Below are 57,417 nucleotides of genomic sequence, written 5' to 3' on the forward strand. Positions count from 1 at the left end.
AGCGAAGTACCTCGACCGGCAGCACGAGCTCGACCTCGCTTCCTGGCACTTCAAGCTCGCCGACAATCCCGCCCTGTCACCGGCCTACGTCAAGGCACTGTCCGCGGAGTACACCGGACTTTGGCGGCGCCGGATGATCCTCGGCGAGTGGGTCGTCGCCGAGGGCGCGATCTACGACATGTACGACGAGCAGCGGCACGTCGTCGACGAATTGCCCGAGATCCATCGCTATTGGGTCGGCGTGGACTACGGCACGAGCAACCCGTTCTCGGCGATCCTGCTCGGCCTCGGCACCGACGGCCGACTGTACGCGGTGAGCGAGTGGCGGCACGACGCCCGAGCCACACGCCGGCAGATGACCGACGCGCAGTACAGCCGCGCCGTCCGTAAATGGATCTCCGAGCAGGGCGTGCGGCCCGAGTGGACGTTCATCGACCCGAGCGCGGCGAGCTACTCCACGCAGCTATGGGCCGACGGGTACCCGAACGTCGCCCGTGCCAATAACAGCGTGCTCGACGGCATCCGCAGCGTGGCGAACGCCCTCGACGCCGGCGCGCTCCTGGTGCACCGCTCGTGCGAGGGACTGCTCGCCGAATTCCCCACGTACGTATGGGACGACGCCGCCGCGGCCCGCGGCGAGGACCGCCCCGTCAAACAGGACGATCACTCGCTCGACGCGCTGCGCTACGCGGTGCACAGCACCGTGCACGAGTGGCGCGGACTGCTGACGATCGCCGCCTGATCACTCCCCCACCACCCCGCCCGGGGCGCCTCACCGCGCCCCGGGCCCGAGCACACCGAGGGAGTGATCGCGTGCCCCCTTCCCTGACCGACCGGTTCCTCGACAAGGTCGCCCCCGGCCCTCTCGGGTGCTGGGACTGGACGGCTCACATCAAGCCCAACGGGTACGGGCAGTTCAAGGTCGCCGACCGCCCGCAGTACGCGCACCGTGTCGCCTATGAGCTCGTACGGGGGCCGATTCCCCGCGGGCTCGTGATCGACCACCTTTGCCGCCGGCGCCACTGCGTCAACCCTGATCACCTCGAAGTGGTCACCACCCGGACCAACATCAGGCGAGGGATCAGCCCGGCCGCGCGTCGGGCGCGTCAGACGCACTGCGCCCGCGGGCACCGGTTCAACCGCGTGAACACCTACCGCGCCCCGAACGGCACCCGGCACTGCCGGCCGTGCGCGGCACGGCGGGCCCGAGACCGACGGCGGGGGGTGAGCTGTGCCCCTGCCTGACAACGGCGCGCCGTGGCCCCCGCCGGCCCTCGCTCGGCACTACGCCGAGGTGCGGGTCGATGATGCTTGGTACTCCGGCGACCGCGACAAGCTCGCCACCGTCTACCGCGACGCCCCGCGGCGACGCGACGGCCGGCGCCGCTTGTGGGGACGCGACCGGGCCGAGCAGCCCGGGGCCCCCGATCACCCGCTGCACATCCCCCTGCCCGGCGACATCGCCACCGCGAGCGCCGATCTGTTGTTCAGCGAGCCGCCCGAGTTCACCGTCGACGACACCGGCACGCAAAACCGGCTCGACGAGCTCGCCGCGGCCGACGGCATCGCGAACACCCTGCTTGAAGCGGCCGAGGTCGCCGCCGCGCTCGGCGGCGTGTACCTGCGCGTCACGTGGGATCGCTCGCTCGCCAGCCGGCCGCTGCTCACGACCGTGCACCCCGACGCCGCCGTGCCCGAATGGCGCTGGGGGCACCTCGCCGCCGTGACGTTCTGGCGCGAGCTCGCCGCAGACTCGGTCACGGTGTGGCGCCACCTCGAACGGCACTCCCCGGGCCGGATCGAGCACGGGCTCTACCAGGGTTCGGCCGACAGCCTCGGCATACGGGTGCCGCTCACCGAACACCCCGAGGTCGCCGCCCTCGCCGACTCGCTCGGCCCGGACGGCGACGCGATCGAGACCGGTATCGACCTGCTGACCGCCGCCTACTGCCCCAACATCCGACCCCACCGCAAGCACCGCGGCTCGCCGTTCGGACGCAGCGACTACAGCGCTCCCCTGTATGACCTGTTCGACGCCCTCGACACGACATGGACGTCATGGATTCGCGACCTGCGGCTCGCCCGCGCGCGGCTGCTCGTCCCCGACGGGTACCTACGCGACCACGGGCCCGGCCGCGGCGCGAGCTTTGACGACGACCGGGAAATCTGGACCCTTCTCAACATCCCGCCGACCGAGCAGGGCGGCGCCGGCATCACCCTGAATCAGTTCTCGATCAGGGTCGACGAGCACGAGCGCACCTCGGCCGCGATCACCCGGCAAGCCGTGATGAGTGCCGGATACTCGGCGGCGACGTTCGGGCTCGGCGACCAGGGCGCCGCCGTGACCGCGACCGAGATCAAGGCGCGCGAGCGAAAGAGCATGATCACTCGGGGGAAGAAAGTGAGGTACTGGACCCCGCCCGTTGCCGACATCCTGCACGTTCTGCTGCTGCTCGACCGGCAGTTCTTCACGCCGCGCATCGTGCCCGAGCGGCCCCGAGTCGCATTCGGCGACACGATCACGGACGACACGTCCTCGCTCGCTCAAACCCTGGCACTCCTCCAGCAGGCGCAAGCCGTCTCGACCGAGACCAAAGTTCGGATGATCCATCCTGAGTGGGACGAAACAGACGTGCACGCCGAGGTCGCCCGTATCAGCATCGAGTGGGGCACGGCAGTGCCCGACCCCATGCAACTCGGCAGCTTGGATTGAGCTTCAAGCCACATGCCGGCACATCTTTGATTCAACAGGCATCACCAGATCATCTCCAGATTCACGCCAAGCCCATGTAAAGAAGCGGCCGTTCTGCGTCAGCTCCCAACGCTCCACAATGCATCCTTGGCGACTATCGAACTCGCGTTTTCGCAATTGGTAATAGCCGTCCCGAGCCAGCGGGTCAACCGTCACCCTCAGGTTTTCATTGCTTTGATAAAGGTCAATGCGAGGTATTCGAAGGACGGCATGCATTCGCAGCAGAGAGAGTGCATGTTTACCATAACGACCCTGCCTGAAAGCCAATTTTGCCTTGATTACGCGCAGGTCCTGTGTGGTGATGGTCTTCCCGTGCAGCCCGTGATGGTTCTTGCACAACATGATTTGGTTGCCGAACCGGTCATCACGGGTCTTTGCCCAGTCCAAGAGGTGCGCGCGATCCAACGGCATCGTGACGCCGCATCCCGGTATGGCGCAGCCATAGCCGGCCTCTTCGAGAAGTTCCCGTTTCAAGGCGGCGGAGATTGATGGTCGCGACTGCGGCATAGGTCGGATCTTAAGGGAACTGACTGACAGCATCGCCCGGTTCGGCTGCTTGGACGGGGGGATGATGTCGATCCATCCCGGAATGGTCGAGGATCTCTCGGCCGGCGTCCGCGACCTCTACGCGGACGCCGAGCAGCGCCTGCTCGGCATCGTCGCGCGGCAGCTCGCCGAGGGATTCGACGCCCCCGGGTGGGCCGTGGCCAAGCTCGCCGCGATTCAGCCCCTACGCCGCGCGGCGCAGGGTGTCGTCGACGCCCTCGCGACCGCTCTCGACCTTGAAGTGTTCTCGGCAGTGACCGAGGCGTACGACGTTGGGGCGCGCGCCGGCCTCGCCGAGCTCGGCGCCCTCTCGGATGCCGACGCCCGCCGGATCGCCGACAGCACACCCAACACCCGCGCCGTTGACCGCCTCGCCGCCGAGACGATCGAGCTCGTCACCGAGACGCATCGCGGGATTCTCCGCGGCGTCGAAGACGGATACCGGCAAGTCATCAGCGAAGTGACGGCGACCCCACTCCTCGGCATCGACACCCGTCGGCAGGCCACGCAACGCGCCCTCGAACGGTTCGCCGACCGGGGCTTGCGGACGTTCGTCGACAAGGGCGGGCGCGCGTGGCAGATGACGAGCTATGCCGAGATGGCCGTACGGACCGCCGTCGGGCGGGCCGCGGTCGAGGCGCACGGCGACAAGCTGCGCGCCGCCGGCGTCTCGCTCGTGATCGTCTCCAACGCCCCCCACAACTGCGATCTTTGCGACCCGTTCGAGGGCAAGGTGCTTGCGCTCGACGGACCGAGCGGCGCGCGGACGATCGAGGTCGAGCACGCCACGATCGACGACCGCACCGTGCGGGTCCACGTCGCCGGATCTCTCGACGACGCCCGCCGCTCGGGACTGCAACACCCCAACTGCCGCCACTCGACCTCGGCCTACCTCCCCGGTGTCACCCGGGCGCCGGTCGAGCACTCCGAGGACCCCGCCGGCTACGAAGCAACGCAACGACAGAGGGCGATCGAGCGCGCCATCAGAAAGTGGAAAAACCGCAGCGCCACCGCCACGACACCCGAGCCCAAGAAAGCGGCCGAGGCGCGGGTGCGGCAGTGGCAGGGCCGGATGCGCGAGCACCTCGCGCAGCATCCCGAGCTCATCCGCCGACGCGAGCGCGAGCAGCCCGGAGCGAGCAACCTCCCGCCGGAGGGCGGCACCGCGGGCCGCCCCGGTACGCCGAGCGGCCCGGGGGCGGACCCGTTCGAGGCCGCGCGGGTCCGCGCCGGCGACGAGCGCACCCTGCCCGAGATGACCGACGAGCAGCTCGGCGCCGCGCTGCGGCCCGGGGTGCTCGACGAGCGCGACCGCGACCGGATCACCGCCGAGGCGGACCGCCGCGACGAGCAGGCGCTGCTCGACCGTATCCGCCCCGGCGGGCGCATGGTCGACAGCCTCGCCGAGTTCAGCGACGACGAGCTCGCCCGCGTCGCGCTGCACCTCGACGACGACGGTCTGCTGCGCGTCATGGCCGAGGCCGACCGCCGAGACGTCGACGCCGCCATGCCCGGAGTGCGGGCCGACCTGCTAGGGATGTCCGAGCAGGCGCTCGCTACCCGGGCGCGGCACGTGCCCGAGGACCGGCCGGCGATCGGCGCCGAGATCCACCGGCGCCGCCTGCTCGACTCCCTGTTCCCGGGCGGGCGCCTCGCTGGCGACCTCTCCGAGCTCGGCGACGAGCTGCTCGTGTGGGGCATCCGCTACGCCTCGCCGGCGGACGCCGAGCGGATCGCCGGCGAGATCGACCGCCGGCACCCGCCCGCCCCGCCGCCGCCCGCGGCCGGCGCGACGGTCGCCGACACCCTCGCCGCCCGCGACGCCCTCGACGACGCCATACACCCGATCCGCCTCGACGATCCGCCGCCCGCGGACCCCGACGAGTGGGGGCCGTACGGCGCCGACGTCGAGCGCGGCCCGGACGGCACCGAGCACATGTCCTCAACCGAGCGATGGGTGTACGAGCGCGAGCTCGAAGCCCGCTCGGCGCGCGGGGCGTACAGCCGCGCAGAGATACGCGAGATGTACGACGAGCACATCTATGTGCAGTTGCTCGCCGCCGAGGACTACACCCGCGGGAACCTGCTCAACCGCAAGGCCCGGGCCGCAGGGCATAACCCGAGCCTCTTGTTCTCAGGGCCGGCCCACGTTGCGTACGCCCGCGCGAGCGAGGACCTGATCAGGTTTTGGGAAGACGTCTCGCCCCGGATCACCCTCGCCGAGTTCACCGAGCAGGTGACCGGTGTCCGCACCGGCGCCGGCGAGACCGCCCGCCAGTCCGCACACGCCCAGTGGCTCAAGCAGTGAGGGGGTGATCTGTTGGGGTTCCGCGAGCAGGCGCTGCGTGCACGCCGCGAGGGGCTCGCCGCCGCGCGCGCCGGCCGGCCGCCGACCGACGCCCCCCGCTACACCGACCCGCGGCTGACTGCCGCATGGGTCCGTGGCTACGTCGCCGCCGAGCAGGCCGAGCAGTAGCCACCACCGACACCGGGCCGCTTTCGGGCGGCCTTCTTTCATGCCCGCACCACGCCCTCGGAGGGCCGAGCCACCATGCCCGAGCACATCCTCGACGACTCCCTGCCGATCCACCCGCGCACCGGCGAGCGCGCCCTCGGCCGCCGCCGCGACGGCCGCGCAATCTGGCCGATCAAGGGCGGCTCGGGCGAGGGCGGCGACCCCGCCACCCCGCCCGCCCCGACCGGTGACCCCAACCCGGCACCGGCCCCGAGCACTCCGCCGGCCGGCGACCCCGCCGCCGAGCAGCAGCTCGCCGAGGCCACGACCCGAGCCGAGCAGGCCGCGGCCGAGCGCGACGAGCTGCGCGCCGCACTGGACGCCGTGACCCGCGCGCTCAACCCCAACGATCCCGAGTCCGAGAAGGACCCCGCCGCGCTCGCCGCCGCCGTCGCCGAACGCGACCGGCTGCTCGCCGAGAACGCGACCGCGCTCCGCTCCGCGCGCGTCGAGCTCGCCGTCGCCCGCGTCGCCGCCGACACCGGCGCCCGAGGCGACCGCCTGCTGAACTCCCGCGCCTTCCTCGCCTCGGTCGCCGACCTCGACCCCGCCGACGCCGGTTTCGACGCCGCGCTCACGACCGCGATCAAAGCCGCGGTCGACGCCGACCCCGACCTCTACCGCGCCACCCCGACCGGGCCCCCGCGCGGGGGCGGCGAGTTCAACGGCCCGCCCGCCGGCGACCGGCGCGCGACCTCCCTGCACGACGCCGTCGCCGCCCGCCTCGGCAGCAGAACCATCTAGGAGAAACCTTTGCCCACCTCCCTTGCCGAGGCCCGGAACAACGCGGCCGATGACCTCGACGTGAACGTGATCGACGAGTTCCGTAAGAGCTCGGACATCCTCGACCGGATGACGTTCGACAACGTCGTTTCCCCGACCGGCGGCGACACCCTCACGTACGGGTACCGCCGGCTGATCACGCAGCGCGCCGCCGACTTCCGCGCGCTGAACACCGAGTACACCCCCGCCGAGGTCTCGACGCAGCGCTACACCGTCGATCTCGTCCCGCTCGGCGGTAGCTTCCAGATCGACCGCGTGATCGCCCGTATCGGCCCGGCCGCCTCGGGCGCCGTCACGCTGAACATGCAGCAGCTCATCAAGGCATCGCGGGCGCGGTTCGCCGACGCCGTGATCAACGGCGACAAGGCCACCGACGCGAAGGGGTTCGACGGTCTGTCGAAGATCCTCACCGGCAGCTCGACCGAGTACCTGCCGCTGAACAACGGCGTCGCGACCGGTTTCGTCGACTGGACCGGGATCACCGACAAGGGCGCCGCGCTCGCCGCGCAGCGCCACGTCGACGACTGGCTCGCCACCATGGATGACGTCCCGGATGTGATCTACGGCAACCGCAAGACCCTGTCTCTGTTCAAGACCATCGCGGCGTGGACCGATCAGCTCGACAAGACGACCGACGCGTTCGGCCGCCCGGTCACCGCGTACAACGGAATCCCGCTCGTCGACCTCAAGAGCAAGGCCGGCTCGAACACGGACGTAATCGGGCTCGTCACCCGTGACCCGGACGGCGCCGCCGCCGGCGGGAACGTGACCGGCCTCGGCGACCTGTACGCCGTCCGGTACGGGCTCGACGCTTTCCACGGTGCCTCGGTCGGGGGCGGCTCGCCGCTCGTGAACACGTGGCTCCCCGAGTTCGACCGGGCCGGCGCCGTCAAGGTCGGCGAGGTCGAGATGGGCCCGGTCGCTCCGGTGCTCAAGGCCACCCGCGCCGCCGCCGTGTTCCGCAACATCAAGAGCGCGTGAGGGGGCACCACATGACCACCATGCGCATTACGGCCCCGGTCGCCGACTTCACCGGCGAGGGGCCCGGCGGCGTCCCGTTCGTCAACGGCACCGCTACCACCAGCGACCGGGCCGTAATCGGCTACTGCGAGGGGGCCGGCTACACCGTCGAGCCCCTCGACCACGATCCGCCGGGCGATGAGCCCACGGCCGAACCGGACGGCCCGCCAGACGACAAGTCGGCGGGCCGTTCTGCTGCCCGCGGCAAGCCGAGGGGGTGACCGTGTGGCGCGACTGCCCTACGCCACCCCCGAGGCCCTCGCCGCATGGCTCGGCACACCGGCACCACCGGACGCCGAGCGGCTGATCGCGCGGGCCGGCGAGGACATCGACTCGGCGCTGCTCACCGCGATCTATCCAGTGGATGAGGACGGCGACCCGCTCGACTCGACGATCGCCGCCGCGCTTGCCTCGGCGACGTGCGCGCAGGTCGAATACTGGCTCGCCGCCGGCGACGACGGCACCGGGGCGCAGGGTCGATGGGACAGCATCTCGATCGGCCCCGTCTCCCTGTCCGGCCGCGCCGCCTCGACCGCGGGCGCGTCCGGCGTCGAGCTCGCCCCGCGCGCCGCCCGCGCGCTGCGCCGCGCCGGCCTCGAACCGGGGCGGGTGATCCCGTGGTGACCCGCGTCCCGCCCTCCCTGCTCCGCCACCGGATCGGCGTCGAGCCCTACCTCGGCGACGGCGCGTACGGCCCGACGTACGGGCCGCTCGTCGAGCACCCCGCGCTCGTCGGCAAGGCCGTGCGCATGGTGCGCGCCCCCGACGGCCGCGAGGTCACCAGCAGCGCGCAGATCATCGCCGCCCCGGGCCTCGACTGCCCGCCCGGATCGCGCGTCACCCTGCCCGACGGCCGGATCGCCACGGCGATCACGACCGCCTCGCACACCGCCCCGGGTCTACCGGTCCCCGCGTCCACGGAGGTGATGTGCGAATGAGCCCGCAGCGCGCCCGACTCCGTTGGAACGGCGACTCCGTCACCGACGCCATCCGCGAGGCTGCGGCCCGCGGCGTACTGCTCGGCGCCGAGCACGTCCTCGCCGCGAGCAGGCAGCGCGTGCCGATTAACGAGGGCACCCTCGAACGCTCGGGCGCGACCTCGGTCGACGAGCAGCAGCTCGTCGCCGCGGTGTCCTACGACACCCCGTACGCCACCCGCGTCCATGAGGACATGACCGCCCGGCACTCCCCCGGCCGGTCGGCGAAGTACCTCGAAAGCGTGCTGCCCGAGACCGCCGGCGAGGTACAAGCGCTGATCGCCGCGCAGATCCGGCGCGCGCTGCGATGACCTACACCGTCGACCTGCTCGACGGTCTCGCCCGCCTGCTGCACGCCGCCGGCGTCGGCACCTACCGCACCGACGGCCCGTACGCCGCCGGCGAGACCGCGATCACCGTCGCCGCCCTTCCTCCCGCGCCCGACCGCGTCATCTGCCTGTCTGCCTACCCGGTCACCGACTCGTCGGTGCTCACCGACACCACCACCGGGATTCAGGTCCGCACCCGCGCCGGCGCCGACCCGCGCGAGGTCGACGCCCTCGACGACCAGGTGCACGAGCTGCTGCACGCGTCCGGACCGCACCGCTTCGGCGCCATCCCCGTGCAGCTCGTCTTTCGCGTCTCAGCCGCCCCGATCGGCGCCGACTCGGCCGGCCGCTGGGAGCGGTCCGCCAACTACTACGCCCGCGCCCACCGGGCGCACCCCAACCTCGAATAGGAGGCGCCATTGAGCACCCCGACGCCCCCGGCCGAGACCGTAACCGCGCTCGCCCGCCGGTACCGCCTTGAGCTGGATATGGGCACGACGCCCGGTACACCGGTGTGGACGCTGGTCCCCGGAGTCACCGAGTTCACGCCGAAGATCGAACCGACTCAGCAGGAAGTGACCACCTACGACGCCGAGGGGTGGAGCGAGCAGGCCGTGACCATGCTCGCGTGGTCGATCGAGACCACGATCGCGCACCGCGCGCACCCGACGACCGGCGTGTTCAACGCCGCGCAGGAAGCACTCCGGAAGGCGTCCCGGTCGTTCGGCGCCAAGAGTTACGTACGGGTCCGCTACTACGACCGGAACGGCGCCAACGACGCGCAGGAAGGTTCCGCCCTGGTGACGTGGGAGCCCGACGGGGGCGGCCCGGATGAGGTCGACACGATCAAGGTCACGCTTACCGGTTCCGGCCCGCTCGTCGAGATCACTAACCCTGTCGCCGGCGGGGGCACGTTCGCCGCCGCCGAGGCCAAGACGCTCAAGACCGGGGGTGATGCGTAGTGGCGTTCGAGGCACTCGACGAGCTGCTCGACGAGTCGCTCGAACTGCCCGTCGCCGGCCGCCTCTACACCGTGCCCGCCCCGTCTGCCGAGATCGGTCTGCGCACGCAGGCACTGATCAACGCCGCCGCGGTCGCCGCCGACGGCGGACGGGCCGACGAGCAGGTGCTCGGCGACGCCGCCGAGCGCGACCTCTACCGCGACGTACTCGGCCCCGCGCACGATCAGATGATCGCCGACGGCGTGAAGTGGCCGGCGCTCAAGCACTGCGCGATCACCGCCATGGTGTGGATCGCACAGGACAAGCAGGCCGCGGAACGGTACTGGAACGCGGCCGGCGACCCTTCTCGACTGGCCCCGAACCGGGCAGCTCGCCGGAACCGATCGGGTGCGGCGAGCTCGACCCCGAGTCGGGGCTCTACGAGTGGTACGAGGACCCGCCCGGCACCCGCCCGAGGAAAGGGCAAGAAGGACCGCAAGCCTCACTGACGTGGGCGCAGATCCTCGCCGAGTGGCCGCTCGTCGAGGCCGATCTGCACGAGGTCTACGGCATCGACCTAGGCACCCCGGGCCTGCTGCGGGCCCGGTCGTGGCGATGGCTACGCGTGCGCATCCTCGCCCTGCTCTCTGCTGAGTCCCGCCTCGCGCGGGTCCTCACTCCTCCGTCTGATTCCTCCCCTCGGGGAGGTGCGTCCGTGGGGAGGTGAGGCCCCATGGCGCTGTTGGTGGGCGAGCTCGCCGCCACAGTCTCGATCGACGACTCGGGCGCCGCCGCCGGGATGGACCGGGCCCGCGCCGCGGTGCAGTCGGGCGGGGACCGGATCGCCGCCGCAGCCGAGGCCGCGGGCGATGAAGCGGGCGCCGCGCTCGGCGACGGTCTCGCCGAGGGTGCGGCAGATGGGGCCGAGCAGGCGAGCTCGGGTATGGGGACCGCCCTGCGGGGGTTCGCCGCCGCCGCGATCGGGGCCGCGATCGGCGGGGCCCTCATGGGCGGTATCGGGAAGGCGCTCGAACAGAGCAAGATCCCGGGGCAGTTGCAGGCGCAGCTCGGTACGACTGGGCCGGTCGCCGCCGCGTACGGCAAGGTCGCCGGCGATCTCTACGCCGGCGCGATTGTCGAGTCGGTCGAGGAAGGCGCCGACATCGTCAAGGGGATCGCCCGCGGTGGTCTGCTGCCGCCCGATGCCACGCAGGGGCAAGTCAAGCAGCTTGCGACCCAGGTTGCTTCGGCCGCGTCCGTCATGGGCGAGGACGTGTCAAAGGTGTCTCGGGCCGTCGGCACGATGATGAAGACGGGTCTTGCGGACTCGGCGCAGGAAGCCCTCGACGTGCTCGTCAAGGGTTCGCAGAACGGGATCGATGTCGCCGAGGATTTGCTCGATACTTTCTCGGAATATCCGACGGAATTCCGGCAGCTCGGTCTCGACGCTCAGACGTCGATGGGCCTTTTGCAGCAGGGGCTCAAGGGTGGCGCTCGTGACGCTGATGTCGTCGCGGACAGCTTGAAGGAATTCACCCTACAGGCTCAGGGGATGAGCGAGGCCACCGCTACCGCCTATGAGGACCTCGGGTTTTCTGCCGAGTCAATGCAGAAGGTTTTTCAGAAGGGCGGTCCGGAGGCCGCAAAGGCTCTCGATCAAATCCTCGACAAGCTGCGAGGCGTGAAGGACCCTGCGAAGCAGTCGGAAATCGCTCTCGGCCTTTTTGGCACCAAGGCCGAGGACATGCAGAAAGCGATCCACTCGCTTGACCCGTCGAACGCAGTCAAGGCGCTTGGGGATGTCAAGGGCGCCACCGATAAAGCGGGCGACGCGCTGCACGACAATGCGGCGACAAAGATTGAAGCGTTCAAGCGTGGCATTGAGCAGAAGGTCGTTGGGGTCCTCGGGAACTATCTTGTTCCGGGGCTCGAAAAGGCTGCTGACTGGATCGGCGAGGGTGGGCTCGGCGGTGCGTTCCGCGCGTCTGTCGGGTGGATCTCCGAGCACTCGACGGCGCTCTCGATCGCCGCCGGCGTGATCGGCGTGCTGATGCTGCCGACGCTGATCGCGTTGGGTGTCACAGCGTGGACGACGACGACAGCAGTCGTCACCGGTTGGGCGACGCAGACAGCGGCGGGTGTTACGGCCGCGGCCCGGTTCGTCCTGCTCAACGCCGGGATTCTGGCGGGGTGGGTGGCCCAAGGGTTGGGCGCGGGGGCCGCCGCGCTGCGGGTGGTCGGGGCATGGGTGCTCATGGGCACGCAGAGCCTGATACAGGGCGCCCGGATGGCTGCTGCGTGGCTGCTCGCCATGGGGCCGATCGCGCTCGTGATCGCGGCGGTCGTCGGGATCGTCGCGCTCGTCGTCGCCAACTGGGACAAGATCACAGCGGCGACGGCCGCCGCTTGGGATTGGGTATGGGGCAAGCTTAAGGGAATCGGAGAAACGATTCTCCAATTCTTCCTGAATTGGACTCTTGTCGGCCTCATAATCAAGCACTGGGATTCGATCAAGAGTGGAACGGTTCGCGTCTGGAATGCAACCGTCGATTGGGTCCGGGGAATCCCGGGACGCATCGTCGATTTCTTCCTGAACTGGACGCTCGTCGGCTTGATCATCAAGCATTGGGATTCGATCAAGTCGGGAACGCAGCGCAAGGCGGGTGAACTGCTCGCGTTTGTGCGCGGCTTGCCGGGGAGCATCGCGAGCTACTTCGGCAATTTCGGCTCGATGCTGTACGACAAGGGCCGTGATCTGATCATGGGTCTGTGGAACGGCATCAAGGGCATGGGCTCTTGGTTGCGTTCGACGCTTATGTCGTGGGCCAAGGATTTGATTCCGGGCCCGATCGCAAAGGCACTCGGAATTCGTAGCCCGTCGCGTCTCATGCGCGACAAGATCGGTAAGTGGATTCCGGCGGGAATCGTCGAGGGCATTAAGGCTGGCTCACCCGCCGTCGACCGCACCATGCGGCGACTAGTCACGGTGCCCGACGCCCCGCAGCTCGCCCCCGCGGGCGGGCCCGCGTACGGCGCGGGTGCGCAGGGCGGTTGGGGCGGCCCCGCCGTTCACATCGAGAACTGGCACGCCGGCTCGGCGAGCGCGGACGAGACCGCGGTCGCCCTCGCATGGCACGCCAAGGGCAGGGGGTGATCGTTGGCCGCAGGCGACATGATCACCCTTGCCGGGCACGTTCAGTTCGGCGACGATCTGCTGCTCGGGCCGCGCACCGCGTACCGGTGGCGGTCCCTCACCGGGTGGGAGGACTCACCCGGGTTCGCCTCGGGGACCGTCCCGCGGGCGGATGCGCACGGCGCCTACCCGGGCCGGCTTCTCGCCGAGGCGAGGACGATCACCCTCGACGACATCGTGATCAGGACCGAGCCCGGACGGATGAGCGCCGCCGTCCGGGCCCTGTCGTCGGCGACCGCGCTCCGCGACGACGAGCAGGCGCTCGTGATCCGACTCGACGACTCCCCGCCCCTGCTCGCTTGGGCGCGATGCGTTCGCCGTGCCGTGCCCGTCGCCACGGGCGGGTACGCGATCGGCGTCGCGACCGGGGCGGCGTTGCAGTTCGAGGCGAGCGACCCGAGGCGGTACAGCCTGATCGAGCAGGAAGCCGTGACCGCGCTGCCCGCGCCCGAGCCCGGTCTCGACTGGCTCGTGACCCCGGGCCCCGAGCGATTGCTGTACCCGCTCGCGTTCGGGGCCCCGGGAAGTACCGGGACGCTGCGCGCGGTGAACGAAGGGGACGCGCCGGCGCACCCCACGGTGCGCTTCCGGGGGCCGGTCTCGCTGCCCTCGATCACGAACCTGCGCACGGGCGAGGTGGTCGAGTACGACATCGACCTCGCCGGCGACGACGAGCTGCTCGTCGACACCCGCGACGGAACGGTGACCCTGAATGGCACCGCCTCGCGGCTCTACACCGCGACGGCCCGCTCGGCGCCCGAGGCGCTTTTCGTCCTACCCCCGGGATCGACCTCGCTCGCGTTCCGCGCTGCCCCGGGCTCGACCGACCCCCGCGCCTCGGCCTCGATCCGGTGGCGCTCCGCCTACTGGTAAGGAGAGATTCCGTTGACCGTACGGGCCGGATGGCTGCTCCCCGCGGGACAGACCAGAGAAGACACCCGCCTCGCCCCGCTCGGGGTGATGGCGCCCGAAGGCGCCATGACGACCCGCGACGGCGTGATCGCCGGCGGCGACGCACTGAAAGCGACCGGGGTCGGCGCCATGCAGGTGCAGCTCGGCGTCGGCCGCGCCATCGTGCAGGGAACCGACGTACAGGGTGCCTACCCGGTCGCGGTCACGGCACCCGAGACCCTCACGGTCACCGACGGGAACGCTCAGCACGGGCGGATCGACTCGCTCGTGCTGCGGGTGGTCGACGAGCTGTACGACACCGGCACCACGACGACCGCCCGGGTCGAGCTCGTACAGGGCGCGGCGTCGGCAACGCCGAGCCCCCCGCAACTGCCCGCTACGGCCCTGCGGTTGTGGGACATCACCGTTCCGGCCGGAGTGTCGGCGGGCACGGGCGGGATCACGTGGGGCTCGGCGCTCGCCGACCGGCGCCGCTTCACCGCGGCGTACGGCGGCGTGATCCCGCGCGGGTGGGGGCTCTCGTTCACCGGCGCCTACCCGGGCCAGTACCGCGACAACGGGCAGGGGCTCGACCGATGGGACGGGTCGGCGTGGCAGACCCTCGATCCGGTGATCGGGTGGACGGCCCCGGCCCTCGCCGCCGGCTACACCAACGGCGGGAACTCACAGGGGACCTTGCGCTACCGGCGGATCATGCTCGGCGGCGTCCCTCACATGCAGTGGCGCGGCGGATTCTCGTGGACGACGAACGCGGCCCCGCCCCTTGCGGGTCAGCCGCTCGCGGCCCCGCTGCCGGCAGCAGCGCGCCCCGCTCTGCACACTTCGGCGTCGATCGCCGCGGGAGGCGTGCCGGTCAAGATCGACTGCCAGACAAACGGGCATCTCAAGATCATCGGTAACCCGAGCCTGACCACGTGGGCGGCTCTGTCGGGGCTGATCTACCCGCTCGACGGATAGGGGGTGATCCGCGATCACCCCCGCATACCGAGTCGTGCTCTGCGACCTTCGCACCGATCAGGTGCTCGACATCCTGCCCGTGACCGACGTGGCGCTCGACGACTACATCGGCAAGATCGGCAGCGCCTCGGCGACCGTACCCCTGCCGAACCGACAGATCGCCGCCCGTGCCCGCGCCGCCCTCGAACTCGGCCGTACCGCGATGTGGATCGAGCGCGGGCCGGACATCTGGTGGGGCGGCATCCCGTGGACGGCAGCACTCACGAGCGACGCCCGCGGCATGTTGGGTCTGCGGATTCAGGCGGGCGGATGGGCGTCGTACCTCGACCACCGCGCGATCTTCCACACGCAGCAGGCGACCGGTGTCGATCAGTTCGACATCGTGCGCGGCCTGATCGACTACTCCGCGAGTCTGGCCGGCGGCGATATCGGAATCGAGTACGACGCCGAGCAGCTCTCGGGAACGAAGCGTGATCGAACGTTCCGCCGCTTCGACCACCCGCGCATACGTGAGGTGATCGACCAACTCGGAGCGGTCGAGGACGGTTTCGAGTGGCGGATCGCGAGTTTCCGTGACGGGAACGGTCGGCGGGTCAAGCGGCTGCAACTCGGGGCACCCGTGATCCGAACGGGCGAGTCCGAGATCGTGCTCGACCACCCGGGCCCGGTCATGTCCTACGGGTGGCCGATCGACGCGACCGTGCGCGCCAATGTGTGGCAGAGCAGGGGCGCCTCGGACAACAAGAACCAGACCGCCGAGAGCCTGCCCATGATGACCGAGCTACTCGAAGAGACCGCGCAGCTCACCGCTGGGTGGCCGCGGCTCGACGGGACTTCCGACTACTCGACCGTGACCGAGCCCGCCACCCTTGCCGCGCACGCGCGGGCCGACCTCGCCGCCGCGCTCGACCCGCGGCCGATCCCCGAGCTCACTGTCGCACTCGATCGGGTTGCTCTGTCCCCCGCGCTGCTCGGCGCAACCGTCCGCGTACGTATCCGGGACCTGTGGTGGGCCGAAGGGCTCGACCGCCGATACCGGGTCGTCGGTCTCGCGATCAGCCCGCCCCTGCGCGGACGCCCCGAGACCGCCAAGCTCTATGTGGAGGCCGCCTAGTGGCAGCGATCCCGATCGACCTGCTCGACCGCATCCGCGAACTTGAACGGAAGGTGCGCGAGCTCACCGGTCGTGCGCAGATCCGACCGGCCCTGAACGAGATCACCAACGGTCCCGTACGGATCGCCGAGGGGGGTTCGCTCGAAGTCAGGGCGCCGGACGGGACCGGGATTTTCGCGGTGGGGCGGCACTGGGATGGCGCCTACGGCGTCGGCATTCAACGGTCCGACGGAACGCTCGCCTACAGCGTTGGCGGGAGTGGCGAGGGGTCGAACATGACTCGCACGTTCTCACGCGCGGGCGCCGTGATCCTCATGGATGACTACTACTCGAAAGAGTTCCTCGGTCGCCCATGGATGCCGATTCAGCTCTACCCAACCAAGCAGCAGGGGACCGAGGGCACGAGCTATCAGTACGCATGGGTTGGCGGCGCCCCGATACACAACGCCGTCGCGGTCATCACCCTGTCGAGCATCGCCTCGCCCGGAGGGGGACAGGTCCGGATCAACATGCTGCCCGCGGGCGGGGGCGAGGTCGCTCTCGCCGAGTACGACATACCGGCCGGCGGGACGTGGGTGAACAAGACGATCACACAACCGATGCACGGCGTTGGCTTTCAGGATTACGTCGGCTTCAACATCCAACACCGCGTCAAGACCGCTGGCAGCGGCATCGAAACAAGGGTCTTCCACGCCTACACGCGGAACACGTTCACCCCGGAAGAGGTCCCCGACCCGCCGCCGTTTGCAGAGACCGCCGCGCGCGCCGCCGCACCCGAGTTCCGCGGTGCGCCCGCCGCCGAGGCGACACCGACGCCGGCCCCGCCCTCGGCCGCCGAGCCGGGGCTGCACACCATCGACGACTAGGAGGGCCCCGCCCTGCTTCCCCCTTCCATACCTACTGTGACCCTGCGGGCGCGGTTCCTGGCGCCCGACGGTCAACCGCTGTCCGGAAGCGTGATCTTCCGCGCTCCCGTGACCGCTCTCACCTTCCCGCAGGCCGACGTGATCCTCGGCGGCCCCGTGTCCGTGCAGCTCGACGGACAGGGGGCGATCGAGGTCACCCTGCCCGCGACGGACGCCCCCAACATGGACCCGGCAGGCTGGGGATATCAGGTCACGGAACAGCTCGGAGGAATCCCCGTCGGGCGGTCGTACACGATCCTGCTACCCCGGGCTCAGCCCGAGGTCGACCTCGCCGACATCGCGCCGACTGACCCAGCGAAACCGAACTACGTGGGCGTGCCCGGCCCGCAGGGCGAGCGGGGGCCGATCGGCGTCCCCGGGTCGAGGATCTACTCGGGCACCACCGCACCCGCCGCCGGCCTCGGGGTCGACGGCGACCTCTACATCAGGTACGAGACCGCAACCGTCCTCGGCGTGCCCTCGACCACGGTCTCGACGTGGCAGCGGTCGGGCGGCGCGTGGGCGCAGCTCGGCGGCGACGTGCGCGGCTCGGCCCTGTACGTGAACAACGGCAGCACGCCGAGCACGGGCACCCGTGCGGGCGACGTGCTGCTGCGGACCGACACCGGGGACGTTCACCAGAACACCGGATCGGGGTGGGGCGCGGCGCGCGGGAACCTGCGCGGCCCCAAGGGCGACACCGGAGCGGCGGGCCCGCCCGGGACCGCCGGGACGCCCGGCATCGTGCAGTCGGTCAACGGGAAGACGGGCGCCGTCGTCGTGCTCGCCGCGGCCGACCTCGGGGCCGTGCCAGCGTCCGGGCCCGCCGTGATCACCCTGCCCGCAGGGTCGAGCGAGCTGCCGCTCGTCGTCCGGGCCGAGGACAAGCCAACCCCGCTGTTCGAGATCCGCCCGACGGGATCGGTCCGGGTGCAGACCGGGAACCTGTACGTCGATCGTTCCCTGCGCGTCGGCGACTCGACGGCGGACACGGGCGGGGGCATCGGCGTGATCGCGCTCAAGGACGCCGGCACCGTGCCGACGGCCGCCGCCGCGGGCGCCGCCGTCCTGTACTCCGAGGGCGGCGTCGCCAAGGTTCGACAGGGCGACGGGCAGATCGTCGTCGTGGGCGCGGGCGGGGGCGGCGCTGTCGCGTCCGTCAACGGCCGAACCGGCGCGGTCGTGCTCGCCGCGGCCGACGTGGGCGCGCTCGATCAGACCGCGGCCGACGCCCGGTACCCGCTCACGACCGCCGCCGTCCTGCTCGCCGGCACTCAGACGGTTTCGGGGAGCAAGACGTTCAGCGCTGTCCCGTCGAGCTCGGCGGCCCCGACAACGGCAAACCACCTCGCGAGGAAGTCATACGTAGATGCCCTCGGGGGTGGCGAATGGCTGCCGACCGACCACGGTCTCGCGACGTGGGCGTTCGATCCCGCCCTCGCTCAGTCGACGGCGCTCTACCCGGGGTCGGGCCCGATCCGCGTAACCGCGGTCGTGCTGCGCGTGCCGACCACGATCAACCGGATCGTGTGGTTCGCGACCGGGTACGCCGGCGGACTCGGGTCCGGTTCTTGGGCGGCGATCTACGACTCGACCGGCGCGCGGGTGGCCGCGACCGGCGACATGTCCACCGCGACGTACGAGCCCGCCGAGGTCCACAACGCCGGCGGCGCGACGATTTCCTCGCCGCTCACCGCCGCCTACTCGGCACCGGCCGGCGTGTTCTACATCGCGTGGCGACTCCAGTACAACACCGGCACGGGCGACGGCCCGATGCTGCTCGCCGCTGAGAGCGGCGCGGGGGCCCCGCCCAACTTCTTCGGGTACGGCACGGCCGTAAAGCGCTTCGGCGTGTACGCGACCGGCGCCGCCTCGGCCCCCGCCTCGATCGCGCTCGCCTCCATGGAGAACGGCGCTAACCGATTTTGGGCGGCGCTCGCGTAGACGCCCGCCCCCTTCCACGTCCGCCCCGTGCCAGTCGGCCCGGGGCCTTTTTCATGCCCGGAGGAACCGTGCAGTTCATCAGCCGCGCCCAGTGGGGCGCCCGGCCGAGCCGCTACAAGCTCACCTACATCGCCGACACCCGCGGGGTGAAGGTGCACTACGAAGGGACGTACGTCCCGCCGTCCCTCGCCGCCCCGGACGCGCACGGCCAGTGCGCGGCGCGGGTCCGGGCGATACAGGCGAGTCACCTCGCCGACGACGACGAGGATTACAGCGACATCGCGTACAACCTGCTCGTGTGCCCGCACGGCGCCGTGTTCGAGGGTCGCGGTGCGCACCGAAGGACGGGCGCCAACGGCACGGCGACGCTCAACTCGCAGCACTACGCGGTGTGCGCTCTGCTCGGGAGCGCGGGACTGACCGAGCCGACGCCGGCGCAGCTCGCCGGTCTGCGCGACGCGATCGAATACCTGCGGTCGGAAGGGGACGCCGGCGCCGAGATCAAAGGGCACCGCGACGGACACCCGACCGCGTGCCCTGGCGGCCCGCTCTACCGATGGGTGCAGCAGGGCGCTCCGCGGCCCGGGGATGGAACCGGCCCCGGGCCCGGGTTCGCTCCGTTCCCCGGGGCCGAGTTCTTCAAGCGGTCGCCGAACTCTCCGCTCGTGACCGCCATGGGGCGCCGGCTCGTCGCCGAGGGCGTCGCCGTCTACTCGGTCGGCCCCGGCCCCCAGTGGACCGAGATCGACCGGCGCAGCTACTCCCGGTGGCAGCAGCGCCTCGGCTACCGAGGCGCCGACGCCGACGGGTGGCCGGGCCGCGCGTCGTGGGATGCGCTCAAGGTCCCCAAGGTCTGAGCACCCCCTGCTCGCCCCGCCCACGCGCCCGCGGGCGGGGCCCCGTTTTTCAACGAGAGGAATCCCGTATGACCGACGCCAACCGCCGGACCCTGCGCACGCTCGTGCAGACCGCCCTCGCCCTCGCGGTGCTGCTGCCCGCGATCGTCGATGCCTCCGGAATCCCGTCCACCCTCCCTTGGGTCGCCGCGGCCCTCGCCGTCGCCGGCGGTACCGCGCGCGTGATGGCACTGCCCGGGGTGCAAGCCCTGCTGCCTTCCTGGCTCCGGTCCGGCCCGCACCGCGACGACGAGCTGCTCGCCCTCGACCGGGCACAGGATGGTCGCCCGTGACCGATCCGACGCCTTCCGACGTAGCGCTCGAACTTGAGCGGTTGCGGGGCGTGGTCGAGGCGGGTTTCGCCCGCCTCGACGGGCAGCTCGCGCTCATCATGCAGCGCGGCGATCAGGTCGACCGGCAGCTCGCCGACCATGAGGCACGGCTCGACCTGCTCGAAAAGGGTCGGTGGCCGCTGCCGAGCATTCTCGCGCTCGTCGCGGTTGCCGGCCTCGCGCTCACGCTCTGGCAGCTCGCCAACCGCTGAACCCCCGATGCCCCCGCCGCCGGCGTTGCCGGATGGCGGGGGCTCTCTTTGCGTTGCGGGGTGGGGGTGCAGGGGCCCCTCGACGGTGCACTCGACGAGGGCCCCCTGCCCGGGGTCACCGTGCGGGCGATCTATGCGACCGCGTGCACGGGGGGTGCCCCCCATTGACCGCCGCCCGCCCCCGCGTGGGAGGCACTTTCCGGGCGAGCGGCGGGGTCTATGACGTACGAGGGCCCGCGGCGCCTGCCGCCCCGGCGGCGCTTCCCGCCCACGGGCTCGGCGACGCGCACGACAATCGGGTGTTTCCAGCAGTGGCAGCGGTAGCTCTCGCCCGGTCGGGTCGGCGGGTCGACGAGCCATCGGCGGGCGCTCGGCATGGATGCCCAAATAGCCGTGAGCGCCAACAAGCCGCAGGTGCCCCCGATGATGATCGCGAGGAGGAGCAGGGGGTTCTCGAATCCCGTCATCACGCTGCCTCCCCGTAGGCGAGGGTGAACTGCACTCGCTTGCCCGTGCCAGCGTCGTTCGGGACGGCGCGTAGCTCGGTGGTGTGGGCCCGGATCAAGGCAAGCCCTCGCCCCCGTTCTGCGAACAGCGAGGCGGGCGGTCGGGGGCTCGGGAGCCATCCGGGGCGGTCATCGTCCACGGACACGGTGACGGCGGTCGAGCCGAGCGACACCTCGACCGTAAGCCGGTCCCCTCGGGTGTAGTGATAGGCGTTCGTGACCGCCTCGGACGCGCAGAGCTTCGCCTGATCGGCGATCTCGGCGTGCCCGAAGGTGATCAGCAGCAGGGCGATCCAGTCACGGACGATCTTCGGCGTGGTCGCGGCGCGCGGCGCCGTCATGCGGTAGCTCACGCCCAACTCGGGCGGGTCCTGCGGTAAGGCAGTGGTGGTCATGTCGTCGTCTCCCAACGCGGTCGAGCTCGCGCTGCCCGCCATGCGTGGCAATGGCCGCCCCCGGGGTGTGACATCTGCGCCGTATCTCAACGCGCGTGTCAGCGGCTGCACTTCGGTCTTACTGGCGTGCGACGCGGTGCTGCCAGGACCATAGGGTAAAAGGTTGGACCGGTACAACCCTGTACCCCTAGGAATCTCTGCGGGTGGACCCGTGACGCTGGACCCGGCAAACTCAGGTTGGACAAGGGGAAGGACGACATGCCGCCGAGGGACAATCCGACCGCCCGACAGATCCGCTTGGGCTCTGAGCTGCGGAAGCTGCGCGAGCGCGCGGGCATGACCGCGCGCGATGCTGGGGGCCTGCTCTCCACCGATGCGGCGAGGATCAGCAACATTGAGTCGGGGCGCCTCGGCATCAGCGACGAGCGGATTCGTCGACTGTTCACGTTCTACCGATGCGACGACGACGCCCTGCTCTCCGCACTGTGCGTCATTGCCGGAGAACGCCGGGGTACGCATTGGTGGGACGACTACCGCGGCATCCTCGCCCCCGGATTCCTCGACATCGCCGAACTCGAACACCACTCGTCGAAGCTTCGATGCCTGCAACCCATGACGTTTCCGGGCGTCTTGCAGACCGAGGAGTATGCGCGAGCCTTGTTCGCCGGCGTCATCCCCCAGGTACCGGGGGATGAGGTAGACGCCCGAGTCGAGCATCGCATGAAGCGCCGCGCGATCTTCAACCGCGACGCGCCACCGCAGTTCGAGGCCATCGTGCATGAGGCCGCCCTGCGAATGCGGGTTGGGGGCCGGAAGGTGGCCCGAGCACAGCTCGAACACCTGCTACAAGCGTCCGAGCAGGAATGGATCACCCTGCGGGTGATCCCCTTCGCCGCCGACGACTTCATCGAGGTCACACAGACCGTGATGTACGCGACTGGTGCGGTACCGCAGCTCGATACCGTCCACATCGACACACCTTTCGGTGGACGGTTCTTCGACACAGCTGCGGACCTCGACCGGTATAGAGGTTTGCTCGACTTCGCCGAGCAGACCTCACTCGACCCCGACGAGTCGCGCAGCTTCATTCACCACATCGCAAGAGAACTGTGAGAGATCAGGAATGAACAGCGAATTCAACTGGCAGAAGTCGAGCTTCTCCGGGGGCGGCGGCGAGCAGTGCTTGCACGTCGCCGAAGGGCGTGACGGCGCGATCCTGCTGTGCGAGAGCGACGACCCGGCGAGCATCATCACCACGTCGCCCGAGAAGCTCGCAGCGTTCATCAAGGGCGTGAAGAACGGCGAGTTCGACCACTTCGTCAACTAGGCACGCCCGCACGCTCGGCGTCGCAGCGTCGACAACCCCCCACCTGACCAGGGCCGGGGGGTTTTGCATATGCCAGTCTGCATGTTTGCACCGGTCCACTCTTGCAACCCGGAGATGCGTGGCGCTACGGTCTCCCTGCGTTACCACGGCGAGGCGGTTCACGGCCCTGCACCGTGCCTGACGTGGCCTAACTACGCCCTTTGCTGAACACATTGGGCGCGGTTCTCCCCCGGGCTGCACCGTGTTTGCCGTTCCAACCATGGCCCGGCAGAAAGCAGCCAAGACGCCATGGCAGGGAGGTACGGATGCAGGTGTTACCCCCTCGCCCTGCACTCGCAGGTGCAGGGTTGCAGTCGGTAGCCGCTCGCAGCTCGACCGCCTCGGTGAGCGCAACGGTTGCGCAGGGCTTCATGTCCACCGTCACGCGCTACGCATCGCAGAACTCGCACAAGGCCGTGCCCGTCGAGGCGCCGCGCGTCCATTCGAGTGCAACGAGCGCCCTGCGGGCGATGCGCGTTCAGATCCGGACGGCCCACGTGTTCGGCATGACGCCCCGAGAAGCTGCTCGCGCTGTTGAGTGGGCGGACTCCGGGTGGCTCCAAGCCCTTGGACTACTTCACTCAGGCCAAGTCTGTGGCTTCACGGTGGTACTCGGGAGCGGGGCGGTTGCCGAGTGGTCGGTGCGCCCCTTGCGGTACCTCGAACTGCGGGTGACTCACTCGTACCAACCGCTTGAACGTAGCTACTCCCGAACGGAATTGGGCTCATGAGTACGACGATCATCGCGGATCACCCAACTTGGCAGACCACCCCCGAGGGTGATCGTGTGCGACTCGTCGAGCACAACGGTGAGCCTTGGGTCGCTACTTGGACACCACGCCGCCGGCACCTGCTGCTGCAACCCCTCACCTCGGGCTCGGTCGAGCCGCCCGCCCTGTCGTACACGTCCGCGATTACCCTTCCGCCAGCGACCGAGCAGGGCCGCCCGCTGCTCGACGCGCTCGTGAAACTCGGCACGGTCGTTCGTCTCACGAACCCGTCGCTCTGGGACGCGATCGTGACGGCGATCCTGCGGCAGGTGGTGAGCGCCTCTCAGGCCCGTACCAAGCTGAACGCGTTCTGTGCCGCGTATGGGCAGCGCTTCACCGCGGCGGCCGGCGAGCTCGCGCTCGTGCCGAGCCCCGAGCACGTGCTCAGGCTGTCGAGCGAGGGGTTCGCTGCGGTTGGCTGCAAGTTCAACGAGTCCCCTCTGCGGGCCGCAGCCGAGGCGTTCCTCGCCCGAGGCGAAAAGTGGGCCGGCCTCGACGCTGAACCCCTAATCGCCGAGCTCGTCGCCCTGCCCGGGATCGGCCCTTGGACGGCCGCCGCCGCCGCGGCCGATGCGACCGGAGATTTCTCGATCTACCCGCACGGCGACCTCGCCGTGCGCACATGGGCCAAGAGGGCGGCCCCGGGCCTCGCGCTCCCGTCATCCGACAGTGAGTTCGAGGCACTTTGGCGCACATGGGCCCCCGAGCGGGCGCCCCTGCACGCCCTCACCCTCTTCACGCTCGCGTGGGGAAGCAGCAGCCCCGAGGCGCGAACCGTTCGCCCTGACTGACCTGCGTGTTTCAGACACGAGATGCCGACCCGGGAACGGGTCGCACCAAGAACTCTCCGGCCGTGAGGCGATCGTCGGCCCTCGGCAGGAGCACCGCCCACTTCGCCGCCTTGTGGTTGGGGCGAGGCGGGCGCACTGTATGGCAACTCCGGGCAGATAACTGCCAACGATGAGTAAGGGGAATTGATGTCCACCGCTATGGCCCCGTGGGGGGTTCGGCGCTTAGCGCTGTACCCCAGCATGACCGACGTTCCTTACGTTCGGACCGAGATCGACCCGGACACCCAGACGACCCGCTACCTCGACGCGACCGGCAACCGCGTCGAGATGAACGGCGGGCACGGCTCGGGGACCGCCACGGCCAACCAGACTTCCACGTCGTCCGACGGTGGCGGTCCGAATCCGCCCCCGCCCGCCGACTCCGACCTCACCGAAGACAGCGACTCGGACTGACATGACCGACGCACCGGTTCTCGTCGTCACCGCGCTCGGTGATGTCACCGCGGATCTGGTGCTGGATGAGCTGCACGGCCGGGATGTCCCGGCCGTGCGGCTCGACCCCGGCGCCGACTTCCCCGACACCGCCAACATGAGCATCCGGATCGAAGCGGACACCTTCACCGGGGAACTCACCACCTCGACGCGGCACCTGAACCTGTCGGGCGTCCGCTCGGTCTACTGGCGCCGCCCGACTCCCTTCGGTGCCCCGCGGAACGCCGTCAGCCCTGAGCAGCGGTTCGCGGCCGAGCAGTCACGCCACGGCTACACGGGCGCCCTTACCGGGCTCCCCGGGGCCCTGTACGTCAACCACCCCTCGCGGAACCGCGACGCCGAGAACAAGAGCAGGCAGCTCATCACCGCTGCTCGTCTCGGTTTCGCCGTCCCCGACACCCTGATCACCAGCGTGCCGGCGGACGCTCGGAAGTTCGCTTCCGACCACGGGTCTGTGATCTACAAGCCGGTGCATCGCGTCCACCTCGCGTGCGAGGACGGCAGGAATCGCACTGTTTGGGTACGCACCGTAGGGGCCGACGAGCTCGACGACTCGATCGCCCTTTGTCCCCACCTCTTCCAAGCGTGCATTCCGAAGATCGCTGATGTTCGGCTCGCGGCCATCGGCGACAAGGTGTTCGCTTCCCGCATCGACATCGACGGCGACCACCTCGATTGGCGCCAAGACCAGAGCCTGATCTCTTGCTCACCGATCGCCGTTCCGCCTCCCGTCCGCGAGGCTGTGCGCGCGTTCCTTCACGCGTTCGGGCTCACATTCGGGGCTTTCGATTTCGCCCTCGACGCGGACGGTCGATGGTGGTTCCTCGAATGCAACCCGAACGGGCAGTGGGCGTTCGTCGACGAACCCACCACCCTTGCGATCACAAGCGCGCTTGCCGACATGCTTCAGAAGGGCATCACCGCATGACCAACGAGACCGCCACGGCCCTGCGGCACCGACTTGTCGAGCAGCTCGTCGCCGACGGCGTGCTGCACGACGCCGAAGTGCGGCGGGCCGCGGAGACCGTGCCCCGTGAGGTGTTCCTCGGCCCCGCGATCTACAAGCCGAGCAGCCCGCCGGGCGTCACCGTGTGGACCCCCACCCTGCGCGACAACACGCCCGCCGACGAGTGGCTGCGCCTCACTTACTCGAACCAAACGTGGGTGACCCAACTCGACGGCATCCTCGCCGAGGATGCTGTCGGTCCCGTGACCGGGGGCAGCCCAACGTCATCATCCACCCTGCCCGGCGTGGTCCTTTGGATGATCGAGCAGGCGGGCGTCACCCGCGGCAAGCGCGTACTGATCATCGGTGCTGGAACGGGCCTCTCGACGGCCTACGTCTGTGAGATCGCCGGCGAGCAGAACGTGACCTCGATCGAGACGGACGCCGCCGCCGCCGAGCGCGCACGCAAGGCTCTCGCCGAAGCTGGATACGCGCCGACGCTCATCGCAGCAGACGGCCTGCGTGGCTACTCCGGACGTGCCCCGTACGACATCGTGATCGCGTTCTGCTCGATGCGGCACGTCCCCTACGGCCTGCTACAGCAGGTCAAGACGGGCGGAACGCTGCTCGTCACCCTCTCAGGCTGGGGTGTCGCCCACGGACTCGTTCACCTGACGGTGGCGGGAAGCAACCTCGCCCAGGGGCGCTTCCTGCCCGGGTATACGTCGTTCATGATCGCGCGACCGCACGATCGGCCGCCCCACGGACCGTTCGAGCTGCTGCCCGGGGACGAGCGTTCGAGCCGGATCGACCCCGCTCTGCTCGACGACTGGACCGGGCGATTCGTCGCACAGCTCGCCGCACCCTCGGCCGAGCGCCTCGGCGCCGGCAGCGAGCAGATCCTGCTCGATGTCGCCACCGGGTCTCAGGCACGGACGCGCCCTGCGGACGCTCGCGAGGGATGGACCGTCAACCAGCGAGGGCCGCTCAAGCTCTGGAACGCGGTCGAGGACTCCATCGCGTTGTGGGAAGGGCACGGGTCGCCGCACCTGTCCGAGTTCGGGATGACGATCACCCCCGACGCTCAGACAGTCTGGCTCGGCGAGCCACACGGTCCGAGCTGGACCCTGCCCATCTGACGAGTGCAGAGCGCGAGATGACGCTCGCCCGCCGGTGCCTTGACGCTCGGCGGGCGAGCGTCGTTTCCGGCGCCTACGCCTCGCCGTCGCCGGGCTCGTCGGCCGCGACGCCGAGGTGTCGGTGAAGGTCGTACCGCGACACCCGGTAGGCCCGTCCGTGGCGCAGCACCCGAACGGGGTACCTCCCTGCCCGCGCGAGGTGGTACCCGGTCGTGCGCCCGAGGTGAAGCGCCCGGTTCGCGGTCTCAAGCGGGATCGTGACCGGTAGGGCGATCAGCTCGTCGTGTGTCATTCCGTGCTCTGCCGTGTTCATGATCTGCCCCCTGTGACATCGGTGTGCACGTCGGCCCGATGGTGCCGAGCAGTGCCAGATCAGCACCGTACGATCATGACTAGCTTTTCGCAATCCGCAAAGCTATCTTCGCGATATGCACAGTCACCGAACGGCGGGCGACATCCTCGCCGACCAGATCCGCCGACACCGCGAGCGTCTCGGCATGAGCCGACACGACCTCGCCGCCGAGTTCGCTCGCCTCGGGCGCCCCGACCTCACGTACGCCGTGATCGTCAGTATCGAGACCGGCCGATCCGGGAAGCGCCGTCCGGTGGCCGCCGACGAGCTGCTGACCTTCGGCCTCGCCCTCGCCACCCCGCCACTACTGCTCTTGCTCCCCCTCGGGAGCGAGACAACCGTGCCCACAGTGCCCGCGGCCGACCCCCGCGACCCGGCCACGGTGTGGCAGTGGATGACCGGCGACACGACGCCGACGCTCGACGGCCCGATCGACGGGCGGTACGTCGTCGACTCCCGGCACCTCGCCGGCGGGGAGACGTGGGCCGCCGCATGGGCCAGAGCGGCCTATCCGGTCTCTCTGGCCCCCGAGTTCACCCGGCGCTGCGAAACGGCCCACAAGGCACGCTTGCGCGCCGCGCTGGACCCCGCAGCCCAACCCGAGTACGTCGACCGCCTCGACGAGCTCGCGGGCGTCATCCGAGAGATGACCCGCGAGGGGCTCACCCTCCCCGAACTGCCTCCCGAGGTAGCCGGCGACATGAAGCGGCTCGGCCTGCTCGACCAACCCACCAACGACCCGAAAGGCACAGCGTGACCGCAAAGGGCACAACGACCAAGAGGTGCTACTGCCGCCGGAAGGATGGCAAGCCCCTCGGCAGCACCTGCCCCAAGCTCAAGCAGCGCGCACACGGCGTGTGGACGATCCGGCAGGAGCTGCCGCCGAACTCGGAGGGCGACCGCCGCCTGTTCCGGCGCTCCGGGTACGACACCCAGACCGACGCGCAGGGCGACCTCGACAAGGTGCGCGCGCTGCTGAACATCGCCGCCGAGGACGACCCCGACGGCCGCGCCCGCCTCGGCGACCTGCTCGCCACGGTCGGCGCCGGTAAGGACCCGATCCCTGACCACGACGAGATCAAGCGGAGGTTCGGCACCGGCCAGTCGCTCACGCAGAGCTTGACCGTCGGCGCGTGGCTCGACCTGTGGCTCGGCGGAAAGAAGGCACTGCGCAAGTCCGGCCGCGACCGCTACGAGCTCGACATCCGGTACCACCTGCGTCCGAGGATCGGGCACATTCGGCTCGACCGCCTCACCGTGCCCCACCTCGACGAGATGTTCGAGGGCATCGCCGAGACGAACGCCGAGATCGTCGAGGCGAACGCAACCCGGCGGGCCGCCGTCGCCGAGCTCAAGTCGATCCCGTGGAAGGGAGGAGAGAACAGGGCCCGCCGCGCGGCGCTCCGCGAGGCCATAGCCGCGATGCCCCCGTTTCGGCGCATCACGGGCCCCTCGACGCAGCAGCACATCAAGGCGACGTTGCGCGCCGCGCTGAACACGGCGATTGCGCGCGGGTCGATCGTCTTCAACGCCGCCGCGCACGTCGAGCTCGTCGCCGCCAAACGTCCAAAGGCGTTGGTCTGGACGGCCGAGCGGGTCGCCGAGTGGGAGCGGACCGGCGAGCGGCCGAGCGTGGTCATGGTCTGGACGCCCGAGCAGGCCGGTCACTTCCTCGACGTGCTCGCCCTCATGCGGCACAGGCTGCTGCCGCTGTTCCACCTGATCACGTTCCGGGGGCTGCGCCGCGGCGAGGCGTGCGGCGTCCGGTGGACCGACTACAACCCGGCCGCGGGCGAGCTCACCGTCGCCGTGCAGCTCGTGCAGGACGGTTGGGAAGTCGTCGAGTCGGCGCCCAAGACGGACAGCGGCGAGCGCACGATGTCGCTCGACGCGTACACGAGCGAGGTTCTCGACGCGCACCGGGCGGCGCAGGGTGCCGAACGCGTCGAGTGGGGGCGGGCGTGGCAGGACACCGGGCGCATGTTCACGCAGGAGTCGGGCGAGTGGCTGCACCCGGGTTGGCTGACGGAGGAGTTCGAGCGGCTCGTCGAGTTCGCCGGCTTGCCCCCGATCCGGCTGCATGATCTGCGTCACGTTGCTGCCTCGCTCATGCTCGCGGCGGGTGTTGACGTGAAGATCGTTTCCGAGACCCTCGGGCACAGCGACAGCCGGATCACGCGGGACATCTATCAGTCGGTCATGCCGGCCGCCGCGCGGGACGCCGCCGAGGCGACGGCCGCACTCGTGCCCCGTGGGGCGTCCCGCCGAGCCGAGGCGCCGGCCAAGCAGGGCGCTGAGTCCTCGGTCGAGGCGCTCGTCGCGCAGATCCTCGAAGCGGTCAATGGCGACGGACCGACGATCGAGCAGGCTCTGCGGGCCGAACTCGCACGGCTCGACGAGCAGAACGGAATCGCAGTTGCCAATACGGATGGGCACGCAATGGGCACGCAGGAGGGTGCGAAGATCATCGCGTTCCGCCCCCGCCCGGTCCGGGCATAAGAAAAAGCCCTGGTCACGGGCAATGTGACCAGGACTTCTCTGGAGCCGCCTTCGGGATTCGAACCCGAGACCTACGCATTACGAGTGCGTTGCTCTGGCCATCTGAGCTAAGGCGGCGCGCCGTCCGCACTATGGTGCGATCGGCAACGTCGGTAAGTCTACACAGTTTCCGAGGTGCTCCGTACCAGCCCCCGGCAGGGCCGTAGCAGGGCCCCGCAAGGCCCTCGCCGGGCCCTCGCAAGGCTCCCACCAGCCCCTTCAGCGCGCGTGATCAAGGCTATGAGCAGCGCTTTCCTCCGGTCGGCGGCGTCCCCCGGAGGAGGTACGCGTTGATCGTGTCGTCGATGCAGTTGCTGCCCCGGCCGTATGCCGTGTGGCCGTCGCCGTCGTAGGTGAGGAGGCGGGACGAGGAGAGTTGGCGGGAGAGGGCCTGGGCCCAGCGGTAAGGGGTCGCGGGGTCGCGCGTCGTGCCGACCACGACGATCGGGGCCGCGCCCTTCGCCTCGATGCGCTGCGGCTCCCCGGTGGCGGCCACCGGCCAGTACGCACAGTTCAGGGTGGCCCAGGCCAGACCCTCGCCGAAGACGGGCGACGCCTTCTCGAACGCGGGCAGGGCCCTGCGGACTTCGTCGGGGGTGGAGAAGGCCGGTGGGAGGTCCACGCAGTTCACGGCCGCGTTGGCGAACATCAGGTTCGTGTAGCGGCCGGCGCCGTCCCGCTCGTAGTAGCTGTCGGACAGGACGAGCAGACCCGCTCCGTCGTTCTCCCGCATCGCCGAGGTCAGCGCATCGCGCAGCGCCTCCCAGGCTCCCTCGTCGTACATCGCCGCGATCACGCCGGTCATGGCAAGCGATTCGCCCAGCTCACGGCCGTCCGCGTCGCCGGTCGGGATCGGCTTGGCGTCGAGCTTGCGGAAGAAGGCCTTGAGGTTGCGGCCGACTTGGCTCGCCTCAGTACCCAGCGGGCAGTCCCGATGCCGCACGCAGTCCTTCGCGAACGCCCGGAAGGCCGTCTCGAACCCGGCCGTCTGGTCGAGGTTCATCCGGCGGGCGGGCAGGGACGGGTCCATCGCGCCGTCCAGGACCAGCCGGCCCACCCGGTCAGGGAAGAGCCCGGCGTACGTCGCCCCGAGGAAGGTGCCGTACGACGCCCCCACATACGCCAGCTTCTCGTCCCCCAGCACCGAGCGCAGTACGTCCATGTCCCGGGCCGCCTCGGCGGTGGACACATGGCGCAGGAGACCCGGCGCGTCCGCCCCGCAGCCTTCGGCGAACTTCTTGTACGCCTCGACCAGCTCGCCGGTCTCCCTCGCGTCGTCGGGTGTGAAGTCCGTCTGCGTGTACGCGTCCATCTCCCGCCCGTTCAGGCATTCGACGGGCTCGCTGCGGGCGACTCCCCGCGGGTCGACCGCGACCATGTCGTAGCGGGCGCGCACGCCGGTCGGGTAGCCGATCCCCGCGTACTGCTGGAGGTAGCCGATCGCCGAGCCGCCCGGGCCGCCCGGGTTCACCAGCAGCGACCCCAATGGCTTGCCCGGCCCCGTCGCTTTCTTGCGGGCCACGGCGAGCCGGGTGTCCCCGGCATCCGGCTTCGCGTAATCGAGCGGCGCCCGCATGGTGGTGCACTGGAAGCCGGGCACCCCGCAGCTCCGCCAGGTCAGCTTCTGCGTGTAGTACGGCGTGAGCGCGGCCGGCGTCGACCGCGGCAGCGCGGCCAGTCCGGCCTCGGCCGCCGCGCTCCCCGGATGTGTCGACCCGCCGGCGGTACAGGCGGAGGCGAGCAGCGCGGCGGCGGCGAGGAGGGCGCCGAGCATGCCCGCGCGACGACGGCTACGGGGGCGGTTACGCGCGCCCGGACCGCCCGGGCCGATCCGGCCGGTCCGACCGCCCGGGCCGATGCGACCGCTCGGGCCACTCGGACCGCTCGGGCTCGGGTCTGGGGCTGAGCTGACTGGGGAGCTGCGCCTGGTCTGCATCAGGCGAGCGTAACTCTGTGCAGTGGGTTGAATGCACTACGTGCACACCGCGGCTCGTACGTGTTCCATGGTCAACCTCCTTTTGATCACTTCGCGGATGCCGCCGCCCTCGGACTGACGGCCCTAGCTGCCCTTTATCGGCTCGGTGGCCACGCTCGCGGGCAATCGGCTCGGTGGCGGCGCCCTGCTCTCAGCCCCCTCAGCCCCGTCAACCCGCTCAACCGGCTCAACCCGCTCAACCGGCTCTGAGCGCCATCGTCATCGCCTCCACCGCCAGCAGCGGCGCCACATTGCTCTCCAGGGCGTCACGGCAGGCGGCGATCGCCTCGATGCGGCGGAGTGTGGACTCCGGGGAGCTGTCGCGGGCCAGGCGCTCCAAAGCGTCCTCGGCGTCCATGTTGGCGAGGGCGATGCGGGAGCCGAGCTGGAGGGCGAGGACGTCGCGGTAGAAGGCGGTGAGGTCGGTCAGGGCGAGGTCGAGGCTGTCGCGCTGGGTGCGGGTACGGCGCCGCTTCTGCTTGTCCTCCAGGTCCTTCATCACGCCCGCCGTGCCGCGCGGCATTCTGCCGCCCTGGGCCGCGCCGAGCGCCGCCTTCAGCTCTTCGGTCTCCTTGGCGTCGATCTCCTCGGCGAGCTGCTTGGCGTCCTCGGCGGCGGCGTCGACGAGTTCCTGTGCGGCCTTGAGGCAGGCGCCGACCTCGCCGAGGCGCAGGGGCAGCCTGAGGACGGAGGCCCGGCGTTCGCGCGCCGCCGGGTCGGTGGCCAGGCGGCGGGCCCGGTCGACGTGGCCCTGCGTGGCGCGGGCCGCCGCCGCGGCGATGTCGGGTTCGATGCCCTCCCGGCGTACGAGCATGTCGGCGACGGCGTCGACCGAGGGCGTGCTCAGGTTCAGGTGGCGGCAGCGGGAGCGGATGGTGGGCAGGACGTCCTCGAGGGAGGGGGCGCAGAGCAGCCAGACGGTACGGGGGGCGGGCTCCTCCACGGCCTTCAGGACGGCGTTGGCCGACTTCTCGTTCAGCCGCTCGGCGTCCTCGACCAGGATGATCTGCCAGCGGCCGTTCGCCGGTGAGGTGAACGACTTGCGGACGGTGTCCCGCATGTCGTCGGCGAGGATCTGGGTGCCGACTGCGGCGACGGTGGTGACGTCGGCGTGCGTGCCCACCAGCGCCGTATGGCATCCGTCGCAGAACCCGCAGCCGGGGGCGCCGCCGAGCGCCCGGTCGGGGCTGACGCACTGCAACGCGGCGGCGAAGGCCCGCGCCGTCTGGTTCCGGCCCGCTCCGGGCGGTCCGGTGAACAACCAGGCGTGCGTCATTCTGGACGCCTCGGGCGGCGGTGCGTCGGTGGCGGCGGCGGTGACCAGGGCGTCGGCGTCCCGAGCGGCTGCGTCCAGCTGCTCGCTGACTCGCTCCTGGCCGACCAGGTCGTCCCATACGGTCATGGGTCACGTCCGCCTTTCGTCACACCTTGCGTTGTGCAGTCCATTGTGCGGGGCGGCACTGACAATGAGGGTCGGCCGGGTGGGGTGGCATCGGTGATGGGGTGGCATCGGTGGTGGGGGGGTGCGGGCCTGTGGGGGCTGGTCGCGCAGTTCCCCGCGCCCCTTGCGTGGGTGTGGTCATGTCGGCCGTGACATCGGGTGGATCCGGCGCAGTTGGGCGGCGCCGGCCGATGGGTGGGTGCGGGCCGGTGGGGGCCGGTCGCGCAGTTCCCCGCGCCCCTTGCGTGGGTGTGGTCACGTCGGCACAGACGTGACCGCATCTGGCCGACGCAACCAATGACACCCCTCGTCGACCGCACCCCCGTCAACCTCAGCGCCGGCGCCCCCGCCCTCGGCCCCCGTCCTCGTCGTATTCGTCCTCATGCGGGCCCAGCAGTTCGTCCGCCAGGGTCGGCAGGTCGTCCAGCGGGGTCTCCTCCGCCCAGTCGGACCGGGCCCTGCGGCGCGGCGCACCCGCCTCGTCGATCTGGGGCATCTCGCGCGTACGGGCGTCCTCGTCCCGGAAGTAGCCGGGCGGAACCCGGTCCCCGGGCTCCTCCGACGGGACGGGAGGCAGAACGGCGGTCTCGTCCGCCGCCCCCGGAGGTACTGGGGGCAGCACCGCCGTCTCGTCGGCCGCACCTGGTGCCACCGGCGGCAGGACCGCCGTCTCATCGGCCGCACCCGCCGGAGGCACCGGGGGCAGCACCGCCGTCTCGTCCGCCGTGCCCGCCGGAGGCACCGGCGGCTGCGGCAGCTTCGTCGTCACCTCGGATGCGGACTCCTTGGCGGGACGGGAGGAAGCAGACTGCCCGCCTTCCGTGCGGGAGGAAGCGGACTGCCCGCCCTCCGTCTCCGGCGGCTCCTCGTCGCGCACCGGGCGCAGCACGGTCGTGTCGTCGGAGCCGCCGCCCTTCGCCTGCTCCGGCGTCACGACGGGCGTCGGCACGGTCGCCGAGTCGCCGAAGCCAGGTCCGGCCGTGGGCCCGGCCGGCTTCGGGCCCGCCTCCGCAGCGGCCGCCGCCTGCTCGGCCAGGCGCCGGGCCTCCTCGGCCCGCACCAGGGCCTCCTCCGCCTTGCGCTGCTTCTCCAGGCGCCGCTCCTCGGCCTCGGCACGGATACGTGCCTCCTCCTCGGCCTGCTTGCGGCGGCGGTCCTCCTCGGCCTTGCGGCGCGCTTCCTCCTCGGCGCGCACCTTCTCCTCCGCGAGGAGCCGCTGTCGCTCCTCCTCGGCTCGCCGAGCCGCTTCCTCGGCCCGCTGCCGGGCCTCCTCCGCCTGGCGTTCGGCCTCGCGCCGCTGCGCCTCCTCCAGCTCGCGCCGCTTGCGCTCCTCCTCCTCGGCACGCAGCCGGGCGAGCTGCTCCTGGCGCTCACGCTCCAGGCGCTCCTCCTCGGCCTTGCGGGCGGCCTCTTCCTCGGCCTTGCGGCGGGCCTCCTCCTCGGCCTTGCGGCGCGCTTCCTCCTGCGCCTGGATCTCGGCCTCGGACAGCGGCAGCATCTGGTCGAGCCGGTGCCGGACGACCGTCGTCACGGCTTCCGGCTCCTGGCCCGCGTCGACCACCAGGTAGCGGCCGGGGTCGCCCGCGGCCAGCGTCAGGAAGCCGGAGCGCACGCGCGCGTGGAACTCCGCCGGCTCCGACTCCAGCCGGTCCGGCGCCTCGGTGAACCGCTCGCGGGCGATCTCCGGCGAGACGTCGAGCAGCACGGTCAGATGGGGGACGAGTCCGTTCGTGGCCCAGCGGTTGATGCGGGCGATCTCCGTCGGCGACAGATCGCGGCCCGCGCCCTGGTAGGCGACCGAGGAGTCGATGTAGCGGTCCGAGATCACGACCGCGCCGCGCTCCAGGGCAGGTCGGACGACCGTGTCCACGTGCTCCGCGCGGTCCGCCGCATACAGCAGGGCCTCGGCCCGGTGGGACAGGCCCGCGCTCGACACGTCCAGCAGGATCGACCGCAGTCGCTTGCCGACGGGCGTCGCGCCCGGCTCGCGCGTGACGACGACCTCGTGGCCCTTGCCGCGGATCCACTCGGCGAGCGCCTCGGCCTGGGTGGACTTCCCGGCGCCGTCGCCGCCCTCCAGGGCGATGAAGAAGCCGGACGTCGCGGGCAGCTGCTCGGGGTCGTCCCCGCCGAGGACCGCGTCGCGCAGGTCCTGTCGCAGCGGCACGCCGGAGCGGTCGTCGACCTTGGCGAGGACCAGCACGGCCACCGGCAGCAGCAGCGCGCCGACCAGCATCAGCGTGAACGCCGCGCCACCGTGCGCGAAGACGAACTTGCCGCTCTCCAGCCGGTGCGGCCCGATGAGCGCGGCCACCAGCGGCGCGATCACCGCGCCGAGCGCCACGCACACGCGTGCGACCGCGTGCAGGTGCTCCGTGGTGCGCGGTCGGCGGAATTCCTCGGCCTCCTGGTCGAGCAGGGTGTGCCCGGTGTTGGCGGACACACCGGCGCCGATGCCGGCCAGGGCGAGGATCAGCAGGACGGTGGTGACGTCCGGGACGAGTCCCGCGGCCAGCAGGGCGACGCCGGTGAAGGCGATCGACAGCGCCAGCAGGCGGCGCCGGGACAGGGCTGGCAGCAGGGCGGGAGCCGTACGGATGCCGACGACCACTCCGCCGGTCAGCGTGAGCACCAGCAGGCCGTAGAGCACCGGCCCGCCCCCCAGGTCCTTGGCGTGCAGGACGGCCACGGCGACCGCGGCGGCCACCGCGGCGGCGACGGCGGCGCAGGCCGTCACCAGCAGCGCGATCGCGCCGGTACGGCCCTTGTCGACGCCCGAGCCGGTCTTCGGCCGGCGCAGACCCTCGAGCGGCGACCGCGCGCGCGGGGTGCGCGTGTCGGGCAGCTCCAGGAAGGTCACCACGGACAGGGACGCGGCGAACAGGCCGGCCGCGACATACGAGGCGAGGGCCGCCTGGTGCTGCTCGAACCAGTCGAGCCCGGCACCGAGCAGGTTGTTCAACAGGGCGGCGGCGACGAGCGCGGCGGCGGCCAGCGGGACCGCCACGAAGCTCGTACGCAGCGACAGGCGGCGCAGGGCGTCCATGTGGTCCGGCAGCGGTCGTACCGTCGCGCCCTCCGGCGGCGGGGGCGGCACCAGGGCGGGCGCCGCGCTCTCCCGGCAGACCGTCCAGAAACGCTCGGCCACGCCGGTCACGAAGACCGTCACCAGGAGGAACGCCAGTGCGTTGTCCGGCGTCCAGTCGATCCACAGGGGCGCGACGATCAGCAGGGCGACCCGCAGCCCGTCGGCGACGACCATGGTCCAGCGCCGGTCGAGCGGGCCGTCCTGGGAGGTCAGCGACGTCAGCGGGCCGAGGAGTACGGCGCCGAAGAGGAGCGTGGCGAGGATGCGTACGCCGAAGACGGTCGCCACTGCGAATGCCACGCCTCGGTAGCCGCCGCCGAAGGACCCCTCGGCGATCGCCGCCTGAAGGGCCAGCAGCACCAGCACCAGGAGCGCGAGGATGTCGCCGACACCCCCGACCAACTGCGCACTCCACAGCCGCTTGAGCTGCGGTCGGCGTAGCAGGGCACGGACAGCGCGCTCGCGGGAGTCCGCGGCCAGGGCGTCGTCGGGGGCCGCATGGGGGGCCGTTGGCTGCTCGGCACGGGTCATGCTTTCAGCCTATCGGGAGGCACCGACAGCCCGGCGCTCCCGCCCGAACGTACGCACGCCCCGACACCAAACTGATGCCGAGGCGTTCGTTTTGCGAACCGGAGGTGAAGGACCCGGCCCTCAACCGGCCCCGGAAAGGGCCCGGTTGCGACCCGGATCCGTCCCCCTCGGTCCTCGCCGGACGACGACGTCCCGCTCAGTCCTCGCTGGAGGAGTTCGAGGCGGTGGCCCTCTTCGTGGCTGTCTTCGCGGCTGTCTTCTTCGCCGTCGTCTTCTTGGCGGCCGTGGTCGTCTTCTTCGCCGCGGTCTTCTTGGCGGCCGTCTTCTTGGCCGGGGCGGCCTTCTTCGCGGCCGTCTTCTTCGCCGGGGCCTTCTTCGCCGTCTTCTTGGCGGGCCCCTTGGCGCGCTTCTCGGCGAGCAGTTCGAAGCCGCGCTCCGGCGTGATCGTCTCGACGCTGTCGCCGGAGCGCAGGGTCGCGTTGGTCTCGCCGTCCGTCACGTACGGCCCGAAGCGACCGTCCTTGACGACGACCGGCTTCTCGCTGACCGGGTCGGTGCCCAGTTCCTTCAGCGGCGGCTTGGCGGCCGCGCGGCCACGCTGCTTGGGCTGGGCGTAGATCGCCTGCGCCTCCTCCAGCGTGATCGTGAACAGCTGCTCCTCGGCCTGGAGGGAGCGCGAGTCCGTGCCCTTCTTCAGGTACGGGCCGTAGCGGCCGTTCTGCGCCGTGATCTCCACGCCGTCCGCGTCGGTGCCGACGACACGCGGCAGCGACATCAGCTTGAGCGCGTCCTCCAGGGTGACCGTGTCGAGCGACATGGACTTGAAGAGGGAGGCCGTGCGCGGCTTGACGGCGTTCTTGCCGGTCTTCGGGGTGCCCTCGGGGAGCACCTCGGTGACGTACGGGCCGTAGCGGCCGTCCTTGGCGACGATCGCGTGGCCGGTCTGCGGGTCGGTGCCCAGCTCGAAGTCGCCGCTGGGCTTGGCCAGCAGTTCCTCGGCGAGCTCGACGGACAGCTCGTCGGGCGCCAGGTCGTCCGGGATGTCGGCGCGCTGGTGCTGCTCGGTGTCCTTCTCGCCGCGCTCGATGTAGGGGCCGTAGCGGCCGACGCGCAGCACGATGTCGTTGCCCACGGGGAACGAGGACACCTCGCGGGCGTCGATCGCGCCCAGGTCGGTCACCAGCTCCTTGAGGCCGCCGAGGTGGTCCCCGTCGCCGTTGCCGGCGTCGGCCGCGCTGCCGTTGTGCGTGCCCTCGCCGAAGTAGAACCGCTTCAGCCACGGCACGGACTGGGCCTCGCCGCGGGCGATGCGGTCGAGGTCGTCCTCCATCTTGGCGGTGAAGTCGTAGTCGACGAGCCGCCCGAAGTGCTTCTCCAGGAGGTTGACCACGGCGAAGGACAGGAAGGACGGGACGAGTGCCGTGCCCTTCTTGAAGACGTAGCCGCGGTCGAGGATCGTGCCGATGATCGACGCGTACGTCGACGGGCGGCCGATCTCGCGCTCTTCGAGCTCCTTGACGAGGCTGGCCTCGGTGTAGCGGGCCGGGGGCTTGGTGGCGTGCCCGTCGACCGTGATCTCCTCGGCGCTGAGCCGGTCGCCCTCGCTGACCTGGGGCAGCCGGCGCTCGCGGTCGTCGAGCTCGGCGTTCGGGTCGTCGGCGCCCTCGACGTAGGCCTTGAGGAAGCCGTGGAAGGTGATCGTCTTGCCGGAGGCGCTGAACTCGACGTCCCGGCCGTCGGCGGCCGTGCCGCCGATCTTCACCGTCACGCTGTTGCCGGTCGCGTCCTTCATCTGGGAGGCGACGGTCCGCTTCCAGATCAGCTCGTAGAGCTTGAACTGGTCGCCGGTCAGCCCGGTCTCGGCGGGCGTGCGGAAGCGGTCGCCGGAGGGGCGGATCGCCTCGTGCGCCTCCTGCGCGTTCTTGACCTTGCCGGCGTAGGTGCGCGGCTGCGGGGGCAAGTAATCGGCGCCGTACAGCTGCGTGACCTGGGCACGGGCCGCGGCGACGGCGGTGTCGCTCAGCGTCGTGGAGTCGGTACGCATGTAGGTGATGTAGCCGTTCTCGTACAGCTTCTGCGCGACCTGCATGGTGGCCTTCGCGCCGAAGCCGAGCTTGCGGCTCGCCTCCTGCTGCATCGTCGTCGTACGGAACGGGGCGTACGGCGAGCGGCGGTACGGCTTGGACTCGACGGACCGGACGGCGAACTGCGTCTGCTCCAGCGCGGCGGCGAGCGCGCGGGCGTTCGCCTCGTCGAGGTGGAGGGTGTTCGCGCTCTTGAGTTGTCCGAGGGAGTCGAAGTCACGGCCCTGCGCGACCCGCCTGCCGTCGACGGTCTGGAGGCGGGCGACCAGCGACGACGGGTCCGACGAGTCGCCCGCGCGGCCGGTCGCGAAGGTGCCCGTCAGGTCCCAGTACTCGGCAGAACGAAACGCGATGCGCTCGCGTTCCCGCTCCACGACGAGTCGGGTGGCGACGGACTGGACCCGGCCGGCCGACAGGCGCGGCATGACCTTCTTCCACAGGACCGGCGAGACCTCGTAGCCGTAGAGGCGGTCGAGGATGCGGCGGGTCTCCTGGGCGTCGACGAGCTTCTGGTTGAGCTGGCGCGGGTTGGCGACGGCGGCCTGGATCGCGGCCTTGGTGATCTCGTGGAAGACCATCCGCTTGACCGGGACCTTCGGCTTCAGCACCTCCTGGAGGTGCCACGCGATGGCCTCGCCCTCGCGGTCCTCATCGGTGGCGAGGTAGAGCTCGTCGGATTCCTTCAGCAGGTCCTTGAGCTTCTTGACCTGGGCCCGCTTGTCGGCGTTGACCACATAGATCGGCTCGAAGTCGTGCTCGACGTCCACACCGAGGCGGCGGACCTCGCCGGTGTACTTCTCCGGCACCTCCGCGGCGCCGTTGGGAAGGTCGCGGATGTGCCCGACGCTCGCTTCGACTACGTAGCCGGGGCCCAGGTAGCCCTTGATCGTCTTCGCCTTGGCAGGCGACTCGACGATGACGAGTCGGCGGCCGCCCTGTGCGGTCTCGCTGGTCGGGGACAACTTCGCTCTTCTCTCCGGTCGACGCTGGGGCCTCCCCAGGCCGTAGTCCCGGGGTCGGGTGGTGGTGACGCTGCGGAGTGTGACGGTACATCCCGCCCCGTTGTCAAACGGGAAAAGCCCGCAACGGCCACTCGAACGGTAACCCGACTTCCGCCATTCCTGCCGCCCGGAGTGCGCACAGGTCTTTTCGAGCCTTTCCGGAAGAGGCCCTGCCAATTACCGGTTGCCCAGCTCGCAGGCCGTTCTCAGAGGCGGGTGAAGCACCAGGTTCCGAAGATCAGCGCGACCACCGAGACAACGCCGACGAGTGTCGCCGATGCGACGGGGTTCACACCGTGAGCCACCGGCTGACGCTGTCGTACCCGGACCGCGGTCCACACCAGCAGCCCGCCTCCGAACAGGGCGAACACGATCCCGGCGAAGAGTGCCGGTCCCCTTTCCATGGTTCCGCTTGCCCCTTTTCTCCCGTCCGCGAGTGCCCAGCCCGGCGAGACTGACACGCGCGGACGGCGCACGGGCGAACCCCAGGTGAACGCGGGACCGACGTGGCTGTGGACTCTGGAGTCACTCCGGCCCCGGCCGCCACGACAGCCCCTCGGCATCCTCCGCCCTCACCGGCCTCGTCCGCCTCGGAGCACGCCGGGCGTCGGCATCTTTCCCCTCGCCTTCCGGTCGTCTTCCAGCCGTCTTCCGGCCGTCTTCCGGCGCCCTTCCCATCGTCGCCCCGGCCGACCGTGCCGCCTCGAATTCGTTCGTTACGGCACAGCTCGGTGGTGTTGTCCGAGCGCTTCTCGTGGCTCATTTCGCCGGGTGCCCGAACGGTGCGCATGACCTGGTCGGTGCGGGATTCGGCGTCGCAGTCGATCAAGAGGTCGTCGTAACGGTCGCCCTCTTCCTCGTGGATCGAGTAGTCGCCGGTACTCATCCGAACTCACCGAACTCACCGAACTCAAGTGAACTCGAGCGAACTCGAGCGAACTCAGCCGAACTCGTCCGACCGGACAAGCCACCCGGGCGCGACGCGACAGGCGCGGCCCGCGGCCCGGGTCACCGTGCCGGTTCGAGGAACCCCTGCTCCACCAGCAGCCGGATCTGGGCGGGCGTACGGTCGCGCAGCATCACCGGGTCCTCGCCCATCAGTTGGGCGATCGCGTCCAGGATGCGGCCCGCGCTCAGCGAGCCGTCGCACACGCCCGCGAAGCCCGCGCCGACCGTGTCCACCTGGGTGGCCCGGCGCATGCCCCGGTGCTGGCGCAGCACCACGTGCTCCGGGTCCTCGGCGCCGGGCAGCCCGACCTGCTCCTGCACGACCTCGGCGACGAGCCTGAAGTGGTCCTCCAGCAGGGCCGCGTCGTCCCGGGCCCGCAGGTAGTCGAGCCGGGCGAAGTGCGCGCGGACGGTGTCGCCGAGCGGCTGTTCGACCGGATGCGGCCACTCCTCCGCCGTGATCGAGGGCACGGCGCCCGACGCCTTCCGCAGGGTGATCCACCCGAAGCCCACGGCCTTGACCTTGCGCGCCTCGAACTCGTCCAGCCATGTGTCGTACCGCGTCTGGTATTCGGCCGGGTCACCCCGGTGGTCACCGGCGTCCCTGAGCCACAACTCGGCGTACTGCGTGATGTCCTGGACCTCGCGCTGCACGATCCACGCGTCGCACCCGCGCGGCACCCACGAGCGCAGTCTGTCCTGCCAGTCCTCCCCCTCGACGTGCTGCCAGTTGGCGAGGAACTGCGCGAACCCGCCCTCGTTCAGCCGCTCCCCCGCTCCCTGAACGATCGACCGGCAGAGATCGTCCCCGCCCATCCCGCCGTCGCGGTACGTCAGTCGCGCGCCCGGCGAGATCACGAAGGGCGGGTTGGACACGATCAGGTCGTAGGTCTCGTCGGTCTTCAGCGGCTCGAACAGGGAGCCCTCCCGCAGGTCCGCGGCCGGGGCGCCGGACAGGGCCAGCGTGAGCGCGGTGATGTGCAGTGCGCGCGGGTTGAGGTCGGTCGCCGTCACGCGCGTGGCGTGCTGCGCGGTGTGCAGGGCCTGGATGCCGGATCCGGTGCCGATGTCGAGGGCGGAGGAGACAGGCGTACGGACGGTGATGCCGGCGAGGGTCGTGGAGGCGCCGCCGACGCCGAGGACGACTCCCTCGTCCTTGCTGCCGATGCCGCCGGCCCCGCCGACCGCGCAGCCCAGGTCGGACACGATGAACCAGTCCTCGCCGCCCGGTCCGCCGTAGGGCCGTACGTCCACGGTCGCGGCGACGTCGTCGTCGGACGCGCCGCCGACCCGGACCAGCCACCCGCTCTCCAGGCACGCTTCTACGGGCAGCACGTCGGCCACGCGCGCGTGCGCGACGGGCTGCTGCAGCAGGAACAGCCGTACGAGCGCCTCCAGCGGCGTGTCGCCGCGGGTCGCCCGGAGCGCGGGCACGGTCTCGCTGCGCGCGAGCGCCGCGTACGCGGGCGCACCGAGCAGTTCGAGCAGCCCGTCGGCGGTGAAGGAGGCCCCGAGCAGGGCCTGACGCAGCCGGGCGGCGACATCGGGACGGTCGGAAGCGGGCAGGGAGGGCAGCGTGGAGTCACTCACGCCCTCATTGTGACCCGCACCCGCCCCTGGAGTCGGCTCGGGCGCCGACGACCGCGGTCCGCTCAGCTGCCGGTGACGCCAGCTGCCGCGGTCCGCTCGGCTGCCGGTGACGTGCGTCGGCTGCCCTGGCCGGCTCAGCTGCCCGTGGCCCCGGCCGCCCCGGACGCCTCGGCGGCCTGCTTGCAGCCCTCCTGGGAGGTCAGCGCCTTCTTGGTGTCGCCGGACTCCAGCTTCTTCAGTGCCGTGACGGCGCTCTGGCGCTGGGTCTCCACCTGCTTCATCTCGGCGGACACGTCCTTCAGGCCGGAGGCGAACTTCCCCTGGTCCTTCGTGTCCAGCTTGTCGACGCGCTCCTTCAGGTCGGCGTACGCCGCGGAGAGGGAGGTGAGCTTCTTGACGACGTCCTGCTGGACCTTCGCGCCGTTCTCCACGCCGGGAGGCGCCCCGGCGCCGCTGATGAGGCTCGCGCGCGCCTTGTAGCCCTCGGCGAGGTCCTGGAAGGCCTTGGAGTCGGCCTCCTGGAGCTCCTTGGGCGTGCTGGTGGTGTCCTTGGCCGCCTTGGTTATCGCGACGTAGGCCGCCGAGATCTTCGCGTTCTGCGCCGGCACCGCGTCGCAGACCTTCTTGGCCCAGGCGTCGAGCTCCTTGTTGCCCTCGTCGCTTGTGCATCCCGTCAGCGCCAGTACGAGTACCGCACCGCCGGACAGTGCGGCCGCGAGCTTCTTGTTCACCGGTTTGGTCCCTTCCATGGCTATCGGCCACGGGACCCTACACGTCGGATCGGGGAGGACACCTTGCCGCATGCACCATCCATGGGCTTTTCATACTGTTTGCACCATGTGAGAGAAGGGTCACGGCAAGGGCGTGAAGAGCAAGTGGCGGGCGGGCGGCACGTCAATGCGCGCCGCCCGCCCGCCACTTGAGCTGGGCCGTCGTAAGACCGCCTACGAGACCACCGCGGGGTCGGCCGGCTTGGCCACCCTCTCGGCGTTGTCTTCGTCACCCACGGCGATGCCACGCCGCTTGGACACATAGACCGCGCCGACGACCACGAGGGCCGAGACGACGGCGATCAGGACCCGCACGCCGACGTTCTTGTCCTCGCCGTAGCTGAACTGGATGACCGCGGGCGCGATGAGCAGCGCGACCAGGTTCATCACCTTCAGCAGCGGGTTGATGGCGGGACCGGCGGTGTCCTTGAAGGGGTCGCCGACCGTGTCGCCGATCACCGTCGCGGCGTGGGCCTCGCTGCCCTTGCCGCCGTGGTGACCGTCCTCGACGAGCTTCTTGGCGTTGTCCCACGCGCCTCCGGAGTTGGCGAGGAACACCGCCATGAGGGTGCCCGCACCGATCGCGCCCGCGAGGAAGGACCCCAGGGCGCCGACGCCGAGCGTGAACCCGATGAAGATCGGCGCCATCACGGCGAGCAGTCCGGGCGTGGTGAGTTCGCGCAGAGCGTCCCGGGTGCAGATGTCGACGACCTTGCCGTACTCGGGCTTCTCCGAGTAGTCCATGATCCCGGGCCGCTCACGGAACTGCCGCCGCACCTCGTACACCACGGCGCCCGCCGACCGCGACACGGCGTTGATGGCGAGACCCGAGAAGAGGAAGACGACCGCCGCGCCGGCGATGAGGCCGACGAGGTTGTTCGGCTGCGAGATGTCCATCATCAGGTTCATCGGCGCGCCCTCGCCGCTGAGCTTCTCGCCCACGTCCCGTGCGCCGGTGGTGATGGCGTCGCGGTACGACCCGAAGAGCGCCGCTGCCGCCAGGACGGCGGTGGCGATGGCGATGCCCTTGGTGATGGCCTTCGTCGTGTTGCCGACCGCGTCCAGGTTGGTGAGCACCTGGGCGCCGGCGCCCTCGACGTCGCCGGACATCTCGGCGATGCCCTGCGCGTTGTCGGAGACCGGACCGAAGGTGTCCATGGCGACGATCACGCCGACCGTGGTGAGCAGACCGGTGCCGGCCAGCGCCACCGCGAACAGCGCGAGCATGATCGAGGTGCCGCCGAGCAGGAACGCCCCGTAGACGCCGAGGCCGATCAGCAGGGCGGTGTAGACGGCGGATTCGAGACCGATCGAGATACCGGCGAGGACGACGGTGGCGGGCCCCGTGAGCGAGGTCTTGCCGATGTCCTGGACCGGGCGGCGGTTGGTCTCGGTGAAGTAGCCGGTCAGCTGCTGGATGACAGCGGCCAGCAGGATGCCGATCGCCACGGCGACGAGCGCGAGGATCCGCGGGTCGCCGTCCTTGGCCGCGATGGCGGCGTCACCGATGCCGTCGAGGTCGGCGTACGACGACGGCAGGTAGGCGAACACGGCGATCGCGACCAGCACGATCGAGATCACCGCGGAGATGAAGAATCCGCGGTTGATCGCGCTCATGCCGCTGCGGTCGCTGCGCCGCGGCGCCACCGCGAAGATGCCGATCATCGCGGTGATCACGCCGATCGCGGGCACGATCAGCGGGAAGGCGAGCCCGGAGTCACCGAACGCCGCCGATCCGAGGATCAGTGCGGCGACCAGGGTCACGGCGTACGACTCGAAGAGGTCGGCCGCCATGCCCGCGCAGTCGCCGACGTTGTCGCCCACGTTGTCGGCGATGGTCGCGGCATTGCGCGGGTCGTCCTCCGGAATGCCCTGTTCGACCTTTCCGACCAGGTCGGCGCCGACGTCGGCGGCCTTGGTGAAGATGCCTCCGCCGACACGCATGAACATCGCGATCAGCGCGGCACCGAGACCGAATCCTTCGAGCACCTTCGGCGCGTCGGCCGCGTACACCAGCACCACACAGGAGGCGCCGAGCAGACCGAGCCCCACTGTGAACATGCCGACGACGCCGCCCGTGCGGAAAGCGATCTTCATGGCTTTGTGCGAGACGGCGGTGAGATCCTTTTCGGGCTCACCTTCCGCCGGGGTCGCTTCCCGTGCCGCCGCGGCGACGCGCACATTGCTGCGCACGGCGAGCCACATGCCGATATAGCCGGTGGCCGCCGAGAACGCGGCGCCGATCAAGAAGAACACCGATCGGCCGATGCGCTGATTCCAGTCGTCCGCGGGCAGCAACATGAGCAGGAAGAACACGACGACGGCGAATACGCCGAGCGTGCGCAGCTGCCGGGCCAGATAGGCGTTGGCGCCTTCCTGTACCGCTGCCGCGATCTTCTTCATGCTGTCGGTGCCCTCGCCCGCCGCGAGCACCTGGCGCACCAGGACGCCGGCGACCACGAGCGCTGCCAGTGCGACGACACCGATGATCGTGATGATGATCCGGTTGTCGTCGGTGAGCACTGCGGCTGCGAAGGTTGTGGGGTGGTCCAGCTGATGAGGGGTAGAAAGCCCCGCCATTCGTCCTCCTTGACGCTTGGGCTGAGCTCAAGATGTGGACGGATTCTAGGTACCGGAACCTGATCAAAACAGATGGCGGTAAACGGAATTGGCCTTCACATGCCGTTCAGCAAATGATCGACATCCGGCCACTGAACCCGAAAGTGCTAATGCTCTAGAACCATTGACGCCCACATTGACGCTTGATCAAATGATCGAGAGCTTGATCAATTATCGGAAGATCGATCGTGAATTCATTCACGAATACCCCGGCGCCGGAGCCACAAACGCGAAGGGGCCCTGCTGAGCAGGGCCCCTTCGCGATGAGACGGATGAAACGGATGAGACGGATGGGTCAGACCTCGGTGAAGCCGTTCTCTCAGGAGAGCACCGCGGCCGGCGGTGTGGTCGGCCAGGTCATACGGATCAGGCCACCATGCTCCCCGGCGGAGACTTCGACGTCGTCGACGAGGCCGCTGATGACCGCGAGGCCCATCTCGTCCTCCTCGGCCTCGACCTCACCCTCGCCGCCCGCGGCGCCGGATGCCCGCTCGCCGGGAACGGAACGCGGCGCCTCGTCGCCGACCTCGATGGAGAACTGCTTCTCCTCCTCGATCAGCGCCACCTTCACCGGCGCCGTGATGCCGACGCTCTGATGCAGTCCGACGGCCCGGGTACAGGCCTCGCCCACGGCGAGTCTGACCTCGTCCAGGACGGCCTCGTCCACTCCGGCCCTGCGCGCCACCGCTGCCGCCACCAGTCGGGCGGTCCTGACGTGCTCGGGCAGCGCGCTGAAGCGGAGTTCAACGGTGGCCATGCATCCCCCTCGCAACTTCGGGCGTGCTGTCGGGGGGACCGGGCGGCCGAAAGCCCAGTCCCCCTTCTCTTTCAACTTCTGCCGCCCCGGGCACGCTTGAACGCGCCCCCGGGCCCGGTTGTCAGTCGGTCGCCGCTACCGCTTCCTCGACCGAGGTGTGGATCGGGAACACCTTGGTGAGGCCGGTGATGCGGAAGATCTTGAGAATGCGCTCCTGGTTGCAGACCAGGCGCAGGGAGCCCTCATGGGCACGAACCCGCTTCAAGCCGCCGACCAGTACGCCGAGCCCGGTGGAGTCGAGGAAGTCCACGCCCTCCATGTCAACGACGAGGTGGAAACTCCCGTCGTTCACCAGCTCGACCAACTGCTCGCGCAACTTGGGCGCGGTATATACGTCGATTTCGCCACCGACCTCGACGACCGTACGATCGCCGACGGTACGGGTCGACAGGGACAGGTCCACGGATCCTCCAGCACCTTGCTATCGAGCGGTCGCCCCTAGGGACACCTCGGCTTGCAGCCCCCAGGACGGTTCGCCAGCCGCGATGGCATTCAATCACTTACCGGCAGGCGTGCACGACGCCTTGGTCCCATTGTCCGTCACGCCAGTGACACACTCGGTCCCGATGGCCAAGAATCACCGATCCGATCGATCCCCGACGGGCCCCGTTTCCCGGGTGGACCCGGGCGCGGTGCTGGGCCGACTGGCCTCGGGGCCGAGTCGGGCTTCGCGCATCACTCATACGGAGCATGTGCCCCCGCGGGAGGGCCGCCATGCCGTCTGGCCCGACCGGATCCGCGCGGAGGTCATCGCCGCGGTGCAGACGGCCGGAATCCAGCATCCATGGGCCCACCAGGCACGGGCCGCCGAGCACGCCCTGGACGGCGACTCGGTGGTCGTCGCCACGGGCACGGCCTCCGGCAAGTCCCTGGCCTACCTCGTGCCGGTCCTGTCGACCCTCGTGGACGGTTCGCAGGCCCCGAACGGCCGTGGCGCCACCGCCCTCTACCTGGCCCCGACCAAGGCTCTTGCGGCGGACCAGTGGCGTTCGGTGAAGGAACTTTCACATCCGCTGGGCAATTCCGTCCGACCCGCCGTGTACGACGGCGATACTCCGTTCGAGGAACGCGAGTGGGTCCGCCAGTACGCCAACTACGTCCTGACCAACCCCGACATGCTGCACCGCGGCATACTCCCGTCCCACCCCCGCTGGTCCTCCTTCCTCAAGGCGCTGAAGTACGTCGTCATCGACGAGTGCCACACCTACCGCGGCGTCTTCGGCTCCCACGTCGCCCAGGTACTGCGCCGACTGCGCCGCCTGTGCGCCCGCTACGGCGCCTCTCCCGTCTTCCTGCTGGCCTCCGCGACGGCCGCCGAGCCCGCCGTGGCCGCCCGCCGCCTGACCGGCCTCCCGGTCGTGGAGGTCGCCGACGACGCCTCCCCGCGCGGCGAACTGGTCTTCGCCCTCTGGGAACCCCCGCTCACCGAGATGCAGGGCGAGAAGGGCGCACCCGTTCGGCGTACGGCCACCGCCGAGACGGCGGACCTGCTGACCGACCTCGCGGTGCAGGGCATCCGCTCGGTAGCCTTCGTACGCTCCCGGCGTGGCGCCGAGCTGATCTCGGTCATCGCCCAGGAGCGCCTCGCCGAGGTCGACCGCTCTCTCGCCCGGCGTGTCGCGGCGTACCGCGGCGGCTACCTCCCCGAGGAACGCCGCGCCCTGGAACAGGCCCTGCACTCCGGCGAACTCGTCGGCCTGTCCGCCACCACCGCCCTGGAACTCGGCATCGACGTCTCCGGCCTCGACGCCGTACTGATCGCCGGTTATCCGGGCACCCGGGCCTCTCTGTGGCAGCAGGCGGGCCGAGCCGGCCGCTCCGGCCAGGGCGCCCTGGCCGTCCTCGTGGCCCGCGACGACCCGCTGGACACCTACCTCGTCCATCACCCCGAGGCCCTGTTCGACCGTCCGGTGGAGTCGACGGTCCTCGACCCCGACAACCCGTACGTCCTCGCGCCGCATCTGTGCGCGGCGGCCGCGGAGATCCCGCTGACCGACGAGGACCTGGAGCTGTTCGGCCCCGAGACCGAAGGACTGCTGCCGCAGCTGGAGGCCGCGAAGCTGCTGCGCCGCCGCAAGAAGGCCTGGCACTGGACGCGCCGGGAACGGGCCGCCGACCTCACCGACATCCGCGGCGAGGGCGGCCGTCCCGTCCAGGTCGTCGAGGAAGGGACGGGACGGCTGCTCGGCACGGTCGACGCGGGCGCCGCGCACAGCACGGTCCATGAGGGCGCGGTCCATCTGCACCAGGGACGCACGTATCTGGTGCGCTCCCTCGACCTGGACGACTCCGTGGCCCTCGTCGAGGAGGCCGCCCCGCCGTATTCGACGGTGGCCCGCGACACGACGGCGATCTCCGTCCTGGAGACGGACATCGAGGTCCCGTGGGGCGACGGACGCCTCTGCTACGGCTCCGTCGAGGTCACCAACCAAGTGGTCTCCTTCCTGCGGCGCCGGCTGATCACCGGCGAAGTACTGGGCGAGACGAAGCTCGACCTCCCTCCTCGTACGCTGCGCACCCGCGCGGTGTGGTGGACGGTCACCGAGGACCAGCTGGACGAGGCCCGGATCAACCCGGAGATCCTCGGCGGCGCCCTGCACGCCGCCGAACACGCCTCGATCGGCCTGCTGCCCCTCTTCGCCACCTGCGACCGCTGGGACATCGGCGGTGTCTCGATCCCGCTCCACCCCGACACGCTGCTCCCCACGGTCTTCGTCTACGACGGCCACCCCGGCGGCGCGGGGTTCGCCGAGCGCGCCTTCCACACGGCCCGCTCCTGGCTCACCGCCACCCGCCAGGCCATCGCCTCCTGCGAGTGCGACGCCGGCTGCCCGTCCTGCATCCAGTCCCCCAAGTGCGGCAACGGCAACGACCCGCTGCACAAGCGGGGGGCCGTGCGGTTGCTGACGGTGTTGTTGCGGGGGGCGCCGGAGGAAGGGCCGGGAGAGGTGGAGGGCGAGGGAGAGGTAGGCGGCGAGGGCGGGAGCGAAAGCGGGGCGTCTGGAGTCGTTCAGGACGAGGAGTCCGTGGCCGCGCCGGACGGGGCGACGGTGGCCCGCCAACCGGTCACGGAACCGGCGACGGCCGGTCCGTCACCACAGGGTCCAGCGGCAGCGCCAGATGGCCCTTCGGCAGGGTCGTCTTCGGATGCACCGTCGGGGTGGTCCCAGTCGGGGTCATCCCCGGCGGCGCCTTTCGGGTCGTCCCCGCGGGCACCCTCGGCGGTGGAAACTGCGTCGGGTCAGCAGGCGCCCTCGGCGACGGAAGCTCCGTCGGGTCGGCAGGTTCCGCAGGCCCCGCCCGCGCCCTGACCTCCGTCGCGAAGGGGCCCCGGCCCGACGCCGCCGTCACGTCCGAGACCTCGCCGACCAGCACGCACCGCACGAGCCGCACGCCCTGAGCGCCGGCGGCCCGTTCGGCCCGTGCGCAGGCCGCCGTGCCGCCCTCGGCCCAGTGGTCGGCCGCGGCGAGCGCCGCGAGATCGGCACCGCCCGCCGCGCGATGCCGGGTCACGACGGCGTGCCCCAGGGCGAGTACGACACCGAAGACGACACAGAGCACGGCGATGGCGCCGAGGCTCCAGACCGTGGCCGAACCCCGATCGGAGCGCAGGTCGGGGGCGGGCTGTTGGGCTGCCCGGCCGGCTTGTCGCCGACCGCTGTATCGGGCAAGCCGCAGGAGGCCGTGGCGCCCCGTCGCGAAACCTCCCCTCATGGCCCCGCCCCCACCGTCTCCTCCGCCGTGGCCACGGCTTCTTCCCGTACTTCGAAGGGAAGTCCCGTCAGCACCGGCGGTTTGGCCACGACGACCACGTGGACCTCGTCCCCCTCCCGGCCGACCGTGACCGTCGCGCCGCGGGGTGCCGCCTCGCGGGTCACCTCGATGACCGCGTCGGCGGGATCCTGTCGGGCCGCCGCTCGGGCGCCGACTCGGGCCGCGTCCACGCATTGGATCTGCGCCGCCATCACGAGCAGACCCCACACCAACGCCATGGCGAACATGACCAGAACCGGCAGGACGACAGCCGACTCAGCGGTGACGAAGCCACGGTCCGAGCCCCCGTCCGGCCTCCGGGCCCGCCACCGAGCCCGCCACCGGGCCCGTCGCTCGCCCTTGCCCTCGCCCTCACCACCGCCGCTCTCACATCCGCGCATCGAGCGCCCGCTTCACGATGGCCTGCAACTCCTCGCTGACCTGCCCGCTCGTCACGACCTTGTAGAGCACCACCGCGAACGCCACCGCCGCGACGATCCCCATCGCGTACTCGGACGTGACCATCCCAGCGTCACCCCGTGCCGCTCGCACCCTGCACACCAGCGCTCGCATCCGTGCGCATACCGCCTTGCACATCTCAACCCCCGTAAGGTTCAGTCCCGTTGATACAAATCGTTGAACTTCCGCGGTCGGACGCTCTCAAGCGCCGCCCGCAGCCGGTCCCGCCTGTTGCCCGTCAGCACGACAGAACCCGTCAGCCGTCGGCCCGTAGCCGTGGCCGTAGCCGCACTCTCTCCCGCCGTCAGCCGGCACCCCCTCCCAACACCCCGCCCGCCAGCCCGATCACCACCGGCGCCACCCCCACCGCGATGAACGCGGGCAGGAAGCACAGCCCCACCGGCGCACTGACCATGACGGCCGCCCGCCTGGCCCGCTCCGTCGCGTTGCGCGTCCACTCGGCGCGGGCCTCTGCGGCCAGCCGCGCGGCCGGTCCGGCCGCCGGAAGTCCTGTCACATCGGCCCGTTCCAGCAACCGCGCCAGCGCCCCCGCCCCGGGTATCGAGGCCAACCGCTGCCACGCCTCGCCCGGTTCACCGCCGAGCCGCACTTCCGCGGCACCTCGTGACAGCCCGTCCCCGACGGGACCGCCCAATGCCTCGCCCACGGCCTGAGCCGCGATCACCGGACCGGCGCCCGCCGAGATGCAGGCCGCGAGGAGATCGGCGGCAAGCGGAAGCCGACGTGCCACCTCACCGGCGTCGATCTCCTCCACGACACCGGCAACGGCTCTCTGCCGACGCCGCCACAACCACATCCCGCCCGCGGCGACCAGCCCCACCGCCGGCCCGACGGCCCCGCCGACCAAGGCCCAACACGCGCCCACGACCGATGCCAGGGGCAGCCATTGCCGCGCGCCGCGCCGGAGGTCGTACCGGCTACGAGTCGGTGTCGGGGCGGCCGGCGTCAGCAACGACTCCAGCCGTCGCCGCACCTTCCGCTCGCGCCGGACCTCCGCCGACCACCGGAGCAGCCAGCCTGCGACCAGCACCACCCCCATCGCCGTCCCCAGCCTGTGGACAACTTCCGCGTTCACCTCGCCACCTCCCGCTCACAGGGACCATCAATTCGGCCTCGCAGCCGACCCGGCACTCGGTCCCGCGGCCGACCCAGCACTCGGCCTCCCAGCCGACCTCGCAGTCGGTCTCGCAGTCGCCCCCGCGGTCGACCCCGCACTCGCCCTCCCACTCGGCACCTCACGCCCCCTCCGCTCCCCGCACGATCCGCGTCGCCCACCACATCCCCACCCCCTCCAGCACTCCGCCGACGACGAGACACCCGAGCCCGGACCCGGTGTGCAGCAGCACATGCAGCGGGTCGGCTCCCATGGCCGCGCCGAGCAGCAGCCCCAGGACCGGCAATCCGGCGAGCATCAGCACCGTGGATCTGGCGCCCGCCAACTGGGCGCGCAGGTCGGCACGTTGGTCCCGCTCGGCCCTCAGTGCCGCTTCCAGCCGGTCGAGCCCGGCCGCGAGCCCCGCGCCCTGGTCCACGGCCACCCGCCAGCACGCCGCAAGCCCCAACAGGCCCTCGGCACCCGGCTGCCGTGCCGCGGAGGCGAGCGCACCCGGAACGTCCCCGCCGAACTTCGCCGCCGCCAGCACCGCGGACTGCGTCTCACCGAGCCCACCGGAATCCCACGCCGCCCGCAGCAGCGCCTCACCCGGCTGCCGGCCGGCCCGTACCTCCCCGGCGAGCGTCGCGCACAGCGCGATCACCGCGGCCACCCGGCGCTCCCGTGCCCCGCGCGCCTCCCGGGCCAGCCGCACCCGCCGTAGCAACGGCACCCCGGCCGCCCCCGCGACGACCGGCAGCACCGACGACGCCAGCAGCGCCAGCACCAGTCCGACGGCAGGCGCCCACCACTCGGCGCGGATCCGCCCCCGCAGCCGCCGCAGCTCCCCTGCCAACCGCCGCCAGTCAGGTGGCCCGGCGCCCACCGCTCCACCACCGGCCAGCAGCAACTGCGCCCGTCGTGCCCCGGAGTTCGGCCCGCCCAGCAACCAGACCGCCACGCCGAGACACAGCACGGCCGCGCCCGCCGACATCTCACCCACCCCCATCACCCCGTCCCTCACGCTCACCGGCCCCCGGCCCTCCATCGCCCTCGCCCCGGAGCAACCCCCGCAGCCGCTCCCACCCCCGCTCGTACACGAACGCCTCCGTGCCCCATCGCAGCGCCGGCACCGTCCGCACCAACCCCGACGCGTCCCGCTCCAGCACATGCACCTCGGCGATCCGCCGACGGCCGGTCCGATCACGTACGAGGTGGAGTACGACCGACAGGGCGGCCGCCAACTGGCTGTGCAGCGCGGCCCGGTCGAGCCCGGCCGCCGTGCCGAGCGCCTCCAGCCGGGCCGGCACATCCGCCGCCGCGTTGGCGTGGACAGTGCCGCAGCCGCCTTCATGGCCCGTGTTCAAGGCGGCCAGCAGATGGACGACTTCGGGGCCGCGCACCTCGCCCACCACCAGCCGGTCCGGCCGCATCCGCAGTGCCTGCCGCACCAGGTCCTCCAGGGTCACAAGTCCGGCGCCCTCCTGGTTGGCGGGCCTGCTTTCCAGCCGTACGACATGTGGATGGTCCGGTCCGAGTTCCGCGGAGTCCTCGGCGAGCACGATCCGCTCACCGACCCCGACCCGTCCGAGCAACGCGCTCAGCAGCGTGGTCTTGCCGCTGCCCGTGCCGCCGCTGATGAGGAACGACAGCCGTGCGTCGACCAGTGCGCGCAGCACCCGGTCCCCGCCGGGCGGCACGGTGCCCGCAGCGACCAGTTCGTCCAGCGTGAACGCCCGTGGCCGCACCACGCGCAGCGACAGGCACGCGCAGCCGACGGCGACGGGCGGCAGCACCGCGTGCAGCCGGGTCCCGTCGGGCAGCCGGGCGTCCACCCAGGGCCGCGCGTCGTCCAGTCGCCGCCCGGCCACCGCGGCCAGGCGCTGCGCGAGACGTCGTACGGCAGCCGCGTCCGGGAAGGACACGGGCGTCAGCTCCAGGCCGCCGCCCCGGTCCACCCACACGCGGTCCGGCGCCGACACCAGCACGTCCGTCACCGAGGGGTCGGTGAGCAGGGGTTCGAGCGGGCCGCTCCCGACCAGTTCGGACCGCAACTGCTCGGCCGCCCCGAGGACTTCGGCGTCTCCCAGCACCCTGCCCTGCTCCCGCAGCGCCTGCGCCACGCGCGCGGGAGTCGGCTCGGCCCCGCTCTCGGCCAGCCACTGCCGCACCCCGTCCAGCAGGTCCGCCGACATTGCGCCCTTGGCCGCCGCCCGCACCGGCCCGGCCTCGCCCACGCTCACCCGGTCGAGTCCCGAAGCCTTACTCATGCCGCCCTCGCTTCGAGCAATGAGCGCTCCCAGAACTCCCGGCAGAACCGGGCCAGTGGCCCCCGCCCGGACGCCCCCGGCGGTTCCTCGCTTTCCTGCGGCCGCAACAGTCCCGACTCGACCGGCAGCTCGCCCACCAGCGGCAGATCCAGCAGCCGGGCCACCTCGCGGTCGTCGAGTCCGGGCGCGTAGGGGCCGCGAACCGCCACCCGCAGGTCCCGTAGGACGAGGCGGGCTGCGGCGGCCACCTGCCGGGCGGCGGCGACGGCGCGCAGTTCGGCCGGGACCACGAGGATCCCGACGTCGAGTTGGGCGAGGGCCTCGGCGACCCCGTCGTCGATGCGGCGAGGCAGGTCGACGACAACCGTGCCACCCCGGCGCCGTGCCGCCGCGAGCACCGCCCGCATCGCCTGGGGCGGAACGGCGACGCATTCGCCGCGATCCCAGCTCAGAACCCGCAGGGAGTGCAGCTTCGGCAGGGACTCCTCCAGCGCGCCGCTGCCGAGCCGTCCGCGCGAGCCGGCGAACGAGGGCCAGCGCAGCCCCTCTGCCGCCTCGCCGCCGAGGAGGACATCGAGTCCACCGCCCAGCGGGTCGGCGTCCACGAGCAGGGTGCGCAGTCCTTCACGCGCGGCGGTGACGGCGAGGGCACACGCGAGCGTGGAGGCTCCGGCGCCTCCTCGCCCGCCGATGACGCCGACGGTGAGGGCGGGGCGGCCGACACCCTCCGCGACGTCGGCGATGCGGTCGACCAGCCACTGCTCGCCGTCGGGCAGCATCAGGACGTGGTCCGCCCCGATCTCGACGGCCCGGCGCCACACCCCGGCGTCGTCCTGGTCCCTGCCCACCAGCACCACTGCGCGCCTGCGTCCGGCGCCGCGCACGCGGTGTGCGGCGTCGTCTCCGACCAGCACGAGCGGCGCGGCTTCCCAACTCCCTCTGGGCTCGGGCACTCCGTGGTGGACCTCGGGCGTGGCACCGGCCGCCGCGCACAGGCGCAGCAGGTCCTCCAGCAGTTCGGCGTCTTCCGTGACGATCAACGGCCTGCCCGGCCGCCCGGAGGCGGCGGACGGCGGATCGTGTGTGACGACTGCGGTCACGGTTTCCGTCCCCCTTCGCTGCATCACTCGCGCAGCCCTGCGGCCCCGCGATTCCCAAACGTGTGAAGAACCGGCAAGCGGCCTCCATATGAACGGCCGATACGAACCGGCCAAACACACCCGACAAACCAGAACCGGCCAACAAGTCGGCCCGAGCCGGACGCGCTGGAATCACGGTGCAGCGAACCCGGAAATCGTGTGGATCTTGGTCGATAACTGTGGACAACTCGGCAGTTGTGAATATCGCCGTCACCCAAACCGGTGACCCTTGCACCGACCCCTGTACGACTCCCGCAGAGCAGCACGATGACTACACACGGTCACCAATCATGAGCATGCCGAACAGGCGGCCGCAGCCGCCTCGCAACAGCCCTGCGGCAGTGCTCGGAAGAGGAAAACCCACCCGGACATGCGACGACCCCCGCCGGGGGGGAGAGCGGGGGTCGTCTCCACGGCCGACTCGGGGGGGGAGGAGTCGGACCGGGTTAGCACGGTCGCGAACGATCCGTGACTTCCATGGTGTACCCGAGAGCCCTCTCAGGCAAACCCACGCGCCCACCTTACGCCGAATGGGCTGCGCCTATGCTCAGGGTCGTGGAAAACCACTCCTTGCCCCGCACAGCGGCCTTCTTTGACCTGGACAAGACGGTCATTGCGAAGTCGAGCACGCTCACCTTCAGCAAGTCGTTCTACCAAGGCGGTCTGATCAACCGCAGGGCCGCCTTGCGGACCGCATATGCCCAGTTCGTCTTCCGAGTGGGCGGTATGGACCATGACCAGATGGAGCGCACGCGGAAGTACCTCTCCGCGCTCGTCCGCGGCTGGAACGTCCAGCAGGTCAAGGAGATCGTCGCCGAGACGCTGCACGACCTGATCGACCCGATCATCTACGACGAGGCCGCGTCCCTCATCGAGGAGCACCACACCGCCGGCCGCGACGTGGTGATCGTGTCCACGTCGGGCGCCGAGGTGGTCGAGCCGATCGGCGAGCTGCTCGGCGCCGACCGCGTGGTGGCCACGCGCATGGTCGTGGGCGACGACGGCTGCTTCACCGGGGAGGTGGAGTACTACGCGTACGGCCCGACGAAGGCCGAGGCGATCAGGGAGCTCGCGACGTCCGAGGGCTACGACCTCGACCGCTGCTACGCCTACAGCGACTCGGCGACCGACCTGCCGATGCTGGAGGCGGTGGGGCATCCGCACGCCGTGAACCCGGACCGCGCGCTGCGCCGCGAGGCACTCGCGCGCGGGTGGCCGATTCTCGATTTCCATCGCCCGGTGCGGCTCAAGCAGCGGATCCCGTCCTTCTCCGTACCGCCACGTCCGGCCCTGGTCGCGGCAGCCGCCATAGGAGCCGCGGCGGCCACGGCGGGCCTGGTCTGGTACGCGAACCGACGCCGGACGGCAACTGCCTGACCTGCGCCTTCCGCTTTGCGCACACCCCGCTCGACAAACCAAGTGCCCGTTTGAAGCGATTTGAGAGCAAAGTAAAGAACTGCGGACAGGCCTTCCGCTTGGTTGTGACCTGGAGTACAAAGGAGTCAACGGCCCGCGAGACCAAGGACATCCGAGAGGATCACCTTAAATACGCATTTGGCCCCACGGACCGAGCATGAACATTGGGCACCCACGCGACGTCGACCCGTCGATTACGGGCCAGCCGCACCAGGTGACGGGCAAAGCTCCCGACCTGATGGGCAACATATCGAGGACGCTTGGTAACCCGGTGAACATGCCAGCGGCGGTACGAATTCTCGTACCGCCGCAACTCTTGTGGCCCCCGCGCGGGATTCCCGGAACTCGACGAAGCCTCATGCGCGCGTGCACGCCGCCATCGCGAGTCGCCGGCTCCACGCCACCCCGCTTGTACGCGAGTCCGCTCTACGCCCCCCGCCCCAGGGCACCCGCCCTCTAGGCCGCCCGGACCTAGGCCGCCCCGCGCTGGAGCGCCTCGCACACCGCCGTCGACTCGCGCGCCCCGAGCTCGATGGCCTTGCCGCAGTGGGCGATCCACGCGGCCATACCCTCGGGAGTGCCGGACGCGTAGCCTTCGAGCGCCGCCATATAGGCCGCGCGACCGAGTTCCGCGTGGCCGACCTCGGCCGGGCAGACGGACTTGGGATCGAGGCCGCTGCCGACCAGAACGATGCGTTCCGCCGTACGGGCGACCAGGCCGTTGTGAGAGGTGAACGGGCGCAGCGCGAGGAGCTCGCCGTGCACGACGGCGGCCGTCA

53 protein-coding genes, 1 tRNA gene and 1 pseudogene (2 of these 55 cut by a window edge) are annotated in these 57,417 nt (G+C 70.8%); 33 read left to right on the top strand and 22 right to left on the bottom strand.

The features are described from left to right. The 3 genes from ACFPQ9_RS10735 to ACFPQ9_RS10745 all read left to right on the top strand — a co-directional run. Positions 1-742: the 3' portion of a PBSX family phage terminase large subunit gene (locus ACFPQ9_RS10735; protein ID WP_380851015.1), read on the top strand. It extends 491 nt beyond the left edge of the window; the window shows 742 of its 1,233 coding nt (coding positions 492-1,233); the start codon falls outside the window, past its left edge; the stop codon is at positions 740-742. A 71-nt stretch (positions 743-813) separates the two neighbouring features. Continuing rightward, a complete protein-coding gene (locus tag ACFPQ9_RS10740) occupies positions 814-1,245 on the top strand; it encodes an HNH endonuclease signature motif containing protein (RefSeq protein ID WP_380850377.1) in 432 nt (143 codons plus the stop codon). A 49-nt stretch (positions 1,246-1,294) separates the two neighbouring features. Beyond that, positions 1,295-2,713 carry a phage portal protein gene (locus ACFPQ9_RS10745; protein WP_380851017.1) on the top strand — a complete coding sequence of 473 codons (1,419 nt, stop codon included), beginning with the start codon at positions 1,295-1,297 and terminating at the stop codon, positions 2,711-2,713. Between the two features lie 3 nt (positions 2,714-2,716). On the opposite strand, the gene ACFPQ9_RS10750 is transcribed toward ACFPQ9_RS10745, so the two are convergent. Then, positions 2,717-3,259 carry a hypothetical protein gene (locus ACFPQ9_RS10750; RefSeq protein ID WP_380850380.1) on the bottom strand — a complete coding sequence of 181 codons (543 nt, stop codon included), beginning with the start codon at positions 3,257-3,259 and terminating at the stop codon, positions 2,717-2,719. 82 nt (positions 3,260-3,341) lie between these two features. Between ACFPQ9_RS10750 and ACFPQ9_RS10755 the strand changes: the two genes are divergently transcribed. From ACFPQ9_RS10755 to ACFPQ9_RS10850, 20 genes are all read left to right on the top strand, one after another. Continuing rightward, complete coding sequence (locus ACFPQ9_RS10755) at positions 3,342-5,606, top strand: phage minor capsid protein (protein WP_380850383.1); 2,265 nt, start codon at positions 3,342-3,344, stop codon at positions 5,604-5,606. 12 nt (positions 5,607-5,618) lie between these two features. Continuing rightward, entirely contained in the window at positions 5,619-5,774 is a 156-nt protein-coding gene (locus ACFPQ9_RS10760) for a hypothetical protein (protein WP_380850386.1), read from the top strand. A 75-nt stretch (positions 5,775-5,849) separates the two neighbouring features. Then, entirely contained in the window at positions 5,850-6,557 is a 708-nt protein-coding gene (locus ACFPQ9_RS10765; protein WP_380850389.1) for a hypothetical protein, read from the top strand. A gap of 9 nt (positions 6,558-6,566) precedes the next feature. Beyond that, positions 6,567-7,577, top strand: coding sequence for a major capsid protein (locus ACFPQ9_RS10770; RefSeq protein ID WP_380850392.1), 1,011 nt, complete (start codon positions 6,567-6,569; stop codon positions 7,575-7,577). Between the two features lie 11 nt (positions 7,578-7,588). Continuing rightward, positions 7,589-7,837, top strand: a complete 249-nt coding sequence (locus ACFPQ9_RS10775) for a hypothetical protein (RefSeq protein ID WP_380850395.1) — start codon at positions 7,589-7,591, stop codon at positions 7,835-7,837. 4 nt (positions 7,838-7,841) lie between these two features. Next, complete coding sequence (locus ACFPQ9_RS10780) at positions 7,842-8,240, top strand: hypothetical protein (RefSeq protein WP_380850398.1); 399 nt, start codon at positions 7,842-7,844, stop codon at positions 8,238-8,240. Beyond that, positions 8,234-8,554: a hypothetical protein gene (locus ACFPQ9_RS10785; RefSeq protein WP_380850400.1), complete on the top strand. Its 321-nt coding sequence runs from the start codon at positions 8,234-8,236 to the stop codon at positions 8,552-8,554. Before ACFPQ9_RS10780 ends, ACFPQ9_RS10785 begins: the two co-directional genes overlap by 7 nt. After that, positions 8,551-8,904 (top strand): hypothetical protein, encoded by a 354-nt coding sequence (locus ACFPQ9_RS10790; protein ID WP_380850403.1) that lies wholly within the window; start codon positions 8,551-8,553, stop codon positions 8,902-8,904. Before ACFPQ9_RS10785 ends, ACFPQ9_RS10790 begins: the two co-directional genes overlap by 4 nt. Continuing rightward, complete coding sequence (locus ACFPQ9_RS10795) at positions 8,901-9,332, top strand: minor capsid protein (RefSeq protein WP_380850406.1); 432 nt, start codon at positions 8,901-8,903, stop codon at positions 9,330-9,332. The genes ACFPQ9_RS10790 and ACFPQ9_RS10795 overlap by 4 nt, the downstream gene beginning before the upstream one ends. Positions 9,333-9,341: 9 nt before the next feature. Then, positions 9,342-9,884, top strand: a complete 543-nt coding sequence (locus tag ACFPQ9_RS10800; RefSeq protein ID WP_380850409.1) for a phage tail tube protein — start codon at positions 9,342-9,344, stop codon at positions 9,882-9,884. Continuing rightward, a complete protein-coding gene (locus ACFPQ9_RS10805) occupies positions 9,884-10,372 on the top strand; it encodes a DUF7426 family protein (RefSeq protein WP_380850412.1) in 489 nt (162 codons plus the stop codon). The genes ACFPQ9_RS10800 and ACFPQ9_RS10805 overlap by 1 nt, the downstream gene beginning before the upstream one ends. Positions 10,373-10,596: 224 nt before the next feature. Continuing rightward, positions 10,597-13,017: a phage tail tape measure protein gene (locus tag ACFPQ9_RS10810; protein WP_380850415.1), complete on the top strand. Its 2,421-nt coding sequence runs from the start codon at positions 10,597-10,599 to the stop codon at positions 13,015-13,017. A 3-nt stretch (positions 13,018-13,020) separates the two neighbouring features. Beyond that, entirely contained in the window at positions 13,021-13,929 is a 909-nt protein-coding gene (locus tag ACFPQ9_RS10815; RefSeq protein WP_380850417.1) for a phage distal tail protein, read from the top strand. Positions 13,930-13,941: 12 nt separating this feature from the next. After that, entirely contained in the window at positions 13,942-14,925 is a 984-nt protein-coding gene (locus tag ACFPQ9_RS10820; protein ID WP_380850420.1) for a hypothetical protein, read from the top strand. A 34-nt stretch (positions 14,926-14,959) separates the two neighbouring features. Then, the gene (locus tag ACFPQ9_RS10825) at positions 14,960-16,039 is read left to right on the top strand and encodes a hypothetical protein (RefSeq protein ID WP_380850423.1); all 1,080 of its coding nucleotides are present in this window, start codon (positions 14,960-14,962) and stop codon (positions 16,037-16,039) included. Then, positions 16,039-16,905 carry a hypothetical protein gene (locus ACFPQ9_RS10830; RefSeq protein ID WP_380850426.1) on the top strand — a complete coding sequence of 289 codons (867 nt, stop codon included), beginning with the start codon at positions 16,039-16,041 and terminating at the stop codon, positions 16,903-16,905. The genes ACFPQ9_RS10825 and ACFPQ9_RS10830 overlap by 1 nt, the downstream gene beginning before the upstream one ends. Positions 16,906-16,941: 36 nt before the next feature. Next, positions 16,942-18,888, top strand: coding sequence for a hypothetical protein (locus ACFPQ9_RS10835; RefSeq protein ID WP_380850429.1), 1,947 nt, complete (start codon positions 16,942-16,944; stop codon positions 18,886-18,888). A 53-nt stretch (positions 18,889-18,941) separates the two neighbouring features. Beyond that, entirely contained in the window at positions 18,942-19,745 is an 804-nt protein-coding gene (locus tag ACFPQ9_RS10840; RefSeq protein ID WP_380850432.1) for a peptidoglycan-binding protein, read from the top strand. Positions 19,746-19,813: 68 nt separating this feature from the next. Beyond that, a complete protein-coding gene (locus ACFPQ9_RS10845) occupies positions 19,814-20,077 on the top strand; it encodes a hypothetical protein (RefSeq protein WP_380850435.1) in 264 nt (87 codons plus the stop codon). Further along, positions 20,074-20,328 carry a hypothetical protein gene (locus tag ACFPQ9_RS10850; protein ID WP_380850438.1) on the top strand — a complete coding sequence of 85 codons (255 nt, stop codon included), beginning with the start codon at positions 20,074-20,076 and terminating at the stop codon, positions 20,326-20,328. Before ACFPQ9_RS10845 ends, ACFPQ9_RS10850 begins: the two co-directional genes overlap by 4 nt. 466 nt (positions 20,329-20,794) lie before the next feature. On the opposite strand, the gene ACFPQ9_RS10855 is transcribed toward ACFPQ9_RS10850, so the two are convergent. Then, positions 20,795-21,229 (bottom strand): ATP-binding protein, encoded by a 435-nt coding sequence (locus ACFPQ9_RS10855; protein WP_380850441.1) that lies wholly within the window; start codon positions 21,227-21,229, stop codon positions 20,795-20,797. 258 nt (positions 21,230-21,487) lie between these two features. On the opposite strand from ACFPQ9_RS10855, the gene ACFPQ9_RS10860 reads away from it, so the two are divergent. The 6 genes from ACFPQ9_RS10860 (at position 21,488) to tgmC (ending at position 26,733) form a co-directional block, all read left to right on the top strand. Then, the gene (locus tag ACFPQ9_RS10860) at positions 21,488-22,342 is read left to right on the top strand and encodes a helix-turn-helix domain-containing protein (RefSeq protein ID WP_380850444.1); all 855 of its coding nucleotides are present in this window, start codon (positions 21,488-21,490) and stop codon (positions 22,340-22,342) included. Positions 22,343-22,352: 10 nt separating this feature from the next. Next, complete coding sequence (locus ACFPQ9_RS10865) at positions 22,353-22,556, top strand: DUF397 domain-containing protein (protein ID WP_380850447.1); 204 nt, start codon at positions 22,353-22,355, stop codon at positions 22,554-22,556. 766 nt (positions 22,557-23,322) lie between these two features. Next, positions 23,323-24,156 (top strand): DNA glycosylase family protein, encoded by an 834-nt coding sequence (locus ACFPQ9_RS10870; protein WP_380850450.1) that lies wholly within the window; start codon positions 23,323-23,325, stop codon positions 24,154-24,156. 198 nt (positions 24,157-24,354) lie between these two features. Then, positions 24,355-24,609 carry a putative ATP-grasp-modified RiPP gene (gene tgmA, locus ACFPQ9_RS10875; protein WP_380851020.1) on the top strand — a complete coding sequence of 85 codons (255 nt, stop codon included), beginning with the start codon at positions 24,355-24,357 and terminating at the stop codon, positions 24,607-24,609. 1 nt (position 24,610) lies between these two features. Continuing rightward, complete coding sequence (gene tgmB / locus ACFPQ9_RS10880; RefSeq protein ID WP_380850453.1) at positions 24,611-25,576, top strand: ATP-grasp ribosomal peptide maturase; 966 nt, start codon at positions 24,611-24,613, stop codon at positions 25,574-25,576. After that, positions 25,573-26,733 carry an ATP-grasp peptide maturase system methyltransferase gene (gene tgmC, locus ACFPQ9_RS10885; RefSeq protein ID WP_380850456.1) on the top strand — a complete coding sequence of 387 codons (1,161 nt, stop codon included), beginning with the start codon at positions 25,573-25,575 and terminating at the stop codon, positions 26,731-26,733. The genes tgmB and tgmC overlap by 4 nt, the downstream gene beginning before the upstream one ends. A 73-nt stretch (positions 26,734-26,806) precedes the next feature. On the opposite strand, the gene ACFPQ9_RS10890 is transcribed toward tgmC, so the two are convergent. After that, on the bottom strand, positions 26,807-27,046 hold the full coding sequence (locus ACFPQ9_RS10890) for an integrase (protein WP_380850459.1): 240 nt from the start codon (positions 27,044-27,046) through the stop codon (positions 26,807-26,809). Positions 27,047-27,161: 115 nt separating this feature from the next. On the opposite strand from ACFPQ9_RS10890, the gene ACFPQ9_RS10895 reads away from it, so the two are divergent. Together ACFPQ9_RS10895 and ACFPQ9_RS10900 are read left to right on the top strand one after the other, a co-directional pair. Beyond that, complete coding sequence (locus ACFPQ9_RS10895) at positions 27,162-27,842, top strand: helix-turn-helix domain-containing protein (protein WP_380850462.1); 681 nt, start codon at positions 27,162-27,164, stop codon at positions 27,840-27,842. Further along, entirely contained in the window at positions 27,839-29,584 is a 1,746-nt protein-coding gene (locus ACFPQ9_RS10900; RefSeq protein WP_380850465.1) for a tyrosine-type recombinase/integrase, read from the top strand. The genes ACFPQ9_RS10895 and ACFPQ9_RS10900 overlap by 4 nt, the downstream gene beginning before the upstream one ends. 40 nt (positions 29,585-29,624) lie before the next feature. On the opposite strand, the gene ACFPQ9_RS10905 is transcribed toward ACFPQ9_RS10900, so the two are convergent. The 11 genes from ACFPQ9_RS10905 to bldG all read right to left on the bottom strand — a co-directional run bounded on the left by ACFPQ9_RS10905 (position 29,625) and on the right by bldG (position 46,890). Next, positions 29,625-29,701 (bottom strand) — tRNA-Thr (locus ACFPQ9_RS10905). 160 nt (positions 29,702-29,861) lie between these two features. Next, positions 29,862-31,397, bottom strand: coding sequence for an alpha/beta hydrolase (locus ACFPQ9_RS10910; RefSeq protein WP_380850468.1), 1,536 nt, complete (start codon positions 31,395-31,397; stop codon positions 29,862-29,864). Positions 31,398-31,794: 397 nt separating this feature from the next. Beyond that, on the bottom strand, positions 31,795-33,000 hold the full coding sequence (locus ACFPQ9_RS10915; RefSeq protein WP_380850471.1) for a DNA polymerase III subunit delta': 1,206 nt from the start codon (positions 32,998-33,000) through the stop codon (positions 31,795-31,797). Positions 33,001-33,370: 370 nt separating this feature from the next. After that, positions 33,371-36,658 carry a dTMP kinase gene (gene tmk, locus ACFPQ9_RS10920; protein ID WP_380850474.1) on the bottom strand — a complete coding sequence of 1,096 codons (3,288 nt, stop codon included), beginning with the start codon at positions 36,656-36,658 and terminating at the stop codon, positions 33,371-33,373. Between the two features lie 196 nt (positions 36,659-36,854). Then, positions 36,855-39,704 carry a type I DNA topoisomerase gene (gene topA / locus ACFPQ9_RS10925; RefSeq protein WP_380850477.1) on the bottom strand — a complete coding sequence of 950 codons (2,850 nt, stop codon included), beginning with the start codon at positions 39,702-39,704 and terminating at the stop codon, positions 36,855-36,857. A gap of 245 nt (positions 39,705-39,949) precedes the next feature. Further along, positions 39,950-40,147, bottom strand: coding sequence for a hypothetical protein (locus ACFPQ9_RS10930; protein ID WP_380850480.1), 198 nt, complete (start codon positions 40,145-40,147; stop codon positions 39,950-39,952). Positions 40,148-40,751: 604 nt separating this feature from the next. Next, complete coding sequence (locus ACFPQ9_RS10935; RefSeq protein WP_380850483.1) at positions 40,752-42,281, bottom strand: DUF7059 domain-containing protein; 1,530 nt, start codon at positions 42,279-42,281, stop codon at positions 40,752-40,754. Positions 42,282-42,415: 134 nt separating this feature from the next. After that, complete coding sequence (locus ACFPQ9_RS10940) at positions 42,416-43,030, bottom strand: hypothetical protein (RefSeq protein WP_030954731.1); 615 nt, start codon at positions 43,028-43,030, stop codon at positions 42,416-42,418. 195 nt (positions 43,031-43,225) lie between these two features. Next, positions 43,226-45,631 (bottom strand): sodium-translocating pyrophosphatase, encoded by a 2,406-nt coding sequence (locus ACFPQ9_RS10945; protein WP_380850487.1) that lies wholly within the window; start codon positions 45,629-45,631, stop codon positions 43,226-43,228. A 358-nt stretch (positions 45,632-45,989) separates the two neighbouring features. Beyond that, positions 45,990-46,427 (bottom strand): ATP-binding protein, encoded by a 438-nt coding sequence (locus tag ACFPQ9_RS10950; RefSeq protein WP_380850490.1) that lies wholly within the window; start codon positions 46,425-46,427, stop codon positions 45,990-45,992. Between the two features lie 121 nt (positions 46,428-46,548). Beyond that, positions 46,549-46,890, bottom strand: a complete 342-nt coding sequence (bldG, locus tag ACFPQ9_RS10955; protein WP_003975386.1) for an anti-sigma factor antagonist BldG — start codon at positions 46,888-46,890, stop codon at positions 46,549-46,551. Between the two features lie 82 nt (positions 46,891-46,972). Between bldG and ACFPQ9_RS10960 the strand changes: the two genes are divergently transcribed. Next, complete coding sequence (locus ACFPQ9_RS10960) at positions 46,973-49,798, top strand: DEAD/DEAH box helicase (protein WP_380850495.1); 2,826 nt, start codon at positions 46,973-46,975, stop codon at positions 49,796-49,798. Here ACFPQ9_RS10960 and ACFPQ9_RS10965 read toward each other — a convergent pair. The 7 genes and pseudogenes from ACFPQ9_RS10965 to ssd all read right to left on the bottom strand — a co-directional run. Continuing rightward, positions 49,743-50,201: pseudogene (locus tag ACFPQ9_RS10965) on the bottom strand (Rv3654c family TadE-like protein); the annotation flags it as partial. The gene ACFPQ9_RS10960 and the pseudogene ACFPQ9_RS10965 sit on opposite strands and share 56 nt — an antisense overlap. Further along, positions 50,198-50,641 (bottom strand): TadE family type IV pilus minor pilin, encoded by a 444-nt coding sequence (locus tag ACFPQ9_RS10970; protein ID WP_380850498.1) that lies wholly within the window; start codon positions 50,639-50,641, stop codon positions 50,198-50,200. The pseudogene ACFPQ9_RS10965 and the gene ACFPQ9_RS10970, both read right to left, overlap by 4 nt. Beyond that, positions 50,628-50,837, bottom strand: coding sequence for a DUF4244 domain-containing protein (locus ACFPQ9_RS10975; protein WP_380850501.1), 210 nt, complete (start codon positions 50,835-50,837; stop codon positions 50,628-50,630). The genes ACFPQ9_RS10970 and ACFPQ9_RS10975 overlap by 14 nt, the downstream gene beginning before the upstream one ends. Positions 50,838-51,003: 166 nt before the next feature. Continuing rightward, positions 51,004-51,795 (bottom strand): type II secretion system F family protein, encoded by a 792-nt coding sequence (locus ACFPQ9_RS10980; RefSeq protein WP_380850504.1) that lies wholly within the window; start codon positions 51,793-51,795, stop codon positions 51,004-51,006. 160 nt (positions 51,796-51,955) lie between these two features. Next, on the bottom strand, positions 51,956-52,822 hold the full coding sequence (locus tag ACFPQ9_RS10985) for a type II secretion system F family protein (RefSeq protein WP_380851023.1): 867 nt from the start codon (positions 52,820-52,822) through the stop codon (positions 51,956-51,958). Then, positions 52,809-54,008, bottom strand: coding sequence for a TadA family conjugal transfer-associated ATPase (locus tag ACFPQ9_RS10990; protein WP_380851026.1), 1,200 nt, complete (start codon positions 54,006-54,008; stop codon positions 52,809-52,811). Before ACFPQ9_RS10990 ends, ACFPQ9_RS10985 begins: the two co-directional genes overlap by 14 nt. A gap of 71 nt (positions 54,009-54,079) precedes the next feature. Next, the gene (ssd, locus tag ACFPQ9_RS10995; RefSeq protein ID WP_380850507.1) at positions 54,080-55,207 is read right to left on the bottom strand and encodes a septum site-determining protein Ssd; all 1,128 of its coding nucleotides are present in this window, start codon (positions 55,205-55,207) and stop codon (positions 54,080-54,082) included. Positions 55,208-55,765: 558 nt separating this feature from the next. Here ssd and ACFPQ9_RS11000 point away from each other — a divergent pair. Next, entirely contained in the window at positions 55,766-56,599 is an 834-nt protein-coding gene (locus ACFPQ9_RS11000) for an HAD family hydrolase (protein ID WP_380850510.1), read from the top strand. 510 nt (positions 56,600-57,109) lie between these two features. Here ACFPQ9_RS11000 and ACFPQ9_RS11005 read toward each other — a convergent pair. After that, on the bottom strand, positions 57,110-57,417 hold the 3' end of the coding sequence (locus ACFPQ9_RS11005; protein WP_380850513.1) for a Fic family protein. The gene runs 517 nt beyond the window's last position; only the last 308 of its 825 coding nucleotides appear in the window; its start codon lies beyond the right edge, outside the window; the stop codon is at positions 57,110-57,112.

The organism is Streptomyces coerulescens (assembly GCF_042657965.1).
Lineage (GTDB): Bacteria > Actinomycetota > Actinomycetes > Streptomycetales > Streptomycetaceae > Streptomyces > Streptomyces coerulescens.

What these genes read in the sequence shown, in the direction of transcription:
- ACFPQ9_RS10750 (WP_380850380.1), bottom strand. Translation starts at nt 3,259, where the DNA reads ATGCCGCAGTCGCGACCATCAATCTCCGCCGCCTTGAAACGGGAACTT.
- ACFPQ9_RS10755 (WP_380850383.1), top strand. Translation starts at nt 3,342, where the DNA reads ATGGTCGAGGATCTCTCGGCCGGCGTCCGCGACCTCTACGCGGACGCC.
- ACFPQ9_RS10765 (WP_380850389.1), top strand. Translation starts at nt 5,850, where the DNA reads ATGCCCGAGCACATCCTCGACGACTCCCTGCCGATCCACCCGCGCACC.
- ACFPQ9_RS10775 (WP_380850395.1), top strand. Translation starts at nt 7,589, where the DNA reads ATGACCACCATGCGCATTACGGCCCCGGTCGCCGACTTCACCGGCGAG.
- ACFPQ9_RS10790 (WP_380850403.1), top strand. Translation starts at nt 8,551, where the DNA reads ATGAGCCCGCAGCGCGCCCGACTCCGTTGGAACGGCGACTCCGTCACC.
- ACFPQ9_RS10795 (WP_380850406.1), top strand. Translation starts at nt 8,901, where the DNA reads ATGACCTACACCGTCGACCTGCTCGACGGTCTCGCCCGCCTGCTGCAC.
- ACFPQ9_RS10810 (WP_380850415.1), top strand. Translation starts at nt 10,597, where the DNA reads ATGGCGCTGTTGGTGGGCGAGCTCGCCGCCACAGTCTCGATCGACGAC.
- ACFPQ9_RS10840 (WP_380850432.1), top strand. Translation starts at nt 18,942, where the DNA reads ATGCCCGGAGGAACCGTGCAGTTCATCAGCCGCGCCCAGTGGGGCGCC.
- ACFPQ9_RS10845 (WP_380850435.1), top strand. Translation starts at nt 19,814, where the DNA reads ATGACCGACGCCAACCGCCGGACCCTGCGCACGCTCGTGCAGACCGCC.
- ACFPQ9_RS10855 (WP_380850441.1), bottom strand. Translation starts at nt 21,229, where the DNA reads ATGACCACCACTGCCTTACCGCAGGACCCGCCCGAGTTGGGCGTGAGC.
- ACFPQ9_RS10860 (WP_380850444.1), top strand. Translation starts at nt 21,488, where the DNA reads ATGCCGCCGAGGGACAATCCGACCGCCCGACAGATCCGCTTGGGCTCT.
- ACFPQ9_RS10865 (WP_380850447.1), top strand. Translation starts at nt 22,353, where the DNA reads ATGAACAGCGAATTCAACTGGCAGAAGTCGAGCTTCTCCGGGGGCGGC.
- ACFPQ9_RS10870 (WP_380850450.1), top strand. Translation starts at nt 23,323, where the DNA reads ATGAGTACGACGATCATCGCGGATCACCCAACTTGGCAGACCACCCCC.
- tgmA (WP_380851020.1), top strand. Translation starts at nt 24,355, where the DNA reads ATGGCCCCGTGGGGGGTTCGGCGCTTAGCGCTGTACCCCAGCATGACC.
- tgmB (WP_380850453.1), top strand. Translation starts at nt 24,611, where the DNA reads ATGACCGACGCACCGGTTCTCGTCGTCACCGCGCTCGGTGATGTCACC.
- tgmC (WP_380850456.1), top strand. Translation starts at nt 25,573, where the DNA reads ATGACCAACGAGACCGCCACGGCCCTGCGGCACCGACTTGTCGAGCAG.
- ACFPQ9_RS10890 (WP_380850459.1), bottom strand. Translation starts at nt 27,046, where the DNA reads ATGAACACGGCAGAGCACGGAATGACACACGACGAGCTGATCGCCCTA.
- ACFPQ9_RS10895 (WP_380850462.1), top strand. Translation starts at nt 27,162, where the DNA reads ATGCACAGTCACCGAACGGCGGGCGACATCCTCGCCGACCAGATCCGC.
- ACFPQ9_RS10910 (WP_380850468.1), bottom strand. Translation starts at nt 31,397, where the DNA reads ATGCTCGGCGCCCTCCTCGCCGCCGCCGCGCTGCTCGCCTCCGCCTGT.
- ACFPQ9_RS10915 (WP_380850471.1), bottom strand. Translation starts at nt 33,000, where the DNA reads ATGACCGTATGGGACGACCTGGTCGGCCAGGAGCGAGTCAGCGAGCAG.
- tmk (WP_380850474.1), bottom strand. Translation starts at nt 36,658, where the DNA reads ATGACCCGTGCCGAGCAGCCAACGGCCCCCCATGCGGCCCCCGACGAC.
- ACFPQ9_RS10930 (WP_380850480.1), bottom strand. Translation starts at nt 40,147, where the DNA reads ATGGAAAGGGGACCGGCACTCTTCGCCGGGATCGTGTTCGCCCTGTTC.
- ACFPQ9_RS10940 (WP_030954731.1), bottom strand. Translation starts at nt 43,030, where the DNA reads ATGGAAGGGACCAAACCGGTGAACAAGAAGCTCGCGGCCGCACTGTCC.
- ACFPQ9_RS10945 (WP_380850487.1), bottom strand. Translation starts at nt 45,631, where the DNA reads ATGGCGGGGCTTTCTACCCCTCATCAGCTGGACCACCCCACAACCTTC.
- ACFPQ9_RS10950 (WP_380850490.1), bottom strand. Translation starts at nt 46,427, where the DNA reads ATGGCCACCGTTGAACTCCGCTTCAGCGCGCTGCCCGAGCACGTCAGG.
- ACFPQ9_RS10960 (WP_380850495.1), top strand. Translation starts at nt 46,973, where the DNA reads ATGGCATTCAATCACTTACCGGCAGGCGTGCACGACGCCTTGGTCCCA.
- ACFPQ9_RS10970 (WP_380850498.1), bottom strand. Translation starts at nt 50,641, where the DNA reads ATGCGCGGATGTGAGAGCGGCGGTGGTGAGGGCGAGGGCAAGGGCGAG.
- ACFPQ9_RS10975 (WP_380850501.1), bottom strand. Translation starts at nt 50,837, where the DNA reads ATGTGCAAGGCGGTATGCGCACGGATGCGAGCGCTGGTGTGCAGGGTG.
- ACFPQ9_RS10985 (WP_380851023.1), bottom strand. Translation starts at nt 52,822, where the DNA reads ATGGGGGTGGGTGAGATGTCGGCGGGCGCGGCCGTGCTGTGTCTCGGC.
- ACFPQ9_RS10990 (WP_380851026.1), bottom strand. Translation starts at nt 54,008, where the DNA reads ATGTCGGCGGACCTGCTGGACGGGGTGCGGCAGTGGCTGGCCGAGAGC.
- ssd (WP_380850507.1), bottom strand. Translation starts at nt 55,207, where the DNA reads ATGCAGCGAAGGGGGACGGAAACCGTGACCGCAGTCGTCACACACGAT.
- ACFPQ9_RS11000 (WP_380850510.1), top strand. Translation starts at nt 55,766, where the DNA reads ATGCTCAGGGTCGTGGAAAACCACTCCTTGCCCCGCACAGCGGCCTTC.